This is a genomic window from Streptomyces sp. NPDC007189 (assembly GCF_040703635.1).
Lineage (GTDB): Bacteria > Actinomycetota > Actinomycetes > Streptomycetales > Streptomycetaceae > Streptomyces.
Map to the genome: position 1 here is coordinate 55,940 of NZ_JBEYEY010000013.1, position 56,929 is coordinate 112,868.

49 protein-coding genes (1 of these 49 only partly in view) are annotated in these 56,929 nt (G+C 72.0%); 16 read left to right on the top strand and 33 right to left on the bottom strand.

The annotated features are described in order from the left end of the window. Positions 1-681: 681 nt before the first annotated feature. On the bottom strand, positions 682-1,194 hold the full coding sequence (locus AB0950_RS25235; protein WP_360160156.1) for an EF-hand domain-containing protein: 513 nt from the start codon (positions 1,192-1,194) through the stop codon (positions 682-684). A gap of 241 nt (positions 1,195-1,435) precedes the next feature. Continuing rightward, positions 1,436-1,810, bottom strand: a complete 375-nt coding sequence (locus AB0950_RS25240; RefSeq protein ID WP_360160157.1) for an STAS domain-containing protein — start codon at positions 1,808-1,810, stop codon at positions 1,436-1,438. 342 nt (positions 1,811-2,152) lie between these two features. Between AB0950_RS25240 and AB0950_RS25245 the strand changes: the two genes are divergently transcribed. Further along, positions 2,153-2,722, top strand: coding sequence for a sigma-70 family RNA polymerase sigma factor (locus tag AB0950_RS25245; RefSeq protein ID WP_360575432.1), 570 nt, complete (start codon positions 2,153-2,155; stop codon positions 2,720-2,722). Then, a complete protein-coding gene (locus AB0950_RS25250) occupies positions 2,719-4,140 on the top strand; it encodes a zf-HC2 domain-containing protein (protein WP_360160159.1) in 1,422 nt (473 codons plus the stop codon). Before AB0950_RS25245 ends, AB0950_RS25250 begins: the two co-directional genes overlap by 4 nt. Positions 4,141-4,169: 29 nt before the next feature. Here the strand turns inward: AB0950_RS25250 and purU are convergent, their stop codons facing one another. Next, positions 4,170-5,051, bottom strand: coding sequence for a formyltetrahydrofolate deformylase (gene purU / locus AB0950_RS25255; protein WP_360160160.1), 882 nt, complete (start codon positions 5,049-5,051; stop codon positions 4,170-4,172). 85 nt (positions 5,052-5,136) lie between these two features. Then, complete coding sequence (locus AB0950_RS25260) at positions 5,137-5,637, bottom strand: hypothetical protein (RefSeq protein ID WP_366779464.1); 501 nt, start codon at positions 5,635-5,637, stop codon at positions 5,137-5,139. 117 nt (positions 5,638-5,754) lie between these two features. On the opposite strand from AB0950_RS25260, the gene AB0950_RS25265 reads away from it, so the two are divergent. Beyond that, positions 5,755-7,080, top strand: coding sequence for an ABC transporter substrate-binding protein (locus AB0950_RS25265; protein WP_366779465.1), 1,326 nt, complete (start codon positions 5,755-5,757; stop codon positions 7,078-7,080). Between the two features lie 27 nt (positions 7,081-7,107). Here AB0950_RS25265 and AB0950_RS25270 read toward each other — a convergent pair whose 3' ends face one another. Together AB0950_RS25270 and AB0950_RS25275 are read right to left on the bottom strand one after the other, a co-directional pair. Next, positions 7,108-8,664, bottom strand: coding sequence for a hypothetical protein (locus AB0950_RS25270; RefSeq protein ID WP_366779466.1), 1,557 nt, complete (start codon positions 8,662-8,664; stop codon positions 7,108-7,110). A gap of 184 nt (positions 8,665-8,848) precedes the next feature. Then, positions 8,849-10,234, bottom strand: coding sequence for a transcriptional regulator (locus AB0950_RS25275; protein ID WP_366779467.1), 1,386 nt, complete (start codon positions 10,232-10,234; stop codon positions 8,849-8,851). A gap of 265 nt (positions 10,235-10,499) precedes the next feature. On the opposite strand from AB0950_RS25275, the gene AB0950_RS25280 reads away from it, so the two are divergent. Genes AB0950_RS25280 through AB0950_RS25290 form a run of 3 tightly spaced genes read left to right on the top strand, consistent with a single transcriptional unit; the run spans position 10,500 to position 13,574 of the window. After that, positions 10,500-11,165 (top strand): bifunctional DNA primase/polymerase, encoded by a 666-nt coding sequence (locus tag AB0950_RS25280; RefSeq protein ID WP_360160165.1) that lies wholly within the window; start codon positions 10,500-10,502, stop codon positions 11,163-11,165. Positions 11,166-11,214: 49 nt separating this feature from the next. Beyond that, the gene (locus AB0950_RS25285; RefSeq protein WP_360160166.1) at positions 11,215-11,991 is read left to right on the top strand and encodes an ABC transporter ATP-binding protein; all 777 of its coding nucleotides are present in this window, start codon (positions 11,215-11,217) and stop codon (positions 11,989-11,991) included. Further along, positions 11,988-13,574, top strand: a complete 1,587-nt coding sequence (locus AB0950_RS25290; RefSeq protein WP_366779468.1) for a transporter — start codon at positions 11,988-11,990, stop codon at positions 13,572-13,574. The genes AB0950_RS25285 and AB0950_RS25290 overlap by 4 nt, the downstream gene beginning before the upstream one ends. Before the next feature lie 20 nt (positions 13,575-13,594). On the opposite strand, the gene AB0950_RS25295 is transcribed toward AB0950_RS25290, so the two are convergent. Next, positions 13,595-14,473 (bottom strand): alpha/beta hydrolase, encoded by an 879-nt coding sequence (locus AB0950_RS25295; protein ID WP_366779470.1) that lies wholly within the window; start codon positions 14,471-14,473, stop codon positions 13,595-13,597. A 284-nt stretch (positions 14,474-14,757) separates the two neighbouring features. Next, entirely contained in the window at positions 14,758-15,450 is a 693-nt protein-coding gene (locus tag AB0950_RS25300) for a metal-dependent transcriptional regulator (RefSeq protein ID WP_330339277.1), read from the bottom strand. A 336-nt stretch (positions 15,451-15,786) separates the two neighbouring features. Here AB0950_RS25300 and AB0950_RS25305 point away from each other — a divergent pair, with 336 nt between their 5' ends. Further along, a complete protein-coding gene (locus tag AB0950_RS25305) occupies positions 15,787-17,175 on the top strand; it encodes a PAS domain-containing protein (RefSeq protein ID WP_360160169.1) in 1,389 nt (462 codons plus the stop codon). A gap of 16 nt (positions 17,176-17,191) precedes the next feature. On the opposite strand, the gene AB0950_RS25310 is transcribed toward AB0950_RS25305, so the two are convergent. Together AB0950_RS25310 and pdxH are read right to left on the bottom strand one after the other, a co-directional pair. Continuing rightward, complete coding sequence (locus AB0950_RS25310) at positions 17,192-17,947, bottom strand: SIS domain-containing protein (protein ID WP_360160170.1); 756 nt, start codon at positions 17,945-17,947, stop codon at positions 17,192-17,194. A 762-nt stretch (positions 17,948-18,709) separates the two neighbouring features. After that, positions 18,710-19,396 (bottom strand): pyridoxamine 5'-phosphate oxidase, encoded by a 687-nt coding sequence (pdxH, locus tag AB0950_RS25315; RefSeq protein ID WP_366779471.1) that lies wholly within the window; start codon positions 19,394-19,396, stop codon positions 18,710-18,712. A 165-nt stretch (positions 19,397-19,561) separates the two neighbouring features. Here pdxH and AB0950_RS25320 point away from each other — a divergent pair, with 165 nt between their 5' ends. Further along, the gene (locus AB0950_RS25320) at positions 19,562-20,662 is read left to right on the top strand and encodes a citrate synthase 2 (protein ID WP_360160172.1); all 1,101 of its coding nucleotides are present in this window, start codon (positions 19,562-19,564) and stop codon (positions 20,660-20,662) included. 54 nt (positions 20,663-20,716) lie between these two features. Here AB0950_RS25320 and AB0950_RS25325 read toward each other — a convergent pair whose 3' ends face one another. The 15 genes from AB0950_RS25325 to AB0950_RS25395 all read right to left on the bottom strand — a co-directional run bounded on the left by AB0950_RS25325 (position 20,717) and on the right by AB0950_RS25395 (position 40,857). Further along, the gene (locus tag AB0950_RS25325) at positions 20,717-21,322 is read right to left on the bottom strand and encodes a TetR/AcrR family transcriptional regulator (RefSeq protein ID WP_360160173.1); all 606 of its coding nucleotides are present in this window, start codon (positions 21,320-21,322) and stop codon (positions 20,717-20,719) included. Further along, entirely contained in the window at positions 21,310-22,044 is a 735-nt protein-coding gene (locus AB0950_RS25330) for an enoyl-CoA hydratase family protein (protein WP_360575427.1), read from the bottom strand. The genes AB0950_RS25325 and AB0950_RS25330 overlap by 13 nt, the downstream gene beginning before the upstream one ends. Next, a complete protein-coding gene (locus AB0950_RS25335; RefSeq protein ID WP_360575426.1) occupies positions 22,041-23,612 on the bottom strand; it encodes a 4-coumarate--CoA ligase family protein in 1,572 nt (523 codons plus the stop codon). The genes AB0950_RS25330 and AB0950_RS25335 overlap by 4 nt, the downstream gene beginning before the upstream one ends. A gap of 21 nt (positions 23,613-23,633) precedes the next feature. After that, positions 23,634-24,794 carry an acyl-CoA dehydrogenase gene (locus tag AB0950_RS25340; protein WP_360160176.1) on the bottom strand — a complete coding sequence of 387 codons (1,161 nt, stop codon included), beginning with the start codon at positions 24,792-24,794 and terminating at the stop codon, positions 23,634-23,636. A gap of 7 nt (positions 24,795-24,801) precedes the next feature. Next, on the bottom strand, positions 24,802-26,649 hold the full coding sequence (locus tag AB0950_RS25345) for a biotin carboxylase N-terminal domain-containing protein (protein ID WP_360575425.1): 1,848 nt from the start codon (positions 26,647-26,649) through the stop codon (positions 24,802-24,804). Between the two features lie 5 nt (positions 26,650-26,654). Further along, complete coding sequence (locus tag AB0950_RS25350; protein WP_360160178.1) at positions 26,655-28,253, bottom strand: carboxyl transferase domain-containing protein; 1,599 nt, start codon at positions 28,251-28,253, stop codon at positions 26,655-26,657. After that, a complete protein-coding gene (locus tag AB0950_RS25355; RefSeq protein ID WP_360160179.1) occupies positions 28,250-29,926 on the bottom strand; it encodes an acyclic terpene utilization AtuA family protein in 1,677 nt (558 codons plus the stop codon). The genes AB0950_RS25350 and AB0950_RS25355 overlap by 4 nt, the downstream gene beginning before the upstream one ends. Next, positions 29,923-30,717 (bottom strand): TIGR03084 family metal-binding protein, encoded by a 795-nt coding sequence (locus tag AB0950_RS25360; RefSeq protein WP_366779472.1) that lies wholly within the window; start codon positions 30,715-30,717, stop codon positions 29,923-29,925. The genes AB0950_RS25355 and AB0950_RS25360 overlap by 4 nt, the downstream gene beginning before the upstream one ends. 402 nt (positions 30,718-31,119) lie before the next feature. Continuing rightward, the gene (locus AB0950_RS25365; protein WP_366779473.1) at positions 31,120-32,211 is read right to left on the bottom strand and encodes a hypothetical protein; all 1,092 of its coding nucleotides are present in this window, start codon (positions 32,209-32,211) and stop codon (positions 31,120-31,122) included. 119 nt (positions 32,212-32,330) lie between these two features. After that, on the bottom strand, positions 32,331-33,263 hold the full coding sequence (locus tag AB0950_RS25370; RefSeq protein ID WP_366779474.1) for an EamA family transporter: 933 nt from the start codon (positions 33,261-33,263) through the stop codon (positions 32,331-32,333). Positions 33,264-33,391: 128 nt separating this feature from the next. Then, positions 33,392-35,383, bottom strand: coding sequence for an ABC transporter ATP-binding protein (locus AB0950_RS25375; RefSeq protein ID WP_366779475.1), 1,992 nt, complete (start codon positions 35,381-35,383; stop codon positions 33,392-33,394). Between the two features lie 103 nt (positions 35,384-35,486). Beyond that, positions 35,487-35,618, bottom strand: a complete 132-nt coding sequence (locus tag AB0950_RS25380) for a hypothetical protein (RefSeq protein WP_360160184.1) — start codon at positions 35,616-35,618, stop codon at positions 35,487-35,489. A 170-nt stretch (positions 35,619-35,788) separates the two neighbouring features. Next, positions 35,789-36,910 carry a peptidoglycan bridge formation glycyltransferase FemA/FemB family protein gene (locus tag AB0950_RS25385; RefSeq protein WP_366779476.1) on the bottom strand — a complete coding sequence of 374 codons (1,122 nt, stop codon included), beginning with the start codon at positions 36,908-36,910 and terminating at the stop codon, positions 35,789-35,791. 264 nt (positions 36,911-37,174) lie between these two features. After that, positions 37,175-37,966 (bottom strand): metallophosphoesterase family protein, encoded by a 792-nt coding sequence (locus AB0950_RS25390; protein ID WP_360160186.1) that lies wholly within the window; start codon positions 37,964-37,966, stop codon positions 37,175-37,177. Continuing rightward, positions 37,963-40,857 (bottom strand): FAD-linked oxidase C-terminal domain-containing protein, encoded by a 2,895-nt coding sequence (locus AB0950_RS25395; RefSeq protein WP_366779477.1) that lies wholly within the window; start codon positions 40,855-40,857, stop codon positions 37,963-37,965. Before AB0950_RS25395 ends, AB0950_RS25390 begins: the two co-directional genes overlap by 4 nt. Before the next feature lie 157 nt (positions 40,858-41,014). Between AB0950_RS25395 and serC the strand changes: the two genes are divergently transcribed. Next, on the top strand, positions 41,015-42,133 hold the full coding sequence (gene serC, locus AB0950_RS25400) for a phosphoserine transaminase (RefSeq protein ID WP_360160188.1): 1,119 nt from the start codon (positions 41,015-41,017) through the stop codon (positions 42,131-42,133). A 159-nt stretch (positions 42,134-42,292) separates the two neighbouring features. Here serC and AB0950_RS25405 read toward each other — a convergent pair whose 3' ends face one another. Both AB0950_RS25405 and AB0950_RS25410 read right to left on the bottom strand, forming a co-directional pair. Next, positions 42,293-43,843 carry a cellulase family glycosylhydrolase gene (locus AB0950_RS25405; protein WP_360575416.1) on the bottom strand — a complete coding sequence of 517 codons (1,551 nt, stop codon included), beginning with the start codon at positions 43,841-43,843 and terminating at the stop codon, positions 42,293-42,295. A gap of 142 nt (positions 43,844-43,985) precedes the next feature. Next, a complete protein-coding gene (locus tag AB0950_RS25410; protein WP_366779478.1) occupies positions 43,986-44,963 on the bottom strand; it encodes a WD40 repeat domain-containing protein in 978 nt (325 codons plus the stop codon). Positions 44,964-45,075: 112 nt separating this feature from the next. On the opposite strand from AB0950_RS25410, the gene AB0950_RS25415 reads away from it, so the two are divergent. The 4 genes from AB0950_RS25415 (at position 45,076) to AB0950_RS25430 (ending at position 47,827) form a co-directional block, all read left to right on the top strand. Further along, entirely contained in the window at positions 45,076-45,759 is a 684-nt protein-coding gene (locus tag AB0950_RS25415; RefSeq protein ID WP_360160191.1) for a GDSL-type esterase/lipase family protein, read from the top strand. An 89-nt stretch (positions 45,760-45,848) separates the two neighbouring features. Beyond that, the gene (locus tag AB0950_RS25420) at positions 45,849-46,442 is read left to right on the top strand and encodes a Uma2 family endonuclease (RefSeq protein ID WP_360160192.1); all 594 of its coding nucleotides are present in this window, start codon (positions 45,849-45,851) and stop codon (positions 46,440-46,442) included. Between the two features lie 25 nt (positions 46,443-46,467). After that, the gene (locus AB0950_RS25425; RefSeq protein WP_360160193.1) at positions 46,468-46,767 is read left to right on the top strand and encodes an antibiotic biosynthesis monooxygenase; all 300 of its coding nucleotides are present in this window, start codon (positions 46,468-46,470) and stop codon (positions 46,765-46,767) included. 64 nt (positions 46,768-46,831) lie between these two features. Beyond that, positions 46,832-47,827 carry an aldo/keto reductase gene (locus AB0950_RS25430; protein ID WP_360160194.1) on the top strand — a complete coding sequence of 332 codons (996 nt, stop codon included), beginning with the start codon at positions 46,832-46,834 and terminating at the stop codon, positions 47,825-47,827. A gap of 163 nt (positions 47,828-47,990) precedes the next feature. Here the strand turns inward: AB0950_RS25430 and thpR are convergent, their stop codons facing one another. The 3 genes from thpR to AB0950_RS25445 all read right to left on the bottom strand — a co-directional run bounded on the left by thpR (position 47,991) and on the right by AB0950_RS25445 (position 50,441). Further along, positions 47,991-48,563 carry an RNA 2',3'-cyclic phosphodiesterase gene (gene thpR, locus AB0950_RS25435; protein WP_360160195.1) on the bottom strand — a complete coding sequence of 191 codons (573 nt, stop codon included), beginning with the start codon at positions 48,561-48,563 and terminating at the stop codon, positions 47,991-47,993. A gap of 67 nt (positions 48,564-48,630) precedes the next feature. Then, entirely contained in the window at positions 48,631-49,977 is a 1,347-nt protein-coding gene (locus AB0950_RS25440) for an MFS transporter (protein WP_360160196.1), read from the bottom strand. A 26-nt stretch (positions 49,978-50,003) separates the two neighbouring features. Beyond that, the gene (locus AB0950_RS25445; RefSeq protein WP_330339247.1) at positions 50,004-50,441 is read right to left on the bottom strand and encodes a MarR family transcriptional regulator; all 438 of its coding nucleotides are present in this window, start codon (positions 50,439-50,441) and stop codon (positions 50,004-50,006) included. Between the two features lie 155 nt (positions 50,442-50,596). Between AB0950_RS25445 and AB0950_RS25450 the strand changes: the two genes are divergently transcribed. Beyond that, positions 50,597-50,779 (top strand): ribbon-helix-helix protein, CopG family, encoded by a 183-nt coding sequence (locus AB0950_RS25450; RefSeq protein ID WP_360160197.1) that lies wholly within the window; start codon positions 50,597-50,599, stop codon positions 50,777-50,779. 10 nt (positions 50,780-50,789) lie between these two features. Here AB0950_RS25450 and AB0950_RS25455 read toward each other — a convergent pair whose 3' ends face one another. After that, positions 50,790-52,241 (bottom strand): NCS2 family permease, encoded by a 1,452-nt coding sequence (locus AB0950_RS25455; RefSeq protein ID WP_361993789.1) that lies wholly within the window; start codon positions 52,239-52,241, stop codon positions 50,790-50,792. Between the two features lie 151 nt (positions 52,242-52,392). Here AB0950_RS25455 and AB0950_RS25460 point away from each other — a divergent pair, with 151 nt between their 5' ends. Both AB0950_RS25460 and AB0950_RS25465 read left to right on the top strand, forming a co-directional pair. Next, positions 52,393-52,659 (top strand): DUF2530 domain-containing protein, encoded by a 267-nt coding sequence (locus tag AB0950_RS25460; protein WP_366779479.1) that lies wholly within the window; start codon positions 52,393-52,395, stop codon positions 52,657-52,659. A gap of 78 nt (positions 52,660-52,737) precedes the next feature. Further along, positions 52,738-55,134 (top strand): HAD-IC family P-type ATPase, encoded by a 2,397-nt coding sequence (locus AB0950_RS25465; RefSeq protein WP_366779480.1) that lies wholly within the window; start codon positions 52,738-52,740, stop codon positions 55,132-55,134. Positions 55,135-55,141: 7 nt separating this feature from the next. Here the strand turns inward: AB0950_RS25465 and AB0950_RS25470 are convergent, their stop codons facing one another. Both AB0950_RS25470 and AB0950_RS25475 read right to left on the bottom strand, forming a co-directional pair. After that, the gene (locus AB0950_RS25470; RefSeq protein WP_366779481.1) at positions 55,142-55,972 is read right to left on the bottom strand and encodes a hypothetical protein; all 831 of its coding nucleotides are present in this window, start codon (positions 55,970-55,972) and stop codon (positions 55,142-55,144) included. A gap of 129 nt (positions 55,973-56,101) precedes the next feature. Then, on the bottom strand, positions 56,102-56,929 hold the 3' portion of the coding sequence (locus AB0950_RS25475) for a hypothetical protein (RefSeq protein WP_360160202.1). 102 nt of this gene lie beyond the right edge of the window; only the last 828 of its 930 coding nucleotides appear in the window; its start codon lies off the right edge, out of view; it ends in the stop codon at positions 56,102-56,104.

Here is a 56,929-nt window from a genome sequence, read left to right on the forward strand (position 1 = left end):
AAGCACCTGCACCGCTCACACCATCCGAACCGGCGGACTCGTGACCCCACGCCACCGGGCCGCCGCGAAGCTCCGGGCCGCGGCGGCGATCACGAGGGCCACGATCGTAGCCATTTTCTGCATGGCCAGAACAACGGCCAGAGCAAGGGTCACGGAACGTGACTCCCTTGGAAGACAGCATGGTTGACGTACAGTCACCCCAACAAGCGCTTCGGGCATATTCCAGCGCGAAGGAGTACGCGTGCGGCATACTGTGCGACGCTCGTGCCGGGGAGTCGAACAGGCGTCGGCCGAAGCCGTCGCCGCCCCGCGAACAGCGCCGCGCACCGCGCGACCCGGCACCGCCCCAGGGGCACCGCCGGCCCGGCTCGCGCTCGCCGCCACTCGCATCCCACACAAGGTACCGGAGGGGACGGCCGACTCCGTGATGTGACGAGCCCCGCGAAGGACACAACCCGGTATCGACGCTCCGTGAAACCGGCGTGCCACAATCCGCGACATCTTGGGCCAACGCTTTTCGGGCTGCATGGTGCGGGCGGTGCCGACATCGGCTTCGCGCCGGTGACGGCGGCCGCCCGAACTGCTCGTCGGCACAGGTGTGTTGTACGGCCGGCTGCCCCGCACGCGCACGGCGGCGCCCAGGTGGCCGTCCGACGCCGGACGCGGGGAGCTGCGGGAACGCTATTCCGCGACCGTGAAGTAGCGGGAGAACGCCGGGATGATGTCCGGCTCGGTGATGGCGCCGTCGGCGTCGGCGTCGAGGGCCGCGGCGACGGTGCCGGCGAGGTCGGCGGGGACGTGCAGGCAGCGCAGGACGCGGGCGGTGTCGGCGACCGTGACGCGGCCGTCGGCGTCCGTGTCCGCCACGGCGAGGGCCGCGTGCAGGAACGGGCGGGCGATCTCGGCGAAGCGCTCGGGGTTGTCGCGCAGCCGCTTGACCGCGCCGGTGACGAACTCCTCCCGGGTGATGCGCTGGTCGCCGTCCCGGTCCGCGATCCCGGCCATGCCCTGCCAGAACGCCTCCGCGCCCGCGTACAGCGCCTGCCCCTTGTCGGAGCGCGCGGTCACGGAGAACTCGGCGAGGAGCGCCTTGGCCGCCGCGTTGAAGTCCCCGCGGTCGATCCAGCCGTTGCCGTCCTGGTCGAAGGTGGCGAACCGGGCGGCGATCCTGCGCTCGTACTCGGTGCTGACCATGTCTGTTCGGGCCGCCTTACGTGTGCGTCTCGGGCGTGGGGCGGGTGGACGGGCCACCTCGCAGGGAGCGTATGACGCGCATGGCCCCGGCATGGCCGTGACCCGGCGGTTGTGCCAGGACCGGAGGAATTCTGCGACAACAGTGTGGCCGTGTCGCGGGGCACGGGCGCCCTCGGTGACGTGGCGTGGCACAGCGGGCGGCGTGAACGGCGGTGCGAGGAGCGGTGGTGCGGGGCGCGTGTCAGGCCGACAGCGGGCCCGCCTCGTCGGTCGTCGCGGCCTCCAGGTCGGGGTGGACGTCGAAGAGGCGGCGGACGCCGAGCGCGCCGAGGACCCGGTTGACGTGCGAGCCGTCGACGGCGCCCCGGTCGGGCAGGATGAGCCGGAGCCGGCCCTGACAGGAGCGGATCAGCCGGCGGGCGGCGACGAGGACGCCGACCCCGCTGGAGTCGCAGAAGAACACGTCGGAGAGGTCCACGACGAGGCTGTGGTGGCCCTCGGCCACGACGTCGTGCACATGTTGCCGCAGTACCGGCGAGGTCATCAGGTCCAGTTCCCCGGTCACCTGGAGCACGGCCCACTCGCCGCGTTCGACGCCGGTCACCTTGAATGCCACGTCCCTGCCCCTCCGCTCGCCGGAACTTCCGGAACCGCCCGGAAACGGAAGCAGTTCCTACGCTTGCTTCCGCGCGGCTGCCCAGCGGCCGTTCCCTGAAACGTCCGGCGGCAAACTGGACGTGATCGACAAGGGGCTTGTTTCGGTCACTATCGATCCCGTTCGATCACAGATACACAGGGGCCGTGTGAAGCTTATGTGAAGAGGGCACTATCACCTGCAGCGCTCCGGGGGGCGCGCATTGACACAAAGGGGCGTGCGCTGTCAGGTGTGCCGACTACATTCGACAGGACAGCGCGGACAGGCTGGACGGGTCGGACACGGGTGAGGGGAGGGGACCGCATGGCCGAGAAGGACGTACCGCCCCGCTGGGACCGCAAGATGCAGCAGCGGCTGGCCCGCGGTGAGGCGGCCGCCCTGGGCGAGCTGTACGACCGCTTCGCCTCGCTGGTGCACGGCCTCGCCCACCGCGTCCTCGGCGACGACAAGGCCGCCGACACCCTGACCCGCGAGGTCTTCGCCCACCTGTGGGAGCACCCCGAGACCTACGACCCCAAGAAGGGCCCCCTGCGCACCTGGGTCGCGGGAGTCACCCGCCGGCTCGCCGTGGAGCGGCTGCGCGCCAGCGAGACCGCCGCGCTGCCGGAGGGCGGCGGCTCCCTGGCGGAACTGGAGCGCAAGGTGCGCCGCGCCTCGGTCGCCGCCCGCGCCGACTACATCGTCCACTCCATGCCCGCCCCGCTGCGCGCCGCCCTCGACATGGCCTACTTCCAGCGCCGCGACTACCGCCAGACCGCCACCGACCTCGGCGTCACCGAGGACGAGGCCCGCCGCCGGCTCCGCCTCGGCCTGCAGCTGCTCTCCACCGCCCACGACGCCGGCACCCCGCCGGAACACGGGGGCGCGCTGTGAGCGGAGCGGGACGGTTCGAGGCCCAGGACGAGCACGACGAGCACACCGGACACGGGCCGGGGCAGGAGCAGGGGGAGGACAAGCGGCGCCAGGGGTACGGCGGTGCCGGCGGGCGGAGTGACGAGGGGCCCCGCGACGCGGGCGGCGACGGCGGCTCGGGCCACGAGCCGCGCGGCGCCGGCGGCTCCGAGCCGGACCGGCCGGCGCGCATACCGACGCCCCGCGCCTCCGTCGAGGACGGCGGGCGTCCGCTGCCCGGCCTCGACGCCCTCGAACACCTCGCGCCCGCGCCGCTCGACCTGCCGCACGACGTCCTGAAATCGCTCCTCGGCGCCTGGGCGCTGGCCGCCTGCTCGGCGGCGGAGACGGCGGCCGTCGAGGACCATCTGGGCTCCTGCGGAAGCTGCGCCGACGAGGCCCGCCGGCTGCGCGAGGCGGTCGGCCTGCTCCACCAGCCGGAGAGCCTCGACCTGGACCCGGCGCTGCGCACCCGCGTCCTGGAGAGCTGCCTGGAGCGCCGTCCGCCGCGCATCCCGGTGCCCGGGTGGGCGGCGCCGTACGACGCCGAGACCGCGCGCCTGGACGCCCTGCTGCAGGACTTCGGGCGGGCCGAGTGGCACGCGCCGGTGCGGCTGCGGTGGTTCGAGTCCGACACCGCGCGCAGCCGTCGTACGACCGTGGCCGGGGTGATCGCGCACCTGCTGTCGGTGGACGGGCTGGTCGCGGTCGGGCTGGGCCTTCAGGACCCGCTGGCCGAGGTCGGCGAGGTGGCCGAGCGGCGCGCGGTGGGCCCGCGGGAGCGCACCGAGGCGTTCTGGCGGACCTCCCGCTTCCCGCCGACCCGCTCGGTGCGCGGGCCCTGGCGGGAGCAGAGCCACAGCCTGGTGCGGACGGTGTCGTTCACCGGCGGCCACGCGGGCGGGCTCGCGGTGTCGTACGGCGACATCGAACTGCCGCTGCACGACGCCATGCTGGACCGGGCCTTCGCGTGCTGGGTGCACGCCGAGGACATCGCGGAGGCGGTGGACTACCCCTACGGGCCGCCCGCGCCGCGCCACCTGCACAAGATGATCGACCTCGCGGCCCGGATGCTGCCCGCGGCGCTGGCGGAACGCCGGCAGGCGGGGCTGGCCTCGCCCGGCCGCGGCCGCCACCTCGGCGTCGCCGGCGAGCCCGGCCGCAGCCTCAGGCTGGAGATCGAGGGGCACGCCGGAGGCGAGTGGCTGATCCCGCTGGACTCACCGGCGGCGGTGGGCTCCGCGGAGCACGAGGTGGCCCATGTGGCGCTGGACGGCGTGGAGTTCTGCCGGCTGGCCGCCGGACGGGTCTCACCGGAGGACGCGGCGGCCGGGCAGCTGGGCGACCGGGAGGCGATCAGGGACGTGCTGTTCGCCACGGCCGGTCTGAGCCGGATGTAGGTCGTGGGTCGCGGAGGCGCCCCGGACTGCTAGGCGAACACCACGGTCCGGCGGCCGTTGAGCAGAATCCTGCGCTCCGCGTGCCACTTCACCGCCCGCGCCAGCGCCTGGCACTCCACGTCCCGGCCGATGGCGACCAGCTGGTCCGGCGTCACACCGTGGCCGACGCGCTCGACCTCCTGCTCGATGATCGGCCCCTCGTCCAGGTCGGCGGTCACATAGTGCGCCGTCGCCCCGATGAGCTTGACGCCCCTGGCGTGCGCCTGGTGGTACGGCTTCGCGCCCTTGAAGCTCGGCAGGAAGGAGTGGTGGATGTTGATGATCCGGCCGCTGAGCTGCTTGCACAGGTCGTCCGAGAGAACCTGCATGTAGCGGGCGAGGACGACCAGTTCGACGCCCTCCTCGCGGACGATCTCCAGCAGCCTCGCCTCGGCGTCCGCCTTCGTGTCCTTCGTCACCGGAAGGTGGTGGAAGGGAACGTTGTAGGAGCCCACCAGCTCCTCGAAGTCGGTGTGGTTCGAGACCACGCCCACGATCTCCACCGGCAGCGCCCCGATCCGCGCCCGGAACAGCAGGTCGTTCAGGCAGTGCCCGAACTTGCTGACCATCAGCAGGATCCGCATCCTCTCGTCGGCCCGGTTGATCTGCCAGTCCATGTGGAAGGAGTCGCCGACCGCCGCGAAGCTCGCGCGCAGTTTGTCCACCGTCACCGGCGCCTCGGCCGAGAAGTGGACGCGCATGAAGAACAGACCCGTGTCGTGGTCGCCGAACTGCTGGCTGTCCTCGATGTTGCAGCCGGTCATGAAGAGGTAGCTCGACACGGCGTGCACGATGCCCTTCTTGTCCGGGCAGGACAGGGTGAGGACGTACTGGTCGGCCGGGGCGGCGGCAGGCGCGGACTGCTCATTCATGCCCTACAGGTTCTCACGTCGAACGCCCGCCGGGGGTGATCGTCCCGCAGGGCGGGACAACGGGGCGGGACGGCGGCGGGAACGCCTACGCGGTCCGGGTCATGATCCTGAGGACTTCCAGGGTCTTCGGCGGCGCGTCCGGGTCCTCGCCGTCGCTCACGGTCATCCGGACGTGCGCGTCCCGCGCCGCCCGGACCGCATCGGGCCAGCCCGGGTGGTCGAGGTAGGCGGAGACCGGCGCGTCCGGGCCGACCTGGTGCATGATCCGCAGCACCCGCAGCACGGCGCTGTCCACGAGCGCCGCCTCCTGCGAGTCACGGAAGATCGTGCCGACGTACTTCTCGGCGGACCAGTTGTCCAGCCAGGTGTCCTCCACCAGCCGGTAGACGGCGTCGGTGACGTCGCCGTACCCGTCCACGCCGGCCAGCCAGGCGTCCCGCTGGAACACCGGGTCGGAGAGCATGTGCAGCGCCGAGCGCACATTGCTGCGCCAGCGCCACCACGGCATGTCGCTTAGGGGCATGCCGCCCATGGTGGAGGAGCGACGGCCACGACGGGAAGAGTTCTCCGAACCTTGCACGGTCATCGATCGTACGTTCCCCGTCACACCGGCCTCACGGGCCCCTGGAATTCACCCGTGCGTCACCTTTGGTTGACTCTGGGTCACTCGCCGGTTCGTCGTGTGAGGGAATCGTGCATGCACATGACCGGCAGGCGACGCGCGATCCGTACTTTCCTCCAGACCCCTCTCCGCCCCGGAAGAGCCACCGCCCTGACGGCGGGCGCGCTGGCCCTGTGTACGTCGCTCACCGCCGGATGCGGGGTCATCCCCGGTGCCACGGGGGGCTCCGGGGATGGCCCGATCAAGGTCATGACCTGGGCCCCGCAGGACACCGACGCCACCAACAAGCCCGGCATGCCCGCGATGGCCCTCGCCTACGCCAAGTGGATCAACGCGAACGGCGGCATCAACGGCCGCAAGCTGCAGGTCCTGACCTGCAACGACCACAACGACAGCGTGGGCGCCGCCAGGTGCGCCCGGTACGCGGCCGACGAGGACGTGGTCGCGGTCGTCGGCTCCTACAGCCAGTTCACCGACTCCTACTCCGCCCCGCTGGAAGGCGCCGGCATCCCCTACATAGGCGGCTACGGCGTCACCAACGACGAGTTCACCGGACAGATGTCGTACCCGGTCAACGGCGGCCAGCCCGCCCTGCTCGCCGGTCTCGGCAAGGCCCTCGCGGCCGACTGCGGCAACATCTCCCTGGTCCGGCCCGACAGCATCGCCGGCGACGAGCTGCCCGTGCTGCTCGACTCCGGGCTGCAGGCGGGCCGGCACGCCAAGGCCGGCGACCAGCTCGCCCAGGAGGACGCCACCGAGTACGGCGACAAGGCCGACCAGGCGCTGCGCTACGCCACCCGGGACCTGGCGAAGAAGGGCTGCGTGGTCCCCGCGCTCGGCGACCGCACCGACACCTTCATGGACTCCTTCCGCCGCGAGCGCGACGGCTTCCCCCCGGTACGGCTCGGGACCGTGCTCGGCAGCGTCGACCAGAGCGTGATCAACGCCACCGGCGGGGCGTCGGGGCCGTACGAGGGGGCGTACATCACCGGCTGGTACCCGCCGGCGTCGGACTCGCGCTGGGACCCGATGAAGAAGGTGATCGACGAGGAGGCCTTCGGCGACAACCGCATCGACCCCGCGGACGCCGGGGTGCAGACCACCTGGATCGCGTACACCGTGCTGAAGGCCGTCCTGGACGAGATCGGCGGCGGTGAGGTCACCGCCGACTCCGTGCGGCGCACCCTCGACAACGGTCTGCGGGTCTCCACCGGCGGTCTCACCCCGACCCTGCACTGGTCCTACTCCAGCAAGCTGGCCGCGGTCGGCTTCCCGCGCATGGTCAACGCCGACGTCACCCTGCAGGTGGTGCAGGACGGCAGGCTGGTCGCGGCCCGCAAGGGCGTCGGCGGGCTCGACGGCACCACCGACATGACCTCGATCCTGGAGAACGCCGACGTGCAGTGACGCCCGCCGGCGCGTCCCCTTAAGCCGTCACAGCTGGGTCGGCTGGCGCCGGGTCAGGCCGTACTTCCCCGCGATCGCGTTCCACAGCGCCGCCGCCTTCACCTTCTGCGCGCTGGCGGTGCCGCTCGCCCGGTTGCCGGCCTGGGTCTCGCCCGTGACGCGGGCGTGGCCCTTGTGGCAGACCCTGCGGTTCTTGGCCTGGTCGGCCCAGGCGGCGTAGTGGCTGTCGGCGGAGGCGGAGGCCTGCCAGGCCTTGGTCAACGCCGTGGTGAGTTCGGCGTGGTTCGGGAGCTTGTCCACGGACAGCCGGCCGAGCCGGGTCACCAGGTCGCCGCGCTGCTTGGCCGCGTCGCGCAGGCTGGAGCCCGCTGTGTCGAGGTCGGTGCAGTTCTTGACGTCGGCCACCGACTTGATCACCGTGGCGCGGCTGCTGCCGCTGTCGGCGAGCAGCTTGTCCAGTTCGACCGCCTGCTGCCGGGCCGGGTCGGCGGCGGGCGCGGAGCTCTGCCCGGGCGCCGCCGAGGTGGCCGCGACCGTCTTGCCGTCGGTGCCCTGGTCCGTGCCGCCGCCGCTGAGCAGCGCGCCGGCGCCCACCCCGATGACGACGATGCCGACGCCGATCGCGGCGATCAGCGGCACCCGCGAGCGGGTCCGGGGCGGGTCGTCGTCGTGCGCGGGGGCGTACGACGGCTGCTGGGCGCCGTAGGAGGGCTGCTGCGCGCCGTAGGGCGGGCGGGCCGGGCCGCCGGGATAGGCGTCCTGCTGCTGGACGCGCGGCATCTGCTGGGTGGCCCCGGGCGGGCCGTCACCGTCCGCGGGGCCGCCGCGGAAGAGGTGGTCGAACCCGTCCGGCGACGGCCCCGCGCCCTGCGCCTGGTGCTGCGCCTGCGCGGCGTACGGCGGAATGTACTGGGTGGCCTCGGCGTCGGACGGCGCGGGCGGCTGCTGGGGGGCGCGGCCGAGGTAGCGGGTCTCCTCGCCGTGCGACTCGGGCGGCAGCGCGCCGGGCGCCACCGGCGGGAGGTACTGGGTCGCGCCCTCGTCGGCGGGGGCGGCCGGGACCGGCGGCAGGTACTGCGTGGCGCCCTCGTCGCCGGCCGCCTGCACCGGCGGTATGTACTGCGTCGCGCCCTCGTCCGCCGGGGGCAGCGGGGCGGCCGGCTGCGCGTACGACGGCTGCGGCTGGTGCTGCTGCTGGTACGGCTCGGGTGCCGTGCCGTACCCGGGCTGCTGCCCGGCGCCGTAGCCGCCGCCCTGGCCGTAGGGCTGCTGCCCGTACGACAGGGCCGGGGCGCCCTCGGGCGGCAGCGGGCCGGGGTTCGCGGCCGGCGGCTGCTGGTGCGGGGTGTCCGGGGTGTGCCACTGCTGGGCCGCCGCCGGGGGCCAGCCCTGGTCCTGCCGGGGCGGCTGCTGCTCGGGCCCCCAGGAGCCGCCCCAGGCCTGCCCGCCTGCCGGGGCGGCCGTGGCGGGGGCGGGCACGCCGGTCATGCCCGGCAACAGGGGCTCGCCTCCGTCGGAGGGCAGCACGATGCCTTCGCGCGCGGGCCGCGCCGAGGGCTCCTCGCCCTGTCCACTCTGCGTCACCGGGACTCCTACTAATGGGGGACCTTGTGAATCGGGCTCACGCTACCGGGTCCCCCGAGCCGGGTGCCATGCAGCTCAGGGCGCGATCTTCTTCCCTGTGACAGCGATTACAGAACCGCCCCCGCGGTGTGCCGGTATAGGCTGCTTTGCGCGCCGTGCACGCACACCGCGGGGCCGGTGACGTTCACGCGGCCTGCTGGAGGTCGAGGCGCGCCCCGAACTCCCGTACCACCGCCTCCTCCCGGAACGGCTCCAGGCGCAGCTGGAGGTCCTCCAGATACTCGGCACCCCGGTTGGAGCGCAGCGTCTGAAGCAGCTCCACCGCCTTCAGGCCGGTGCCGCAGGCCTGTTCGATCTCCCGCTGCTGCACCTGGGCCGTGGCGAGCAGACACAGGCCGATGGCGCGCCGGCGGGCCCGGGACTCCGGATGCCCGGCCAGCGACTGCTCGGCGTACCGGGCCGCCTGCTCGGGCTCGCCGAGGTCGCGGTGGCAGTGCGCCAACTCGTCGGCGAGATACGCCTCGTCGAAGTGCCGGATCCACACCGGGTCGTCGCCCGAGGAGCCGTCCGCCCGCTCCATCGCCGTCACCGCGCGCCCGATGGAGGCATGCGCCGCGCGCATGTCACCGAGCAGGGCGTGCCCGCGCGCCTCGGCCGCGTGGAACATCGCCTCCGCGCGCGGGGTCACATGCCCGCGCGCCCCTTCCTGCGCCGCCCGCGCCAACTGGGCGATCTCGCGCGGGTTTCCGAGCTGCGCGGCGAGGTGGCTCATGGACGCGGCGAGCACGTAACCGCCGTATCCGCGGTCCCCGGCGGCCTGCGCCAGCCGCAGCGACTGGATGTAGTACCGCTGGGCCAGGCCCGGCTGGCCGGTGTCGACGGCCATGTAGCCCGCCAGCTCGGTCAACCGGGCGACGGAGGCGAAGAGTTCGCGTCCGACCGTCTCCCGGTAGGAGCCGGCGAGCAGCCCGGAGACCACGCTGTTCAGGTAGTGCACGACCACCGGGCGCACATGCCCGCTGCCGAACTGGTGGTCCAGGTCGGTCAGCGCCTGCGTCATGGACCGTACGGCCGCCACGTCGGCCTGGCCCACGCGCGGGCCCGCCTGCCGGGCCACCTGGGCGTCCGGCGCCGAGATCAGCCAGTCGCGGCTGGGCTCGACCAGCGCGGAGGCGGCGACGGAGGAACCGGACAGGAAGTCCCGGCGCCCCACGTCGCTGCGCCACAGCTCGCAGACCTGCTCGATGGCCCCCAGTACCGTCGGCGAGAACTGGAGACCCACACCCGAGGCGAGGTTCTTGCCGTTGGCCATGCCGATCTCGTCGATCGTGACCGTACGGCCGAGCTTGCGCCCGAGCGCCTCCGCGATGATCGCCGGCGCCCGGCCCCGCGGCTGCTGCCCGCGCAGCCAGCGGGCCACGGACGTCTTGTCGTAGCGCAGGTCGAGACCGTGCTCGGCGCCGCACATGTTGACCCGCCGGGCCAGCCCGGCGTTCGAGCACCCCGCTTCCTGGATGAGAGCCTGCAGCCGTTCGTTCGGCTGCCTCGCCACGAGAGGCCTTGCGGCCATGTGCTACCCCCTGCGTTGCGATCCCCTGGGCCGTGACCGTTTTCGGGAAGATCACTGCCCAGTTGACATACCGTCAATGCGTGACATGTGCGGTTTGCCGGGGTAACTACGGTTGCCAACCCCACCCCTGGCTACCCCGTCCACGCCCCGGTTCCTCCCGCGCGCCCCCACCCGTGCACCCATGCGCCCCGACTGCCGAATCGATGCTCCACCCCCGCGCGCGTTACGGCCGTAACTCCAGGTGGGCGCGGGAGTTGAGAGGGGCGTGGAAGAGACGATCGCGGGCGCCCCGAACACTCAGATGGCCGGTCAGATTCCGCAGCAGCGCGGGGAATCACTGCTGGAGACCGCCGTACGCTACGCCGAGGAGCGGCACTGGGACGTGGTCCCGGGCACCTGGCTGGAAGCGGTCGCGGGCATCCAGCGCTGCTCGTGCGGCGACGCCTCCTGCCCTGCGCCGGGTGCGCACCCCGCGCGCCCCGACTGGCCGACCCAGGCGACCGGCAGCGCGACCGTGGCGCGCCGGATGTGGCAGAAGCAGCCGACGGCCTCGATCCTGCTGCCGACGGGGCGGACCTTCGACGCGCTGTCCGTCCCGGAGAGCGCGGGGTTCCTCGCGCTGGCCCGCATGGAGCGGATGGAGCTGACGCTGGGCCCGGTGACGCTCGCTCCGGACCGGCGGATGCACTTCTTCGTGCTGCCGGGAGGCGCCGCGAAGGCACCGGAGCTGGTCCGCAAGCTCGGCTGGTCGCCCGCGTCGCTGGACCTGGTCGCGCTGGGCGAGGGGGCGTACGTGGCCGCTCCCCCGACCCGGTTCGGGTCCCGGGGAGCCGTGCAGTGGGCCCGCCGGCCCACCCCCGCGAACCGCTGGCTGCCGGACGCCGAGGAGCTGATCTCGCCGCTCGCCTACGCCTGCGGGCGGGACCGGTGAGCACACTCCCGCGCCCCTGAGGTCGGCATCGCCGCCGTAACCTTCATCCATGACCGAAGTTGCGGTGCGCGTACGGGGGCTCTGGAAGCGGTTCGGGCAGCAGGTCGCCGTCGGGGGGATCGATCTGGAGCTGCCCGCCGGGAAGTTCATCGGGCTGGTCGGGCCGAACGGGGCCGGGAAGACCACCACGCTGTCCATGGTGACCGGGCTGCTGCGGCCCGACGACGGCACGGTGGAGGTCGTCGGGCACGACGTGTGGCGCGACCCCGTCGCCGTCAAGGCGCGCATCGGCGTCCTCCCCGAAGGGCTGCGGCTGTTCGAGCGGCTGTCGGGGCGCGAGCTGCTCGGCTACTCCGGACGGCTGCGCGGGCTGCCGGGGCCCGAGGTCGACAAGCGGGCCACGCAACTGCTGGACGTCCTCGACCTGGCCGGCGCCCAGCACAAACTCGTCGTCGACTACTCGACCGGCATGCGCAAGAAGATCGGACTCGCCGCCGCGCTCCTGCACAACCCCGAGGTGCTCTTCCTGGACGAGCCGTTCGAGGGCGTCGACCCGGTGTCCGCGCAGACCATCCGTGGCGTCCTGGAGCGGTACACCGCCTCCGGCGCCACCGTCGTCTTCTCCTCCCACGTGATGGAGCTGGTCGAGTCGCTGTGCGACTGGGTCGCCGTCATGGCGGCGGGCCGCATCCGGGCCACGGGACCGCTGGACGAGGTGCGCGGGGAGCACCCGACGCTGCAGACGGCCTTCCTGGAACTGGTCGGGGCGAGCGGCCGGGACACCGGATCCGATCTGGACTGGCTGGGCGGCGGGGCCGCCCGATGACGAACCTCACCTCCACCCTCGTACGGCTGAAACTGTCGCTGCTTCGCAACGGGCTGCGGCAGTCCGGCGGCCGGCGGGCCGCGTTCGTCGCCTCGGCGGTCGTCGCCGTCCTGTTCGCGCTGTCCCAGCTGCTCGGGCTGCTTCTGCTGCGCGGGCACGCGCACGCCGACGTGATCGCCGTCCCCGGCACGGCCGTGCTGGCGCTGGGCTGGGCGGTGCTGCCGCTGTTCTTCCCGTCCGGCGACGAGACCCTGGACCCCACCCGGCTGGTGATGCTGCCGCTGCGGCCCCGCCCGCTGGTCCGGGCGCTGCTCGTGGCCTCCCTGGTGGGCACCGGCCCGCTGTTCACGCTGCTGGTGCTGGCCGGCTGCGCGCTGTCCGTCGCGCACGGCGGCGCCGCCTACGCCGTCGCGGTGGTCGCCGTCGTCCTCGCCCTGCTGGGCTGCGTGGCGCTGGCGCGGGCCGTCGCCACGGCCAACGTACGGCTGCTGACCAGCCGGAAGGGCCGCGATCTCGCGGTGCTGAGCGGACTGGTGATCGCGATCGGCGCGCAGCTGGTCAACTTCGGGGCGCGCCAGCTCGGTTCGGCCGGGCTCGGGCGGCTGCAGCCGGTCGCGGACGTGCTGTCCTGGGTGCCGCCCGCGTCGGCGGTCGCGGCGGTCCGCTCGGCCAGCGACGGCTCGTACGGCATCGCGGTCGCCCAACTCGCCGTCGCCGCCGCCGGGTTGGCGGCGCTGATCGCGGTGTGGGCGCGGAGCCTGACCCGGCTGATGACCGCGCCCGACGCCTCCACGCTGCAGCCCGTCGACACCGGCGACCGCGGCCGCTCCGCCGCCGGACTCGGCCGGCTGCTGCCGCGGGGCCGCACGGGCCCGGTCATGGAGCGCAGCCTGCGCTACATCTGGCGGGACCCGAAGACCAAGGCCGCCTGGGTGACCTCGCTGGCGATCGGACTGATCGTGCCCGTGTTCAACGCGATCCAGGGCACCGGGTCCGTCTACTTCGCGTGCTTCGCCGCCGGGATGCTCGGCATCCAGATGTACAACCAGTTCGGGCAGGACACCTCCGCCTTCTGGATGGTGGCCACGACCATCTCCTCACCCCGGGACGCCTACGCCGAACTGCGCGGCCGCGCGCTGGCCCTGCTGCTGATCACCCTGCCGTACGCGGCCCTCGTCGCCACGGTGACCACCGCCCTGCTCGGCGCCTGGTCCCGGCTGCCCGAGGTGCTCGGCCTGTCCTTCGCCCTGCTCGGCGCGATGCTGGCCACCGGCGCCTGGACCTCGGCCCGCTTCCCCTACTCCATCCCCCAGGAGGGCCACAAGAACGTCGCCCCCGGCCAGGCCGGCCTCGCCTGGATCGCCATCTTCGGCGGCATGGTCTCGGCGGCCCTGCTGTGCTCCCCGGTCATCGCCGTGACGATCTGGCTCCACGTGAGCGCGGACGGAGCGGACTTCGGGTGGCTGCTGCTGCCGGTGGGGGCGGCGTACGGCGCCGGGCTGACCCTGCTGGGCCTGCGCCTGGCGGCACCGAGGACGGCGGCACGGCTGCCGGAGATCCTGACGGCTGTCAGCAAGGGGTAGGGCGGCTCAGGACGGCTCCCTCAATCCCCGAGCACCCGGTCGATGAACGGCGCCACGGCGGCCCGCCAGGCCAACGGCATGTCGTAGTGCGCGAGATGACCGGCGTCGGCGACCTCGGCGTACTCCCCCGCCGGCAGCACCCGCACCATCTCCTGCGCCTCCGCCCGCCCCAGCTCGCCGTCCACCCCGCGCACCACCAGCGCCGGGCAGCGCACCTGGGCCAGCTCCTCCCAGTGCGCGTCGTACACCCACGTCTCCCGGGACCTGAGCATCTGCTCCGGCTCGAAGACCGGCCGCCAGCCGTCGGCGCCCTCGTGCATCACCTCGGCGTAGAACTCTCCGCGCGCCGGATTCGGGCGCTCCACCCAGGGATCGTCCTCGCCGAACCACTTGCGTACGTCGGCCAGCGTGGCGAAGGGGGCGGGCCAGGCCCGGAACCAGTCGGCCCACTCCCGCTGCGAGGCGGCCCCCAGCGCGGAGGCCCGCATGTCGCAGATGATCAGGCCCCGGACCAGGTCGGGGCGTTTCGCGGCGAGCTGCCAGGCGGTCAGCGCGCCCATGGCGTGGCCGATGAGGAGCGCGGGGGCGAGACCGAGCTGTTCGAGGGCGGCCTCGGCGTCCTCGACGTAGGCCTCGCGGGTGTAGACGGCCTGTGGGGGCTTCTCGCTCTGACCGTGCCCGCGCTGGTCGAGGGCGACGGCGCGGTGGCGCGCGGCGAGCCAGCGGGCGGTGGAGGCCCAGTGGGAGGCGCGGCCCATCAGGCCGTGCAGTAACAGCACGCCCGGCGCCGCACGCGTCCCGCCGTCCCCCGCCTCCGGTCCCGTCTTCGGAGGGTCCGCGAACTCCCAGGCGGCCAGGCGCACGCCACCCGCTCCCGTCACGTCGATACGCCGTGCCATGGGCCCTGGTACCCCCCAGCTCCGCCTGCCTCGTACCGGTGTACTGCCGTACTCACGAATCTATCGAATACGTATTCGAAAAATCCGTCTCCGCGGACAACACCCCTCATTCGAGTGACACCCCTCAAGGAATGATCGCCGCCACCGAGGGGATCTCTTCTGGCGGGAGGGCGGACCGCTCGGGGAAAACGGTCCGAGGGGAATGACCCTGAGAGCTCGGGGCTCCGGGTCAGCACAGGGGAGGACAGGCCCCGGCGCCGCAAGGCGCCGGGGCTCACCTCCGCTCAGCGCTTGGCGACGAACACATGCGAGGCGACGTCCGCCTCCAGCTCGGCCGCCTCACCGCCGCTGCCCACCAGCACACCGCCGGCCGACGCCGTCACGCTCACCACGGAACCGGGCTGCACACCCGCGCGCCGCAGCGTGTACATCAGCTGCGCGTCCGTCTGGATCGGCTCACCGATCCGCCGGACCACGACCGTCTTGCCGTCCGCACCCGGATCCAGATCCGCCAGCGAGACCATGCCCTCGTCCAGGAACGGGTCGGCGCCGTCCTTCTCGCCCAGCTCCTCCAGACCCGGAATGGGATTGCCGTACGGCGACTCGGTCGGGTGCCGCAGCAGCTCCAGCACCCGCCGCTCGACGGCCTCGCTCATCACGTGCTCCCAGCGGCACGCCTCCGCGTGCACCTGCTCCCACTCCAGGCCGATCACGTCGACGAGCAGACACTCGGCCAGCCGGTGCTTGCGCATCACGCGCGTGGCGAGCCTGCGGCCCTCGTCGGTCAGCTCCAGATGACGGTCGCTGGCCACGGACACCAGTCCGTCGCGCTCCATGCGCGCCACCGTCTGGCTCACCGTCGGCCCACTTTGGTCCAGCCGCTCCGCGATGCGGGCGCGCATGGGGACGACGCCTTCCTCTTCGAGCTCGAGGATGGTGCGGAGATACATCTCCGTGGTGTCGATCAGTCCGGACATACGTGCCCCTCGATTACCTCTGCCGGCAGCCCGGCGCGTGCGCTGGCCCTGACACCAATTCTGCCGGATCCCACTGACAAGCGGGGGCCACCGGGAAAACGGGGGCCCGCGTGCGCAGCCGCACCCCCGGCCCGGCACGGGCCGCGGGTTTTGCGCGGATCGGGCCGTATGTGCGCGACGGAGCCCGCGGCGAACGGGTCGACCTGCCGTCGAGCGGGAAAGATTCCCGGGAAGTTGCGGGAACAGCGTGTGGGCTGTGTCACGTTCCAGTTGAATGAAGGCAAGTGAGCGAACCGCGCGCCGTACCGGCGCCGACGCAGCCTCCAGGGGGTCCAGGTGAGTGCTTCCCGGCGGAGTGGGACCACCGACGAGCTGGGGCCGGACGACCCCGGCGAGTCCGGGGGATCCGATCTGCTCGCCGCACTGCTCGACGGCATGGACGCGGCCCTGTGCGCCTTCGACGCCGACGGGGTCGTCACCCACTGGAACAGGGAGGCCGAGCGGATCCTCGGCTGGACGGCCGCCGAAGCGGTCGGACGGCACGGGTTCGCCGGCTGGGCGGTGCGCAGCGCCGACGCCGAAGAGGTGCAGGCCCGGCTGATGTCGGCGATGCACGCACCCGGACGGCAGGTGCACGAGTTCGCCCTGGTCACCAAGGACGGCGGCCGCGTACTGGTGCGCACCCAGTCCGCCGCCGTACGCGGACCCGACGGCAAGCCCGCCGGCGTCTACTGCGCCTTCAGCGAGGTGCACGCCCAGATCGACCTGGAACGCTCCATCGCGCTGAGCGAGGCGCTGTTCGAGGACGCGGCCTGGGGCGTCGTCCTCATCGACGCCGACCTGCGGCCCGCCGTCGTCAACGCGCACGCGGCCCGCGCCCTCGGCATCGGACGCACCTCCGCGCTGGGCCGGCCGCTCGGCGAACTCCTCGCCCAAGGAGTCGAGGAGCTGGAGGCCGCGCTCACCCACGTGCTGAGCGAGGGCGCGCCACCGGCGCCGGCCGAGATGTGGGTGAGCGTACGCACCCGGGAGGGGCAGAAGCGGCGCTGCTGGCGCAACGGATTCGTCCGGCTCTCCTCGCCGCTCGCGGAGGAACCGGTGCCGCTCGGCGTCGGCTGGCTGTTCCAGGACGTCACCGAGTCCAAGCAGAGCGAACAGGAAGCGTCCCTGCTGCGGTTCCGCACCAACCAGCTGCACCGGGCCGCGCGCGCCGCCGCCGAGTGCGAGGACCCCGCCGAGGCGGCCGTCGTCCACCTCGACTTCGCCCTCGCCGGCTTCGCCGACCACGCGCTGATCGACCGCGTGGCCCGGCCCGCGCGCAAGGACGGCGAGGAGGGCGCCGTACGGCTGGTACGGCTGGCTGCGACACCCGCCGGAGCGCCGGGGCCGAGCCTCCTCACCGGCGCGGCCGGACTGCCCGTGCGCTACGAGCCGGGGCACCCGGCGCTGCAGTGCGTCGAGCGGGCCGGGACCGTGCGCGCGGACGCCGGGCCGGTCTCCGCGGAAGCGGCCCGCGACTGGGCGCTGGCCCGGCAGTGGCCCGACGACGCGGCGCACGCCCTGTGCGCGGCGCTGCGCAGCCGCGGGCGGACGCTCGGCGTGGTGACCTTCCTGCGCGGAGCCGGCCGCACCCGCTTCGAGCGGACCGACACCGGCTACGCGGAGGACGTGGCGGCCCGCATCGCCGCGGAACTGGACCTGGCGGACGCGCTGCGGGACGCCTGACGGGGGCTGCGGCCGCTCAGCGCCGGTAGAAGATCCGGTCGCCGTACTCCCGCATCACACGGCCGTTCCACTCGTGCCCGCCGTCCACGTTGCCGGAGCGCAGCAGCGGCGGCTCGATCCCGCGGTCGGCGAGGGCGGCGGCGGCCGTCGCCATCACCGCCTGCATCAGGGCGGTGGTGACGACCGTGGACGCCGGGGCGAAGGGCGCCGGGATGGTGTCGAGCGTCAACTCCGCGTCCCCGACGGCGATCTTCGAGTCCAGGACGATGTCGCAGTGGTCCTTCAGGAAGGTGCCGGAGGAGTGCCGGGAGGTGGTCTGCGCGGCGTACGCCACCGACGTGACGCCGATGACCTTCACACCGAGGGCGCGGGCGTTCAGCGCCATCTCCACGGGCAGCGCGTTGCGGCCGGACAGCGAGATGATCACCAAGGCGTCTCCGGCCCGCACCGGCGAGGTGTCCAGGACGGCACTCGCCAGCCCGTCGACACGCTCGAGCGCGGAACCGAGGGTGGCCGGGATGACGTCGACCCCGACGACGCCGGGAACGGCGAGCAGGTTCATCAGCGCCAGCCCGCCGGCCCGGTAGACGACGTCCTGCGCGGCCAGCGAGGAGTGCCCCGCCCCGAACGCGAACAGCCGCCCACCCGCAGCGACGGTGTCGGCGAGCAGGTTCCCCGCCGCGCCGATCGCCTCGCTCTCCTCCTCCCGCACCCGTTGCAGCAGACCGATCGCGGCGTCGAAGAACAGGTCGGCAGGCGTGCCGTCGCTCATGCGGTGCCCCTTCGCAACGTCTGTGTCGCGGATCACGGTGCGGTCTGGACCAGTGCGGTGTCAATACGGGGGCCGGCACCAGCACCGGTCGCACGTTCGGGCAATCCGAGAGATGCGCTGTGCGTCGGTCATCTTGGTCGCGACGGCGGCGAAGAGATCGTCCGCGCTCCAGACCGGGTCCTGGTCGTCAAGGCCACCGGCCGAGGCTCATACGCCCGCACCACGCCGGATCGCTTCGGCTTCCCACGGCTGCAGCGGGCTCGCAAGAAGCAGCACTTCGGGTACGTCACCGGAGACCTCGTGCGTGCAGTCGTCCCTCCGGGAAGTGGAAAGGCACGTGGGTCGGACGCATCTGCGTCCGGGCAAGGGGCCAGCACAGCCTCAGCACGCCGCTCGGCCGGTTCAACGTCTGTTACTGGAGTCTGCGGCTGATCCAGCGGGGCGACGGGTACGGCTACGACGTCCGGCCGGAAGGCCTTCGCCGGCATCTCCGAAAAACAGTTGAGTCCTCCCCGACCGCTTCTTAGGCTGTGCCCTACGTACGAAAGGAGGTGATCCGGTACATGAGTGAAACCCGGACGCGCGAGGTGGCTGCGGGCTAGCGGCTCGCCACCACACCCAGTGCGGTGCCGGACCAGCACGCGAAAGAGGCGTGCAGCCGGCCCAATCCCAAGCAGTCACCCGACCCGCGGGCTGCCGGTACGTCCGGCCGGCTCCTCCTCGAGGAACCCAGCCCGCGGGTCGTCTGCGTTTTCGGGGCTGTCAGGGGGCTAGGCGTTCGACCTGCCAGGTGCCGTCGGGCCGGGCGGTGTAGCGCAGGCGGTCGTGGAGGCGGTTCACTCGGCCCTGCCAGAACTCGATCGTCTCCGGGGTGACGCGGAAGCCGCCCCAGTGCGGGGGGACCGGGACCTGTTCGTCCTCGGGGTAGCGGGCCTGAAGCTCGGCGTAGGCGGTGTCCAGTTCGGTGCGGGAGGCGATCACGGAGGACTGGGCGCTGGCCCAGGCGCCCAGTTGGGAGCCGTGCGGGCGGGTGCGGAAGTAGGCGGCGGTCTCGTCGCGGCCGGTGCGGTGGGCGGTGCCGGTGACGATGACCTGGCGGGCGAGCGGGTGCCAGGGGAAGAGCAGGGCGACGTGCGGGTTCTCGGCGATGTCGCGGGCCTTGCGGGAGCCGTAGTTGGTGTAGAAGACGAAGCCCTCGGTGTCGAAGTGCTTCATCAGGACCGTGCGCGAGCTGGGGCGGCCGGCCGCGTCCGCGGTGGAGACGATCATCGCGTTGGGCTCGTAGATCGTGGCGTGCAGCACGGCCCGTGCCGCGTCCTCGAACCAGCGGGCGAACTGGTCCATGGGGTGGGTGGCGAGGTCCTGTTCGGCGAGGCCCTCCGCGCGGTACTGCTTGCGCATGGCGGCGGGGTCGAGGGCGGGGTCCAGGAGGGGTTCGCGGTCGGTCACGCGGTCATCTTGCCGTATCGAACGCCACTGGCACTCAGTGTCGTACGGGCTCCCCAAGTCTGGCACGGGGGGTTATCGTGCTGGTCCCTTGCGGTTTGGGTGACCACCGGTCGAACGGGGCATCACCGGGGTGACCGCCGCCGAACCATCTCAAGGAGCCGCCTGATGTCCGATTTCGTACCCGGACTCGAGGGAGTCGTCGCGTTCGAGACGGAGATCGCCGAGCCGGACAAGGAGGGCGGCGCCCTGCGCTACCGGGGCGTCGACATCGAGGACCTGGTCGGTCACGTCTCGTTCGGGAACGTGTGGGGGCTGCTGGTCGACGGTGCCTTCAATCCGGGCCTGCCGCCCGCCGAGCCGTTCCCGATCCCGGTCCACTCCGGTGACATCCGGGTGGACGTGCAGTCGGCGCTGGCCATGCTGGCCCCGGTGTGGGGTCTGAAGCCGCTGCTCGACATCGACGAGCAGCAGGCGCGGGAGGATCTGGCGCGGGCTGCCGTCATGGCGCTGTCGTACGTCGCCCAGTCCGCGCGCGGGCAGGGTCTGCCGATGGTGCCGCAGCGGGAGATCGACAAGGCGAAGTCGGTGGTGGAGCGGTTCATGATCCGGTGGCGGGGTGAGCCGGATCCGAAGCATGTCGCCGCCGTGGACGCGTACTGGACGTCCGCCGCGGAGCACGGGATGAACGCCTCGACGTTCACCGCGCGGGTCATCGCCTCCACCGGCGCGGATGTCGCGGCCGCGCTGTCGGGGGCCGTGGGCGCGATGTCCGGGCCGCTGCACGGGGGTGCGCCGTCGCGGGTGCTGGGGATGATCGAGGAGATCGAGCGGACCGGGGACGCGGAGGCGTACGTCAAGGGCGCCCTGGACCGGGGTGAGCGGCTGATGGGGTTCGGGCACCGGGTGTACCGGGCGGAGGATCCGCGGGCGCGGGTGCTGCGGCGTACGGCGCGGGAGCTGGGGGCGCCGCGGTTCGAGGTCGCCGAGGCGCTGGAGAAGGCCGCGCTGGAGGAGCTGCACAACCGGCGGCCGGATCGGGTGCTGGCGACGAACGTGGAGTTCTGGGCGGCGATCGTGCTGGACTTCGCCGAGGTGCCGGCGCACATGTTCACGTCGATGTTCACGTGTGCGCGTACGGCGGGGTGGTCGGCGCACGTTCTGGAGCAGAAGCGGACGGGGCGGCTGGTGCGGCCTTCGGCTCGGTATGTGGGGCCGGGGCCGCGCAGTCCGCGGGACATCGAGGGTTATGCGGATATCGCCCACTGAGCGGGGCGCTGTGGAGTGCGGGCCCTGAAAGGCGGGCCCTGCCTTCCATGGGGCTCAGCGCAGGGCGTCTTCGATGAGGGCGGCCCACTGGGTCACGACGCGTGCGCGGCGGGCGGTGTCGTCGGTGAGGAGGTTGGCGAGGCCGAGGCCGCGGGCCATGTCGAGGAGGCCCTGGACGGTTTCGCGGACGCCGGGGCGGGTCTCGTCGGCGCCGAGGAGTTCGACGGCGATGCGGTGGGTCTCGCGGCCGACGCGGGCTTCGAGTTCGGTGACGCGGGTGCGCAGCTGGTCCTCGTTGGAGGCGGCGACCCACAGGTGCAGGGCGGCGCGGAAGAGGGGGCCGGTGAAGAGGTCGACCAGGGCGCTGACGACGGCGTGGCGGTCGGCGGGGCCCTGCGGGAACAGTTCCCTGAGCGCGGTGGAGCGCTGTTCGGCGACGTACTCGACGGCGGCGGTGAACAGGTCCTCGCGGGTGGGGAAGTGGTGCTGGGCGGCGCCGCGGGAGACGCCGGCGCGTTCGGCGACGACGGCGACGGTGGAGCCCGCCCAGCCGTGTTCGGCCAGGCAGGCCACGGCGGCCTCCAGGAGCCGCTGCCGGGTGGCCCGGCTGCGGTCCTGCTTGGGCACGCGATCGCGTTCCGCCGTACTCACACCACCCATGCCGCGTCCCGTCTTTCCAGGAAGGCCGTCATCCCCTCCCTGGCCTGGTCGGAGGAGAACAGCCGGGCCGTCAGGGCGGTGAGGTCCGCCGCGTCCCGGTCGAATGTCTCCAGCACCCTAGCCGTGAGCAGCCGTTTCGTCTCGGCCAGGGCCTGTGGGGAGGAGCGGCGCAGTCCGTCGAGGATGGGGGCGAGGGCGTCGTCCACGTCGTCGGCGGTGGTGGTGAGCAGGCCGAGGCGTACGGCTTCGGCGGGGTCGAAGCGTTCGCCGGTGAGGTAGTAGCGGGCGAGGGCGCGGGGGTCGGTGCGGGGGATGACGGGCAGGGAGATCACGGCGGGGGCGACGCCGATGCGGACCTCGGTGAAGGCGAAGGTGGCGGTGGTGGAGGCGGCGGCGATGTCGCAGGCGGCCAGCAGGCCGAGGCCGCCGGCGCGGACGTGTCCGGTGATCCGGGCGACGACGGGTTTGGGCAGTTCGGTGATCTGCCGGAGCAGGGCGACCAGGGCGTCGGGGTCGGGTGGGTCGCGCAGGTCGGCGCCGGCGCAGAAGGTGGTGCCGGTGTGGGTGAGGACGACGGCGCGTACGTCGGGGTCCTTGCCGCAGTCGGTGAGGGCGGCGGCGAGGCCGGTGACGAGGGCGGCGGAGAGGGCGTTGCGGGTGTCCACGGCGTCGAGGCTGAGGGTTTCGACGGCACGCGCGCGTGTGCGGCTGATCGGGGTCACGGGTGCTCCCTCAGTTCCCGGCGGAGGATCTTGCCGGAGGCGGCGCGGGGGACGGTGTCGATGAAGGTGACCTGGCGGATCCGTTTGTAGGGTGCGACGCGTTCGGCGACGTGGAGCATGATCTCGTTCTCCGTCAGTGTGTCGGCGGTGCCGGCGCGGCGGACGACGAAGGCGTGCGGGATCTCGTTGCCGTCGTCGTTGCGGGAGCCGATGACGGCGGCGTCGGCGATGCCGGGGTGGGTGAGCAGCAGGGCCTCGAGTTCGGCGGGGGCCACCTGGAAGCCCTTGTACTTGATGAGTTCCTTGACCCGGTCGACGACGTAGAGCCAGCCGTCGGCGTCGACGTGTCCGACGTCGCCGGTGTGCAGCCAGCCGTCGGCGTCGATCAGGGCGGCGGTGGCGTCGGGGCGGCCGAGGTAGCCCTTCATGACCTGGGGGCCGCGGATGAGGATCTCGCCGGACTCGCCGGTGCCGAGGTCCTTGCCGGGGTCGTCGAGGGAGACGATGCGCATCTCGGTGCCGGCGATGAGTCTGCCGACGGTGCCGGCGGGGGCGTCGTGGAGGCGGTCGAGGGGGACGACGTGGGTGCCCGGGGAGAGTTCCGTCATGCCGTAGGCCTGGCCGATCGGGGGCAGGCCGAGCCGTTGGGAGCAGGCGCGGGCGAGGGCGGCGTCGAGGGGGGCGGCGGCGCTGATGACGTACTTCAGGGAGGACAGGTCGTAGCGGGCGACCGCCGGGTGCTTGGCGAGGGCGAGGACGATCGGCGGGGCGACGTACAGGCCGGTGATGCGGTGGTTGTCGATGGCGGCGAGGAAGGTCTCCAGGTCGAAGCGGGGCAGGACGACGACGGTGGCGCCCTTGCGCAGGGGGGCGTTCATGAGGGCGGTGAGGCCGTAGATGTGGAAGAACGGCAGGACGGCGAGGATGCGGTCGCCGGGTCCGGCGGGGACGGCGGGTTCGAGCTGGGCGAGGTTGGTGGCGATCTGCCGGTGGGTGAGCATCACGCCCTTGGGGATTCCGGTGGTGCCGGAGGAGTACGGCAGTGCGGCGACGTCCTCGGCGGGGTCGATGCCGGGCTGCGGTTCGGGGGCGGTGGTGGCGAGCATGTCGATGAGGGAGCGGTGTCCGGGTGCGCTGTCGCACACGAAGATCTCTTTTATGCAGCCGGCGAGTTCGGCGGCGCGGCGGGCCGTTTCCAGCAGGGGTGAGACGGTGACGATCCAGCGGGCGCCGCTGTCGCCGAGTTGTGTGGCGAACTCTTCGGGGGTGGCGAGCGGGTGGGCCGTGGTGACGGAGGCGCCCGCGCGGGTGGCGGCGTAGAAGGCGGCCGGGAAGGCGACGGTGTTGGGGCTGTGCAGGGCGAGGACGTCGCCCTTGCGGACGCCCGCGTCGGCGAGTCCGGCGGCGATGCGCCGGTGGAACCGGTCCATCTGCTCGTACGTGAGCGTGGTGCCGTCCGTGCCGTCGATCAGGGCGGGGCGGTCGCCGAACGCGGCGGCGTGGCCCAGGACGGCTTCGTGGATGGGGAGTTCTACGGGCGGGACGTCTGCGTACTCGCTGCGGAACACGGTTCCTCCAGGCGGCTGGGCTCAGTACGACTTGGGCAGACCGAGGGTCTGGTGGGAGACGTAGTTGAGAATCATCTCCCGGCTCACCGGTGCGATACGAGCCACGCGCGCGGCCGTTATCAGCGAGGCGAGCCCGAACTCGCGCGTGAGCCCGTTGCCGCCGAGGGTGTGCACGGCCTGGTCGACGGCTTTCACGCAGGCTTCCCCGGCCGCGTACTTGGCCATGTTGGCGGCCTCGCCCGCGCCGATGTCGTCGCCGGTGTCGTAGAGGTGGGCCGCCTTCTGCATCATCAGCCGGGCCAGTTCGAGGTCGATGTGGGCCTGCGCGAGCGGGTGGGCGATGGCCTGGTGGGCGCCGATGGGGGTCTTCCAGACGGTGCGGTCGCGGGCGTACTCGATGGCCTTGGAGAGCGCGTAGCGGCCCATGCCGATGGCGAAGGCGGCGGTCATGATCCGCTCGGGGTTCAGTCCGGCGAACAGCTGCAGCAGACCGGCGTCCTCGTCGCCGACGAGTGCTTCGGCGGGGAGCCGTACGTCGTCCAGGACCAGCTCGAACTGCTTCTCCGCGGCGCGGAGTTCCATGTCGATGGGCCGTTTCTGGAAGCCCTCGGCGTCGGTGGGGACGATGAACAGGCAGGGCTTGAGGCGTCCGGTGCGGGCGTCCTCGGTACGGCCGACGATCAGGACGGCGTCGGCGATGTCGACGCCGGAGATGAAGACCTTGCGGCCGGTGAGGAGCCAGTCGGCGCCGTCGCGGCGGGCGGTGGTGGTGATGCGGTGGCTGTTGGAGCCGGCGTCGGGTTCGGTGATGCCGAAGGCCATGAGGCGGGTGCCGTCGGCTATTCCGGGGAGCCAGGCGCGTTTCTGTTCCTCCGTGCCGAAGCGGGAGATCACGGTGCCGCAGATGGCCGGGGAGACGATCAGCATGAGGAGGGGGGAGCCGGTGGCGCCCAACTCTTCCAGGACGATGGAGAGTTCGGTGATGCCGCCGCCCCCGCCGCCGTACTCCTCGGGGAGGTTGACGCCGAGGTAGCCGAGTTTGCCCGCCTCGGACCAGAGTTCGGCGGGCGGCTTTCCTTCGGCGACGGCCTGGACCAGGTAGTCGCGGCCGTAGCGTTTGCCGAGGGCCGCCACGGCGGAGCGGAGGGCTGTGTGCTCTTCGGTTTCGATGACGGGAGACATGGGGCTCCTAGGAAGAGGGTTCCTGCACGACGGCGAGCAGCGTTCCCGGCTCCACCTGCTGACCGGTCTTCGCCCGCAGACTGCTGAGCACGCCGGTGACCGGCGCCGAGATCTGGTGCTGCATCTTCATCGCCTCCAGCCAGATCAGGGGCTGGCCCGCCTGGACGGCCGCCCCTTCCTCCAGGCCCTCGGCGACGCGGACGACCGTGCCGGGCATCGGGGCCACCAGGGACCCGGGTGCGAGCTGGGCGGTGGGGTCGGGGAAGCGGGGCAGGGCGGTGAGGCGGGTGGCGCCCACGTGGACCTCGTCGCCGTACGCCGTCACCGTGTACCGGCGCTCGACGCCGTCCACGTCGAGGACGACGAGGCGTGCGTCGGCGTGCAGGACCCGCACCCCGTCGGCCGCGAGGCCCTCGCGGGTGTGCCGGTAGCGGACCTGGTGCTCCTGTCCCGCCATCGCGTACCGCTTGACCTGCGGCTGTGCGGGCAGGTTGCGCCAGCCGCCGAAGCGGGAGCGGCCGTGGGCGTCGGCGAGGGCGGCGGCGAGCGGCGCGTAGGGGTCGGGGGCGGGCTCGGTCAGTGCGGTGAGGTGGCGGTCGTAGAAGCCGGTGTCCATGCGGGCCGCGGTGAACTCCTCGTGGCGCAGGGAGCGGACGAGCAGGTCGCGGTTGGTGGCCGGGCCGTGGATCTCCGCGCTCTCCAGTGCTCCGGCGAGCCGGCGGACGGCCTCCGCGCGCGTGGGCGCGTGGGCGATCACCTTGGCGAGCATGGGGTCGTAGTGGACACCGATGGTGTCGCCGTCGGTGTAGCCGGTGTCCAGGCGGACGCCGGCCGGTACGGCGAGGCGGTGCAGGGTGCCGGTCTGCGGGGCCCAGTCGTGGGCGGGGTCCTCGGCGTACAGGCGGGCCTCGATGGCGTGGCCGCGCGCGCGTGGCGGTTGTTCGTCGAGGGCGTGGCCTTCCGCGATGCGGATCTGCTCGGCGACCAGGTCGAGACCGAACACCTCTTCCGTGACAGGGTGTTCGACCTGGAGGCGGGTGTTCATCTCCAGGAAGTGGGCGCGGCCGTCGGCGACGAGGAACTCGACGGTGCCGGCGCCGACGTAGTCGACGGCGCGCGCGGCGCGTACGGCCAGCGTGTGCAGCTCCTCGGTGAGCGCGTCGGTCAGGCCGGGCGCCGGGGCCTCCTCGATCACCTTCTGGTGGCGGCGCTGGAGGGAGCAGTCGCGGGTGCCGAGGGCCCAGACGGTGCCGTGGGTGTCGGCGAGGATCTGCACCTCGACGTGGCGGCCGTGCTCCAGGTAGGGCTCGGCGAAGACCTCGCCGTCGCCGAAGGCGCTTGTGGCCTCGGCGCGCGCGCCCTCCAGTGCGGCGCTCAGCTCGTCCAGGCGGCGCACGATCCGCATGCCGCGCCCTCCGCCGCCGGCTGCCGCCTTCACCAGCACCGGCAGGTCGGCCTCGGTGACGTCGGTCAGGGGTTCGAGCCCCATCAGGCGCTTGGCCCGGGTCTTGGACGCCATCGCCTCGATGGCCTCGGGGGGCGGGCCGATCCAGGTCAGCCCGGCGCCGAGGACGGCGCGGGCGAAGTCGGCGTTCTCCGACAGGAAGCCGTAGCCGGGGTGCACGGCGTCCGCGCCGGCGGCGAGGGCGGCCTTCACGATCAGGTCGCCGCGCAGGTACGTCTCCGCGGGGGCCGCGCCCGGCAGCCGTACCGCCGTGTCGGCCACGCGCGTGTGGAGCGCGTTGTCGTCCGCGTCCGAGTGCACGGCGACCGTCCGGATCCCCGCCGCGCGGCAGGTGCGGACGATCCGGCAGGCGATCTCGCCCCGGTTGGCGACCAGCAGTGTCTGGATCATGTTCCTCACATCCGGAAGACGCCGAAGCCGCCGCGCGCGCCCTCGAAGGGGGCGGTGTGGAGGGCGGACAGGCACAGGCCGAGGACGGTGCGGGTGTCGCGGGGGTCGATGACGCCGTCGTCGTACAGCCGCCCGGACAGGAACATCGGCAGCGACTCGGACTCGATCTGCTGCTCCACCATGGCGCGCAGGGCGGCGTCCGCGTCCTCGTCGTACGGCTGTCCCTTGGCCGCCGCCGACTGCCGGGCGACGATGGAGAGCACGCCGGCCAGCTGCTGCGGGCCCATCACGGCGGACTTGGCGCTGGGCCAGGCGAACAGGAAGCGGGGGTCGTAGGCGCGCCCGCACATGCCGTAGTGCCCGGCGCCGTAGGAGGCGCCCATGAGCACGGACAGGTGCGGGACCCTGCTGTTGCCGACCGCGTTGATCATCATGGCGCCGTGCTTGATGATCCCGCCCTGCTCGTACTCCTTGCCGACCATGTAGCCGGTGGTGTTGTGCAGGAACAGCAGCGGGATGTCGCGCTGGTTGGCGAGCTGGATGAACTGGGCGGCCTTCTGCGACTCCGCGCTGAACAGCACGCCCTGGGCGTTGGCGAGGATGCCGACGGGGTAGCCGTGCAGGGCGGCCCAGCCGGTGACCAGGCTGGTCCCGTACAGCGGCTTGAACTCGTCGAAGTCGGAGCCGTCCACGATCCGCGCGATGACCTCACGCGGGTCGAAGGGGGTCTTCAGGTCGCCGGGGACGATGCCCAGCAGCTCCTCCGGGTCGTGCTTGGGCGGCTCGGCGGGGCCCGGATCCGGGTACGCCTTGCGGTGGTTCAGGCGGGCCACCACCCGCCGCGCCTGCCGCAGCGCGTCCGGCTCGTCGACGGCGAAGTAGTCGGCGAGACCCGACACGCGCGCGTGCATCTCGGCGCCGCCCAGGGACTCGTCGTCGCTCTCCTCGCCGGTGGCCATCTTCACCAGCGGCGGCCCGCCGAGGAAGACCTTCGCCCGCTCCTTGACCATGATCACGTGGTCGGACATGCCGGGGATGTAGGCGCCGCCGGCGGTGGAGTTGCCGAAGACGACCGCGATCGTCGGGATCCCGGCGGCGGAGAGCCGGGTCAGGTCGCGGAAGATGGCGCCGCCCGGGATGAAGATCTCCTTCTGGGACGGCAGGTCGGCGCCGCCGGACTCCACCAGGCTGATGCAGGGCAGCCGGTTGGCGAGGGCGATGTCGTTCGCCCGCAGGGCCTTCTTCAGGCTCCACGGGTTGCTGGCGCCGCCGCGCACGGTCGGGTCGTTGGCGGTGATCAGGCACTCCACGCCCTCGACCACGCCGATGCCGGTGACGAGGGAGGCGCCGACCGTGTAGTCACTCCCCCAGGCCGCCAGCGGGGACAGCTCCAGGAAGGGTGTGTCCGGGTCGAGCAGCAGCTCGATCCGCTCCCGTGCGAGCAGCTTGCCGCGCTTCCGGTGCCGCTCGACGTACTTCTCTCCGCCGCCCGCGAGGGCCTTGGCGTGCTCGGCGTCGAGCGCGGCGAGCTTGCCGAGCATGGCCTCGCGGTTGGCCCGGTAGTCGGGGCTCGCGGGGTCCAGGGAGGTGTGCAGGACCGTCACAGCAGAACCTCCGGGATGTCCAGGTGGCGGGAGCGCAGCCATTCGCCGAGGGCCTTGGCCTGCGGGTCGAAACGGGCCTGCGCGGCGACCCCCGCGCCGAGGATGCCCTCGACGACGAAGTTGACCGCGCGCAGGTTCGGCAGCAGATGCCGGGTGACGGGCAGGTCCCGGCTCTCGGGGATCAGCTGCCGGAACCGCTCGGCGGTCAGCTCGTGCGCGAGCCACCGCCACGCCTCGTCGGTGCGGGCCCACACACCGACGTTCGCGTTCCCGCCCTTGTCCCCGCTGCGGGCCCCGGCGACCAGGCCGAGGGGGGCCCGGCGGGCCGGCCCCGGCGGAAGGGGATCCGGGAGGGCGGGTTCCGGTACGGCGTCCAGGGGCCGGGTCTCCTGGGGCGCCGCCACCGGGATACGCCGTCCGTCATGGAGGACCGCCACATGGTCCACGGCGCCATGGGGGACGTACACATCCTCGAAGACCCCATAAGGGGAGCCCTTCCCCGGTGGGGACAGCACATGGAAACCGGGATAACTGGCCAGCGCGAGTTCCACGGCGGCCCCGCTCAGCGCCCGCCCGACGACCCGCTCATCCGGATCCCGTACGACGAGCCGCAGCAGGGCGCTCGCGGTCTCCTCGGTGTCGGCGTCGGCCCGGTCGGTGCGGACGAGTTCCCACCGCACCTCGGCGGGCGGCGACTTGGCGAGCGCGTCGGAGAGTTGCTCGCGCACCAGGCCGGCCTTGGCCTCGACGTCGAGGCCGGTGAGGACGAAGACGACGTCGTTGCGGAATCCGCCGAGCCGGTTGAGCCCGACCTTCAGCGTCGGCGGCGGCGCCTCCCCCCGCACGCCCTCGATCCGCACCCGGTCCGGCCCGTCCTGGCTCAGCCGTACGGTGTCCAGCCGGGCGGTGACATCGGGTCCGGCATACCGGCCGCCCCCGGTCTCGTACAGCAGCTGCGCGGTGACCGTGCCGACGTCGACGAACCCGCCGCTGCCGGGGTGCTTGGTGATGACGCTGCTGCCGTCGGCATGGATCTCGGCGAGCGGGAACCCGGGCCGGCGTACGTCGCCCTCCCGGAAGAACGCGTAGTTGCCACCGGTGGCCTGGGTCCCGCACTCCAGCACGTGCCCGGCGACGACGGCCCCCGCGAGCCGGTCGTACTCCCCCGGCCCCCAGCCGAAGTGGGCGGCGGCGGGCCCGGTGACCAGGGCCGCGTCGGTCACGCGCCCGGTGACGACGATGTCCGCGCCGGCCCGCAGGCACTCCGCGATGCCGAACCCGCCGAGGTAGGCGTGGGCAGCGAGGGCACCGGGGTGACGGGTGGTGAGGTCGTCACCCTCGACGTGCGCGACCCTGACCGGAATCCCGAGCCGGTCCGCCGACTTGCGCACTGACGCTGCCAGTCCGGCGGGATTGAGCCCACCCGCATTGGTGACGATCTTCACCCCGCGTTCGTGGGCGAGGCCGAGGCAGTCCTCCAGCCGGCGCGGGAAGGTGCGGGCGTACCCGGCGCCGGGGTCCTTCAGCCGGTCGCGGGCGAGGATCAGCATGGTGAGTTCGGCGAGGTAGTCGCCGGTGAGGACGTCGACCTCGCCGCCGGTGAGCATCTCGCGCAGGGCGTCCGCGCGGTCGCCGTAGAAGCCGGAGAAGTTGCCTATGCGCAGGGCCTTCACCGCTCCGCCCCCTTCGGCGGACGGCCGCCGCCGGGCGGGCCCGCGAAGGCCTGCGCGATGTCCAGCCAGCGGTCGGCGTCCGGGCCGACGGCGGTCAGGGCGAGGTCGGCGCGGTGGGCGCGCTGGGTGACCAGGAGGCAGAAGTCGAGGGCGGGACCGGTGACGCACTGGTCCGCGCCCTCGGGGCCGTAGGCCCACAACGCGCCGGTCGGTGCCGTCAGTTCCACCCGGAACTCCTCGGCCGGCGGGGTGAGGCCGTGCACGGTGTAGGCGAAGTCGCGTGTCCGCACTCCGAGTCGGGCCACATGCCTGAGCCGGTCGGTGGGTGGGCGGACCACACCCAGGGCCTCGGCGACGTCCAGACCGTGGGCCCAGGTCTCCATCAGGCGGGCGGTGGCCATGGAGGCGGCCGACATGGGCGGGCCGTACCAGGGGAAACGGGCGTCGGGCGGGGCGTCGCGCAGGGCCCGGTCCAGGGCGGCGCGCCCCTCGCGCCAGGCGCGCAGCAGCTCGGCGGGCGCGAGCCGGGCGCCCTCCTCGGCGCCCTCGTCCACAAAGGAGTCGGGGGCGGCGAGAGCCTTCTCGACCAGCGCATGGAAGGCGTCCGGATCGGTGACGGCGACCAGGGCCGAGCGGTCGGTCCAGTGCAGATGGGCGATCTGGTGGGCGACGCTCCAGCCGGGGGCGGGGGTGGGCAGTGCCCACCGCTCGGGCGCCAACTCGGCCACCAGCCGGTCGAGTTCGTCGCTTTCGGCACGCAGGTCGTCGATGACGGGCGTCGGGTCGGCCATGGGGGGAGCATGACAGGGGGCCGAGAAACAATCAAGCGTGCTTGCATGATTCGTGGGACGGTTTTCCGGAGCCCCTCGTACCGCTCCCCGGCGGACACACGGGCGACCGGCTCCGAGGTGCCGCGCAGGGCGCGGACCGGCGGGAGGACCGGCGCGGTCAGCCGGGCCACGTCCGCGTCACCGGCCCGACAGGCCACCGCTTCCACCACCACACGGGGCCGGCCGAACCGCCACTCACCACGGAAGCGCCGCCCAACGCGCCGACCGGTGGGGTGTCGTGGGCACGGGGCGGCTGATACGCGGCACCGTGGCGGCTCTCGTCAGTGCGGCGGGCCGGAGTTCACCCGCCCCCGGTCGCTGCGCTCCCGCCGCCCGGCTCGGCGAGGCGGGCCGTCGGCGGGTTCACTCCGCGCCGGTCACCCGCCACCGGCGTACCACGTCCTCCTCCGTCGTCAGCCATGTCCCGTCGCCGAGGGCCAGTGGGTCGTAACACGTCGTGCCGGGGTAGTCGACCTCGGCGACCGGCTGGAGGGTGTGGCCGTCGAGGATCAGGTGACGGTTGGCGTCCGAACCCTGCTCCGCGGCGGCTGCTGCCAGGACGCGGCCCTCGTCGAGGAGACCAGGCCGGTGCCCCACGAAGCGCAGCCCCTGCGGAAGTACGTCCTCGGCTTCGACGAAGGTGTCCTCCTGGCCGGTCACGCAGCGCGTCAGCCACTGCCCCCCGACGTCCAGTTTGAGGACCGCGCCACGGAGACTCACCCCGGCGAACGGTTCGTCGTCGTCACCGACGGGCCGCACATGTACCGCGTCGTCTTCCAAGGACAGTTCCAGGGAGAAGCAGGTGTCGCCCATCAGCGCGTCCAGGAAGATCTGCGCCGGATCGGTGAGCGACTGCTGGAACACGTAACCCGCCGTCGCCGAGGGCAGCTCGGCCTCTGCGACAGGTCGGCCGTCGGCCAGATCGAGACAGACGCACACATCTGCTCCAAGCAGCCCGTCGTCACCGATGGAACCAGTCGTCGTGACGAGCAGACGACCGGCCGTGCCTACGGGAACGCAGGCGCCGCCGGCCGTGTCCTCATCCGGCCACGGCTGGAACTCGTACGTCCATCGCGGGCTGCCGTCCTGGCCGTAGACCGTGACGAGGCCGCGGTCGACGGTCGCCAAGCCTGCGTCGGGCAAGGGTGACACGAAGCCCTGGTTCTGCCCCGGCCGCGGCACGGGCCAGGAGCGACGCTCGGCCAGCACCCGGTCCGGGTCCGAGGCCACGCGACCGACGACGACACTGCCTTCGCGCTCGGAGACCAGCCAGCAGGCGCGATCACGGACGAGGAAGGTGTCGAGATGATTGCGTGAACGGCTCTCAAGGCCCGGCAGTTCCTCCTGGGCGAGGAGCTCCGCAGTGATGCGTGGATAGGTCATGGTGGCATTCGGGACCTTGATGCCCATGTAATCCAGGATCTCGTCGAGCCATCCAGGCAGGACGTAGCCCATCCCCCGTCAACCGCCTTCTCCGTACCAGCCAGGCACGCATCACACGTGCGAATGAATGGTAACGAGATTGCTTGACGCGGCATCAAGTTCGCGCCATGGCCTGTAACAAGGCTGCGACGTCAGGCCTCCGGGACCGGTTCCACCCTGGGCTTGCCACGGCCCACCTGGGTGCGGACCGCGCCGATGCTTGCCGCGATGACCAGGGTGATGGCGGCGGCCTCGGTCAGGGAGAGGGACTGGCCGAGGATCAGGAAGCCGGCCGTGGCCGCTACCGCCGGCTCCAGGCTCATCAGGATCGCGAACGTGGAGGCGGGCAGGCGGCGCAGGGCGAGGAGTTCGAGGGTGTAGGGCAGGACCGAGGAGAGCAGGGCCACCGCCGAGCCGAGGGCGATGGTCGTGGGGTTGAGGAGGCGGGATCCGGCGGAGGCGATGCCGAGGGGGAGGAAGAGGAGGGCGGCCACCGCCATCGCCAGGGCCAGGCCGTCCGCCTGGGGGAAGCGCCGGCCCGTACGGGCGCTGAAGAGTATGTAGAGCGCCCACATGGCGCCGGCGCCCAGGGCGAATGCGACACCTGTGGGGTCGAGGTCGCTGAAGCCTCCACCGCTCAGCAGGAAGACGCCGAACAGGGCCAGGGCCGCCCACAGCGCGTTGATCGCGCGGCGGGAGGTGAGGACCGACAGAGTCAGCGGGCCCAGGACCTCCAGGGTGACCGCCGGACCCAGCGGGATGCGGGCGACCGCCTCGTAGAAGAGGCCGTTCATCGCGCCCATGGCCATGCCGAAGGCGATCACCGTGCCCCAGTCGGCGCGGGAGTGGCCGCGCAGCCGGGGGCGGCACACCACCAGGAGGACCGCCGCCGCCGCGAGCAGGCGCAGGGTGACGACACCCAGGGCACCGGCCCTCGGCATCAGGGTCACCGCCAGGGCGCCGCCGAACTGGACCGAGATGCCGCCGGCCAGCACGAGACCGACGGGACCGAACGAGCCGAAGCGGCGCGGCCCTTCGACGGGGGTGACCGGAGTCGGCGTGGCGGTGCTGGAGGTGGCGGTCACGGGCGGTCCTGTACTTGATCGGGTTCGTTCATCTCGATGTACTACCGAGTCCAGGGTAATGGACTTCGACAGGTGCGTGAACCCTTTAAGGAGCTGTCCCGGATGGTGGGATCCGGTGCCGGGCCCGGTCAGGTGCCCGGCCAGACCTCCTCGTCCCGGAAGAGGGGGCGGCCGTCGGGGAGCGTGGTGGGGACTGGGGTGTAGGAGGAGTAGGAGGGGTAGGCCGTGTAGTCGTACTGCTGGTGGTACGCCGGTGCTTGCTCGTACACCGGCGCCGGGCTCTGCGCCTCCCACAGCGGCATGCGTAGTTCACCCGTGTCCGTCACCGCGTTGTTCTGTGAACGGTGCAGTCGGGCGTAGGCCCCGCCTCGGGCGAGGAGTTCGTCGTGGCGGCCGGTCTCCACGATGCGGCCCCGGTCGACGACGAGGATGCGGTCGGCGTCGGGGGCGAGGTTGAGGTCGTGGGTGATCATGATCGTCGTACGGCCGGTCATCAGGCGGCGCAGGGGTTTCACGACGCGGCGGGCGGCCATCGCGTCCAGGCCCGTCGTCGGCTCGTCCAGGACCAGGACGGGCGCGTCGCGCAGGATGGCGCGGGCGATGGCCAGGCGCTGGAGCTGGCCGCCGGACAGGCGGGCCGAGTGGGGGTCGACCCGGGTGTCGTAGCCGTCGGGGAGCCGGACGATGAAGTCGTGCGCGTCGGCCGCCCGCGCCGCCTCCTCGATGGCCTGGTCGCTGGCGCCGGGCCGGCCGCAGGCGATGTTGGCGCGGACCGTGTCGTGCAGGACGAGGGTCTCCTGCGGCAGCAGGGTGACGTACTCGCGCAGGCGGGCCAGGGGGAAGTCCCGCAGGGGCACGCCGTCCAGGAGGATCTCGCCGGCGTCCGGGTCGTAGAAGCGGAGCAGGAGCTTGGAGACCGTGGACTTGCCGGCGCCGCTCGGGCCGGTGACGATCACCAGCTCGCCGGGGCTGACGGTGAAGGAGAGGTCGTCGAGGGCGGTGCTGTCGGCGCCGGGGTAGCGGAAGGTGACGTCCCTGACCTCGATCGTGCCGTCGGGGCGGCCGGTGTCCGCGGGCCGGCGCGGGTCGGCGACCGAGGGGCGGACGTCCAGGATCTCGATGAGCCGCTCGGCGCCGGCCGTGGCGGCGGTGACGGTGAGGCCGAGCTGGGCCAGGCCGCGCACCGGCGGATAGAGGTAGCCGAGGAAGGCGGCGAAGGCGAGGAGCTGGCCGAGGGTCATGCGGCCGGTGGAGATCTCCCAGGCCCCGATGCCGATCACGGCGAGCACGCACACCGTCTCGATGACCTGTACGAGCTGCTCGTACGCCTCGTTCAGGCGGGTGGAGCGGACCGAGGCGCGGAACCAGGCGCCCGCCTCCTCGCGCAGCCGGCGGCGTTCGGCGTCCCGGCGGCCGTAGGCCTGGGTGAGCACGATGTTGCCGAGGGACTCCTCCACCACCGAGGTGATCGCGCCGTCGGCGACCCGGCCCGCGCGGGAGACGTCCTTGATGGAACCGGAGAAGCGGCGGGCGGCCAGCCAGAACAGGGGCGCGAGGACGAAGGTGGCCGCGGCCAGGTCCCAGCGCAGCCAGAACGCGGCGGCCGCGTAGAAGAGGGCGGAGAAGGCGGCCGAGGCGGCGCCGACCAGGCCGGACACCACCATCGTCTCGATCGCCTCGACGTCGCTGGTCAGCCGGGAGAGCAGGTCGCCCTGGCGGTGGCGCTGGAAGAAGTGCGGCGGCAGCTGCTGGACGTGGTCGAAGACGTGCTCGCGCAACCGCATCACGAAGCGTTCGGTCACCCAGGCGGCGAGGGAGTTGCCGGCGTAGGCGACAACGGCGCCGGCCACGGCGATCCCGAGCCACTTGCCCGCCGGGCTCCAGAACGCGGCCGGTGAGCCCCGCTGCAGGGCGTGGTCGGTGAGGTCGCTGAACAGCAGGATGGCCTCGGTCTCGGCGAGCGCGGCGAGGACCGTGCACAGCCACACGGCCAGCAGCCATTTTCTGAGCCCCTTGGTCAGCGGCCAGAAACGGCGGAATGCCGTCCGGGCGGGAATGGTCGGGGTCTCGGTGGTCTCGTATTCGTCCGCGTCCGCGTACTCGTCGTGCTCTTCGCCCATTGAATTTCCGTTCTTCTTTCGGATCACCATCCTGCGGGAAAAACAAAAGGGGGCCGACGGTGCACCATCGGCCCCCTTTCACTTCACCGCCCGCTCAGCCGGTTCAGTGGTCCTGGCCGGGCAGCGGCTTGGGCAGCGGCTTCCGCTCGTGCTTCTTCTTGTGCTTCGGCGGGGGCGGGGCCGGGAGGTGCTTCTTCGGCTTCGGGGGCAGCGGGGCGAGCTTCTTGAGGCTCATTTTCGACTCCTTGTGTCGCGCTGTACTTGTGTGCTGCAGAATTCCGCGTCCGGAACCCCACACCGAAGAACGTACACGCCGCCCATCCGCCTCAACGGCAAAAATGGCAAAGGGGCGCTGTGAATCCCCTGGGAAATGCTGGGAGTTGCTTTGAGAAGCTGAGAGCTTCCTCAGCGGCGGGCCATGTAGAGGTCAAGCGCCTTGTGCAGCATGCGGTTCAGCGGGAAGTCCCACTCCCCCACGTACTCCACGGCCTCGCCGCCCGCGCCCACCTTGAAGCGGAGCAGGCCGAGGAGGTGGTCGGACTCCTCCAGGGTGTCGGTGATGCCGCGGAAGTCGTAGACGTGCGCGCCGAGTTCGTGGGCGTCGCACATCATCCGCCACTGCATCGCGTTGTTGGGCTGCACCTCGCGCTTGCGTGCGGTGGAGGCGCCGTAGGAGTACCAGACGTGCCCGCCGACGACCAGCATCGTGGCCGCGGCGAGGAGGTCGCCGTCGTGGTGGGCGAGGTACAGCCGCATCCGGTCGGGGTCCTCGGCGGTGAGCGCGGTACACATGCGCTGGAAGTACGGCAGCGGGCGCGCGATGAACCGGTCCCGGCGGGCGGTCTCGGTGTACAGCTCGTAGAAGGCCGGCAGGTCCTCGTAACCGCCCCGGACGACCTTCACGCCCGCCTTCTCGGCCTTCTTGATGTTACGCCGCCACTGCTGGTTGAGCCCGCGATGGATGTCGTCCAACGACCGTCCGGCGAAGGGCACTTGGCACACGTACCGGGGCTGGCCTACGGCGAAGCCGTCCTCGCCGCCCGGCTCGGACTGCCGCCAGCCCATCCGGCGCAGCCGGCCGGCCAGGTCCGCGGCGCGCTGCTCGGAGGAGGTCGGCGGCACGTCCCGCAGCCGGTGCGCGTCCGGGTCGGCGATCGCGGCCTTGACCGCCTCGGGACTCCAGCGCCGGGCCACCACGGGCGGGCCCATCTTCACCGAGAACGCGCCCAGCCCCTTGAGGTGCGCGAGCATCGGCTCCAGCCAGCGCTCCAGATCGGGCGCGTCCCAGTCGATGACCGGCCCCTCCGGGAGATAGGCCAGGTAGCGCCTGAGCTTCGGCAGCGGCCGCAGCAGCACCAGCCCGGCCCCGACGAGCCGTCCGTCGCCCTCGAACCAGCCGAGGCTCTCCGCCCGCCAGTCCTGCTTCACCTCCCCCCACGACGGCACCTGCATATGGCTGACGGAGGGACGGCCCGCCACGAAGGCGAGGTGCTCGGCGCGGGTGAGGGTCCGCAGGGTGAGGGTCATGCGCGCTCCTTGGAGATCGTCGCCGGTCCCCTCACCCTAGGGAGGCCCGCACGGGCGCACCCCTCCAAGCGAGCACCCCCTCACCTGCCGCGGGCCTCTCCCAGCACCGTCCGGCCGAATCCGGGCGGGCAATCGGACGAGGCGGAGCCAGTGCCCAGCGGGCCGAACCGATACCGAGCAGGCCCAGCCGACGCCGAGCCGCGTGCCGTGTACGCCTGTGCCGTGTACCGGACAAGCCCCTGCGCTTCGCTCACCCCGCACGGCTCACCCCGATGCACCCGCCTGCCGTCCGTCCTTCGGCCCCCATGCGGCCAGCACCTCCGTGTCCGTCGCCCGGCCGTACAGGAAGTAGTCGGCCCACTCGGCGATCCCCTCGTACGCGCACTCCTGGACCAGCCGGGCGACGGCCGCCGGTATGTCGTACGGCGTCACCCGCAGGTCGGTGCCGGGGCCGAGGAGGCACCAGTGGGCGCCGGGGCGGCCGTAGGGCATGCCGACGCTGCCCGGGTTGACCACCATACGGCCGTGCGCCAGGCGGACGTACGGCATATGGGTGTGGCCGCAGACGACCGTGCCGATGCCGGGGTCGAGTCCGGTGAAGACCTCCGCCCAGCGGGCCGGGCGGGAGTCCACCAGGACCAGTTCCTCGTCGTCGCGCGGCGTGGCGTGGCAGAACAGGACTGTGCCGAGGCCGCGGACGCGCAGGGTGAGGGTGCGGGGCAGGCCGGCGAGGAAGTCGACCTGGTCCTCGCGCAGGGCGCCGGCCGCGTACGGGCCGATGGGGTCCGGGATCCGTGTGCGTTCGCCGCGCCGGTACTCCACGAGTTCCCGGTCGGCGTTCCCGCCGAGCCACAGCACCCGCTCGCCCTGGCCGCGCAGCAGGTCCAGCACCTCGGCCGGCTGGGGGCCGGCCGTGATGTCGCCGGTGAGGACGATCCGGTCGGCGGCGGCCAGCTCCGGTTCCGCAAGGACCGCTTCCAGGGCGGGCAGCACGCCGTGGATGTCGGACAGCACGGCCACCCTGCCGTATTCCTCGGCGTTCGCCGCCCCGGTCACTGCGGCTCTCCTGCCGAACGGCCGGAATGGTCCAGCGCCTCCGCCAGCACCTCCGCCAGGTGCCGGCCCCGCACCCCGGCCAGTTGCTCCAGCTGGGTGCGGCAGGAGTAGCCGTCGGTGAGGATCACCGTCTGGGCAGGCGCCTCGCGGACCGACGGCAGGAGCTGTTCCTCCGCGCAGGCCTTCGACACCTCGAAGTGGCCTTTCTCGAAGCCGAAGTTGCCCGCCAGGCCGCAGCAGCCCCCGCTCAGCTCGCCGGTGAGGCCCGCCGCCTCGCGCAGCCGGCGGTCGGGGGTGTCGCCGAGCACCGCGTGCTGGTGGCAGTGGGTCTGGCCGGCGACCGGGCGGTCCACGGCGGGCGGGGTCCAGTGCGGGGCGTAGCGCTGGAGGGCCTCGGCGAAGGTGACGACGGCCGCGGAGAGGCGGGCGGCGCGCGGGTCGTCGTGCAGCAGCTCCGGCAGGTCGGTGCGGAGGGCCGCCGCGCAGCTCGGTTCCAGGACGACGACCGGGGCCCCGGCGCGCAGCACCGGTTCCATCAGGTCCAGGGTGCGTCGCAGGACCCTGCGGGCGTGGTCGAGCTGGCCGGTGGAGACATAGGTGAGGCCGCAGCAGACCCGGGCCCGGCGGGCGGTGAGCAGGGCGAGGGCCGGCCTTCTCCGGCCGGCGCCGATCCCGCCCCCGCGCACCAGCAGCGTCGGCGGCAGGGCCACGCGCAGCCCGGCGTCCTCCAGCACCCGCACGGCGGCCCGGCCGACGGACGGCGACAGATGCTCGGTGAAGGTGTCCGGCCACAGCACCACCAGCGTGCCGCTGCCGCCCCCGGCGGGCTTGCGGCGGCGCCACCACCCGGTGAACGTCCGCGTCGCCAGCCGGGGAATCTCCCGTTCGGACGCGATGCCGCCCAGGCGTTTGCCGACGGCGGCCAACGGGGCGACCGAGGCGAGGGCGTTGAGCAGGGGGGCCGTGCGGGTGGCGGCGGCCCAGCGCAGCCACTGCGGCAGGCGGCCCATGCTGAGGTGGGCGGCGGGGCGGCGGCGGCCGGCGTAGTGGTGGTGCAGGAACTCCGCCTTGTAGGTGGCCATGTCGACGCCGACCGGGCAGTCGGAGCGGCAGCCCTTGCAGGACAGGCACAGGTCGAGGGCGTCGCGCACCTCGGTCGAGCGCCAGCCGCCGGTGACCGGGTCGCCGGCCAGCATCTCGTGCAGCAGCCGGGCCCGGCCGCGCGTGGAGTGCTCCTCCTCGCCGGTGGCCCGGAAGGAGGGGCACATCACGGCCGGGCCGGACACGGTCGTCGTACGGCACTTGGCGACGCCGACGCAGCGGCGGACGGCGGCGCGGAAGTCACCGCCGTCGGCCGGGTAGCCGAAGGCCACGTCCACCGGCTCGCGGGGCAGCACCGAGAAGCGGAGGTTCTCGTCCAGCCGGGCCGGGCGGACCAGCATTCCGGGGTTCAGGAGGTCGTCCGGGTCCCAGAGCGCCTTGGCCCGCTCGAAGAGGGACACCAGCTCCGCGCCGTACATCCGCGGCAGCAGCTCCGCGCGGGCCTGTCCGTCGCCGTGCTCCCCGGACAGTGAGCCGCCGTGCGCCACCACCAGGTCGGCCAGTTCCTCGGAGAAGCGGCGGAAGCGGCCGATGCCCGCCTCGGTGAGCAGGTCGAAGTCGATCCGGACGTGGATGCAGCCGTCGCCGAAGTGGCCGTAGGGCGTGCCGCGCAGGCCGTGCGCCGACAGCAGGGCGCGGAAGTCCCGCAGATAGGCGCCGAGCCGGGCGGGCGGCACCGCGCAGTCCTCCCAGCCGGGCCACGCCTCGCTGCCGTCCGGCATCCGGGTGGCCGTGCCGCTCGCGTCCTCGCGGATGCGCCACAGGGTGCGCTGGGCGGCCGGGTCCGTCACCACCAGGGAGTCGACCACGTCGGCGGCGCGGACGATCGCCTCCGCACGCGCGCGTGCCTCGGCCGCCGACTCCCCGCCGGTCTCCACGAACAGCCAGGCGCCGCCCTTGGGCAGCCCGGCCGGCGAGCGCACCAGGTCGGCGGCCATGCCCTCGACGGTCAGCGGCCCGTGGGCGAGCAGGCCCGCCGCGGCCTCGGCGGCGGCGCTCTCCTCGCCGTACCCCAGCACGGCCAGGGCACGCGCGCGGGGGGCCGGCACCAGCCGTACGACCGCCTCGGTGAGGATGGCGAGGGTGCCCTCGGAGCCGCAGAAGGAGCGGGCGACATCGGCGCCCTTCTCGGGCAGCAGCGCGTCCAGTGCGTACCCGGAGATGCGGCGGGGCAGGTCCGGGAAGCCGGTGCGCAGCCGGGCCGGCTCCCCCTCGACCAGGTCGCGCAGCCCGTCCGGCGCCCCGGCCCAGTCCCGCCCGAGCCGCAGCCGGGCGCCCCGCGCGGTCACCACCGACAGCTCGCGCACGCTGTCGGCCGTGGTGCCCCAGGCCACCGAGTGCGCGCCGCAGGAGTTGTTGCCGATCATCCCGCCGAGCGTGCACCGGCTGTGCGTGGACGGGTCGGGGCCGAAGCGCAGGCCGTGCGGGGCGGCGGCCTCCTGGAGGCGGTCGAGGACCAGACCCGGCTGGACGACGGCCGAACGGGTGGCGGGATCCAGCTCCAGCAGGCCGCTCATGTGCCGGGTGAAGTCGAGCACCACGCCCGTGCCGGTGGCCTGTCCGGCGATCGACGTGCCCCCGCCGCGCGCCACCACCGGCACCCCGCGCGCCCGGCAGACCTCCAGCACCGCGGCCACGTCGTCGGCGTCTCTCGGGGCGACCACGCCCAGCGGGACGCGCCGGTAGTTGGACGCGTCCATGGTGACCAGCGCCCGGGAGGCGGTGTCGAAACCGACCTCGCCCCGGACGGCGCCGCGCAGCTCCGCTTCGAGACCCGAGTCATCCGTCATGCGTCCCAGGATGCATCCGCTCACGGACAGTCACCGAGAGTTTTCCACAGCCTCGCACATATCGTCGTACGAATTCACGAGTCCGGTGCCCGGTGATCTCGTCTCATCGGACGGACACGGTTCCGCCCGGTTTCGCCCACCGGATACCCTCCGAGTCGTGGCCGACATCCAGATTCCCGCTGACATCAAGCCCGCCGACGGACGTTTCGGCGCGGGCCCCTCCAAGGTGCGCACCGAGGCGCTCGACGCCCTCGCCGCGACCGGAAGCTCCCTGCTCGGCACCTCCCACCGCCAGGCGCCCGTCAAGAACCTGGTCGGCAAGGTCCGCGAGGGGATCTCCGAACTGTTCTCCCTGCCCGAGGGCTACGAGGTGATCCTCGGCAACGGCGGCTCGACCGCCTTCTGGGACATCGCCACCCACGGCCTGATCGAGAGCAAGTCCCAGCACCTGAGCTTCGGCGAGTTCTCCTCCAAGTTCGCCAAGGCCGCCAAGCTCGCCCCGTGGCTGGCCGAGCCGACCGTGATCTCCGCCGACCCCGGCAGCCACCCCGAGGCGCGGGCCGAGGCGGGCGTCGACGTCTACGCCTTCACCCACAACGAGACCTCCACCGGTGTCGCCATGCCGATCAAGCGCGTGGCCGGCGCCGACGAGGGCGCGCTCGTCCTCGTGGACGCCACCTCCGGCGCGGGCGGCCTCCCGGTCGACGTCGCCGAGACCGACGTCTACTACTTCGCGCCCCAGAAGTCGTTCGCCTCCGACGGCGGCCTGTGGATCGGCATCTTCTCCCCGGCCGCGATCGAGCGCGCCGAGCGGATCCACGCCTCCGGCCGGCACGTCCCGGAGTTCTTCAGCCTGCCCACGGCGATCGACAACTCCCGCAAGAACCAGACGTACAACACCCCGGCCCTCGCCACCCTCTTCCTGCTGAACCAGCAGTTGGAGTGGCTGGGCGGCCAGGGCGGTCTCGCCTGGTCCACCGCCCGCACCAAGGACTCCTCGACCCGCCTGTACTCCTGGGCGGAGGAGTCCAAGTACGCCACCCCGTTCGTCGCGGACCCGGCCAAGCGCTCGCAGGTCATCGGCACGATCGACTTCTCCGACGAGATCGACGCGGCCGCCGTCGCCAAGGTGCTGCGCGCCAACGGCATCGTGGACACCGAGCCGTACCGCAAGCTCGGCCGCAACCAGCTGCGCATCGCGATGTTCCCGGCGATCGACCCGGCGGACGTCGAGGCGCTGACGAAGTGCGTCGACTACGTGATCGAGAGGCTCTGACCTCGCGGCGCGTACGACGCTGAAGGGCGCCCGGTGATCGCCACCGGGCGCCCTTCTTGGTGCGCAGTCCCCTGTACGGGGTCCGTGCGCGGTCCTCTGCCCAGTCCCCTGCGAGGGACACGGGCCCGCGCCCTGGTCAGGGCCGGCGGGCGGCGGTCCTCACGCGGGCGTGCACGTGAGTGTCGGCGTCGCCGCGCCGCCCGGGGCCGCTCCGAAGCCGAAGCTCGTCGAAGCGCCCGCGGCCAGGCTGCCGTTGTACGCGGTGTTCGTCGCGGTCACGCTCGAACCGCTCTGCGTGTACGAGGCGTTCCACAGGGAGGTGACCTTCTGCCCGCCGCTCCACGTCCAGGTGACCTTCCAGGACGACAGCGGAGCGGTCCCGGTGTTCTTCACGGTCACGTCCGCGTTGAACCCGCTGCCCCAGTCACTGCTGACGGAGTAGGCCGCGGTGCAGGCCGCCGAGCTGCCCCCGCCGCCTCCACCGCCACCGGTGCCGCCGCCGGACCCGCCGCTGCTCGCGAAGAGCGGCGCCTTGATACCGGTCAGATAGCCGTCCTTCACGGTGTCCACGGTCTGCCAGTCGTCCTTCAGGATCCCGCCCGTGTCACCGGAGTCGGGGTTCCACGACCAGAACGTCCACTGGAAGGAGTCGGCGCCGTACGTCGACGTGGGCCGCAGGTAACTCACCAGCGCCGCCAGCCACTTCTGGTCCACCGTCGACTGCAGGGTCGTACCGAACTCGCCGACCCACACCGGGGCGATGTTCTGCTTGAAGAGGTAGCCCCAGTACTTGTCCCAGATGCCGGGCATGTTGTCCGGGAAGGACGGGTCGCTGAACCAGCTCTGCTGGGCCACGCTGGTGGCGTAGTCGTGGGCGGAGTAGACGACCCGGTTCGCCACGTCGAGCCGCACCGGGTACTGCCCGGCCCCCATCAGGTTGCCGCCCCACCAGCCCGACACGCCGTTGTACGTCTGCACGCCCTCCACGAAGACGAGCAGGTTCGGGTTGACGGACAGGACCGCGTTGCCGGCCCGTTCGGCGGCCAGGCGCCAGTCGGTGGACTGGTCGCCGCAGCCCCAGCAGGCCGGGTCGTGCGGCTCGTTGTGCAGGTCGATGCCGATGACCGTGTCCTGGCCCTTGTAGCGGGACGCGAGCGCCTTCAGGTCGGCGATCCAGGTCGATTCGGGGACCGAGGAGGTGTACCAGAGCGCGGACTGGCCGCTGGAGTCGGGGCGGTGCCGGTCCAGGATCACCTTCAGCCCGTCCTGTCCGGCGTACGTCACGATCTTGTCCATGACCTGCAGCGAGGTCAGGCCCTGGAGGTCGGCGTTCTTGCCGCTGGAGAAGTCGATGCTGGTCGGCATGGCGCCGGACTTGAGGATGTCGTCGCTGTACGGCAGCCGGATGGTGTTGTAACCCAGCGACCTCATCTGGTCGATCATGCTCTTGTAGTCGCGCGACCAGAGGCCGTGGACGACCTGGTTGCTGGTCTCGAAGCCGAACCAGTTGACCCCGGCGATGCGCACCGGCTGCCCGGCCGCGTCCAGGATCTGCCGGCCGCTGGTGTGCCAGTAACCGGCGCCGGGCGCCTCGGCCGTGGCCTTGGCGTGCGCTCCGGCGGTGGCCGCGTGGACGGTCTGTGCCCCGGCCAGGGGCAGGAGGAGCGCGGCGGCGGCTGCACACAGCGCTCTTCGCAGGCTGCGGAACATGTGCCTTGTCCTCTCGGGAGGCGCGGCTCGGAGTGAGGGTATGGGAGCGCTCCCATGCGCCGCGCATCCCCTAGGAAACGCGAGCGCCATGCTCACGTCAAGACACTCGGCGCGCATCCGTGACGAGCGCACGGATTGCCCTTCAGCCTCGCCGTCGCCGCCGGCTCAGCGCGAGGACGGCGGCGATCCCGACCACGACCACGACGGCCCCGACCTTCAGGCTCCCGGCACCGACACCGCCGCCACCGCCCTTGTGGGCCGGACTCCCGGCGGTGGACGGCGACTTGGCCGAACCTCCGCCCGGCGCGTCCTTCGCCACGACCTCGCTGCCCGCACCCTCGCTGCTGTACAGCAGCTTGGTGCCGTCGGCGGAGTAGGTGACGCCCTCGCCCTGCCCCTGCAGGGGCACGTCCAGCCGTCCCTCGCGCTTGATACGGCCGCCGTTCCAGTCGTAGCGGATCCCGCCGAAGTAACCGCGCACCACCAACTGCCGTCCGTCCGGGGAGAACGCCGCGTCCGTGGCCCACAGGTCGACGGGCGCGACCGGCCGGAAGACGTTCGTGCCGGACGGGGAGAGGGTGGCCGGGCCCTCGTACAGGTGCCCGCCGTTCTCCTTCTTGTCGATGATGTAGACCCGGCCGGTCTTCGGATGGACCATCAGCGACTCGGCGTCGCGCGGGCCGTTGGCGTACTTCACGACGTACTGCGTGGCGGTGACCGTCTGGTCGCGCAGTTGCTTCGGCTCCGGGAGCCGGTAGATCCACACGTACGGCCAGGTGCCGCCGAGGTTGTCGCCGATGTCGCCCAGGTAGATCTCGTTGTGCGGTCCGATGGAGATGGCCTCGACGTCACGCGGGGCGCCGATGCCGCGCAGGGTGATGCGGGCGACGGTCTTCCCGGTCCTGCTGTCCACGGCGTAGATGTACGGCCCGTGGCCGCTGTCGTTGTGCGTCCAGTAGACGCCGCGGTGGAGGCGGGAGGCGGCGAGCCCGCTGGACTCGCTGATGCGCTGGTCCTTGAAGGCGAACCCCTGGTCGCCGTCCCCGTCGGCGGCGGAGGCGGGCAGCGCGCAGGCGCCGGCGAGCAGCAACCCGGCGAGGACGGCGGACGATCGGCGCATGCCCCAAGCCTGCCATCACCTGCGGTGGTTCACCGGGCGGGCCGGTGCCGGGGCCGCCGGACGTGGTGGGCCTCACACCCCAGCGGCGCGCGAGATCGTCCATCATGAGCGGATGCTCAGGTTCATGCCCGTAGGTGACTCCATGACGATCGGGAGCGCGGGCGAACACACGTGGCGTTACCGGCTGTGGCGGCATCTGTGCGAGACGTACGGCGGCCCGTTCACCTTCGTCGGCCCGCGCGAGGAGCTGTACGACAAGGCCGCCGAGGCGCCGACGTCGTACGACTACGCCGAACCGGACTTCCCCCGCCGTCACCTGGCCGGCTGGGGCGAGGGCTGGCTGCACATGGCCCCGCTGATCGGCGAGGCGGTACGGAGGCACCGCGCGGACGTCCTGCTGGTCTCCCTCGGCCTGATCGACCTCGGCTTCTACACCAACGCAGAGCAGACGGCTGAGAACGTACACGCCTTCGTCGCGAGCGCGCGCGAGGCCGACCCGCGCGTCCGCATGGTGCTGCTGCCGGTGATCCCGAACATCCGGGCCCAGGTGGACGAGCCGTTCGCCGCGCAGGTGGACCACTTCAACGACCTGCTGGCGAAATGCGCGGCCGACCTGGACGAATCCCGTTCCCCGATCGTGTTCGCCTCGCGCCCCGAGGGCTACGACATCCACACCGACACCTACGACGGCACACATCCCAACGCAAGCGGGGAGCACCGGATCGCGGGGGCGTTCGCGGGGGCGATGTGGGAGGCGTGGGGGATCGGACAGGCGTACGCGGCTGGAACGGACTGACCGAATTCCGCCGTTTCCCCGTCACCGTGCGTATCGTTGAACCGCGCGGCTGCACTCGTCCGTTGGGGCAGCCGGGGAGGAGCGCCGCGATGACCGTCCTTGGAGACAGGATCGAGATGGCCGACGCCGACACCAACACCCAGAGTCTGGACGAGTGGTTCGAGCGGCTTGAGCGCATGCCCGTCCCCGAGGGATACAGGGTCGAGATCGTCGGGGGCAACGTCCATATGACGCCACAGCGGGACACCCACTGGGTCATCATCCGCCGCATCGTGCGGGCGCTGGAGGACAGGTTCGGGATGGACGTCAAAGTGTTCTCGGACGTCCGCATCGACTTCCCGGGCCACGAGAACGGCTTCTGCCCGGACATCGCCCTGCTCAAGGACTCGGCGGAGAAGGACGACACGGGCCACTGGCGTTACCAGGACGTCGAGTTCGTCGCCGAGGTCATCTCCGAGGGCACGGCCCAGAACGACTACGGCCCCAAGAAGACCGCCTACGCGATCGCCGAGGTCCCCCTCTACGTCATCGCCGACCCCTACCAGGGCCGCTGCTACGTCTTCACCGATCCGAAGGACGGCGACTACGCGACGCGGACCCGGGTCGACTTCGGCACCGACATCGACCTCACCGGCACCGTGATCGACCTCGTCCTCAAGACCGACGAGTTTCCCCGCGACTGACACGCCGGATGTAAGGATGCGGCCCATGACCTACGGCTGCATCGCCTCCATGAAGACCACCCCCGGCTCCCGTGACGAGGTCGTGGCCATCCTCCTCGGCGCCGCCGGCGGCCTCCGCGCGGCCGGCTGCGACGCGTACATCGTGGGCGTCGCCGACGATGACGACGTGACGATCTGGGTGACCGAGGTCTGGGGGAGCAAGGAGCAGCACGACGCCTCCCTGGAACTGCCGCAGGCGCGGGCGGCGATCGGGAAGGCCATGCCCCTGCTCACGGGCGAGTTCACCAAGCGGGAACTGGCGATCGCGGGCGGGCTCGGCCTCTGAGCCGCGACACCTCCGGCCGAAAGCCCTTGCTTAGAGCGCACTTCAAGCCGTTGGCTAGAGGACCATGAAGTACACGCAGCTTGGACGCACGGGACTCAAGGTCGGTCGGCTCGTCCTCGGGACGATGAACTTCGGGCCGCAGACGGACGAGGCCGACAGTCACGCGATCATGGACGCCGCCCTCGACGCGGGCATCAACTTCTTCGACACCGCCAACGTGTATGGGTGGGGGGAGAACAAGGGGCGGACCGAGAGCATCATCGGCAACTGGTTCGCCAAGGGCGGCGAGCGCCGCGACAAGGTCGTCCTCGCCACCAAGGTCTACGGCAACATGGGCGCCGACGGGCAGCCGGCCTGGCCCAACCACGACAAGCTCTCCGCGCTGAACATCCGGCGCGCGGTGGACGCCAGCCTGAAGCGGCTGCAGACGGACTACATCGACCTCTACCAGTTCCACCACATCGACCGGGACACCCCGTTCGAGGAGATCTGGCAGGCCATCGACACCCTGGTCCAGCAGGGCAAGATCCTCTACGTCGGCTCCTCCAACTTCCCCGGCTACAAGATCGCCCAGGCCAACGAGGTCGCCGCCCGCCGCGGCGGCACCATCGGACTGGTCAGCGAGCAGTGCCTGTACAACCTCGCCGAGCGGCGCGCCGAGATGGAGGTCATCCCGGCCGCGCAGGACTACGGCCTCGGGGTCATCCCGTGGTCGCCGCTGCACGGCGGTCTGCTCGGCGGCGTGATCAAGAAGGAGGTGCAGGGCGGCCGCCGCGCCTCCGGCCGGGCCGCGGACACCCTCAAGGACCCGGCCGCCCGCGCCCAGATCCAGGCGTACGAGGACCTGGTCGACAAGCACGGTCTGGAGCCCGGCGAGGTGGCCCTGGCCTGGCTCCTGACCCGGCCGGGTGTGACCGGTCCCATCGTCGGCCCGCGTACGGCCGAGCAGCTGGAGTCGGCGATCAGGGCGACGGAGCTGGAGCTGAGCGAGGAGCTGCTGGCGGGGCTGGACGAGATCTTCCCGGGCCCGGGCCCGTCCCCGGAGGCCTTCGCCTGGTAGGGCGGATCACCGGTCGGCACCATGAGGGCGGCGGGGCTGCATGCGGCTCCGCCGCTCCGCACGACGTCTACTTGACGGCTGCCGCCAAGGCCACGACGACGAACATCAGCACAAGCACACCGGCCATGATCCGGTTCCGGGTTTTCGGGTCCACGCCTCGAGCCTAACCAACGGCGCCGAGCTCCCAGCGGGCGACCGTCTCGTACCGGGGCTGCTCGCCCTCCACGCCCGAGCGCGGCAGATTGCTCCGCACCAGCACCAGCTCGTTCACCGTCCAGCTCCGGCTGGTGAACGCGCGGAGCAGCTCGACATACGGCCGTACGTCCATCCCGGCGCGGCTGCGCGCCACCGTCAGGTGGGCCGTGTACCGCCGGTGCTCCCCCATCGGCACGCCCGCCTTCCGGGCCGCCGACTCCGCCCGGTCGGCCAGCAGCCGCATCGTCTCCACCTCGCCGAGGGCGCCGGTCCACAGGGCCTTGCCGTGGCCGAACTGGCCGCCGCCGGCGAGGGCCAGGGTGAAGGGCGCCGTGCGGTGGGCCGCGCGGGCCAGGCGGTCGGTCAGGTCCGGTACGAGACCGTCGTCGACCTCGCCGTAGAAGGCGAGGGTGAAGTGCCAGCCGGGCCGGTGGGTCCAGCGCAGCCGCTCCGCGCCGGGCAGCCGCTTGAGCCGGGCGACCTCGGCGGCGAGCTCATGGACGACGTTCTCCGGGGGGAGCACCGCGGCGAAGAGTCTCATGTCCTCACCTTCGCAGACGCCGGCACGCGGGGTGAGCGCGTACCGGTCGCCTGGAGCGCGGCGCTTGCTATGCCGCCGTGGTCAGCCGCTCCCGGTCCCTCGGGACGAACCGGACCCGGGGGTGGCCGTGGTGCCAGCCCACCGTCAGGCGCAGGCCGCCGACGCGGGCCAGGACCAGGCCGACGACCGCGGCGGCCGCGGCCGAGACGACGCCGCCGAGGGCGAAGCCGGTCCGGGCGCCGTAGGTGTCGGTGATCCAGCCGACGACGGGCGCGCCCAGCGGCGTACCGCCCATGAACACCATCATGAACAGGGACATCACCCGGCCCCGCATGGCCGGGTCGGTGGCCATCTGCACGGCGGTGTTCGCGGTGACGTTGACCGTCAGGCCGCAGACCCCTATCGGCACCATGAGCAGCGCGAACAGCCAGTACGACGGGGCCAGCGCGGCCACCACCTCCAGCGTGCCGAAGGCCAGCGCGGCGGCGGTCAGGACACGCAGCCGTGCCGTGCCGCGCCGGGCGGCGAGCAGGGCGCCGCACAGGGAGCCGACGGCCATCAGGGTGTTGAAGAGGCTGTAGGAACCGGCGCCGGAGTGGAAGACGTCGTCCGCGTAGGCCGACAGCCACACCGGGAAGTTGAAGCCGAAGGTGCCGATGAAACCGACGAGGACGATCGGCCAGATCAGCTCGGGCCGGCCGGCCACGTACTGCAGGCCCTCGCGCAGCTGTCCCTTGCCCCGCGGGGCGCGGTCGACGACGTGCAGCTCGCGGGCGCGCATCAGCAGCAGGCCGGCGATGGGCGCGACGAAGGACAGGCCGTTGGCGAGGAACGCCCAGCCGGTGCCCACGCCGGTGATCATCACACCGGCGACGGCCGGGCCGACCAGGCGGGCGGACTGGAAGTTCGCGGAGTTCAGACTGACCGCGTTCTGCAGCTGCTCGGGGCCGACCATCTCGGAGACGAAGGACTGCCGGGCCGGGTTGTCGACCACCGTGGCGAGGCCCACGGCGAAGGCGGCGACGTAGACGTGCCAGACCTGGACATGGCCGGAGAGCGTGAGGAAGGCGAGCGCCAGGCCCGTCACGGCCATGGCGGACTGGGTGACCAGCAGCGCGGGGCGCTTGGGGAGCCGGTCGACCAGGACACCGCCGTACAGGCCGAAGAGCAGCATCGGCAGGAACTGCAGGGCCGTCGTGATGCCCACCGCGGCGGAGGAGCCGGTGAGGCTGAGGACGAGCCAGTCCTGGGCGATGCGCTGCATCCAGGTGCCGGTGTTGGAGACGACCTGGCCGAGGAAGAAGAGGCGGTAGTTCCGGATCTTCAGCGAGCTGAACATCGAGGACGTGCGGGCGGTGCGGGTAGTGGGGGTGGTCGGTGCGGGGGCGGAAGGTGTTCCGGATCCCGTACTCAAAAGCGTTCGCCTCCTCCATCGTGGGCTTACAGGTGTGCGAGCTTCTCCAGCACAGGGGCGGCGGCGCGCAGGGTGGCCCACTCGTCCTCGTCGAGGCCCTCGACCAGGCCGGCCAGGAACGCGTTGCGCTTGCGGCGGCTCTCCTCGAGCATCGCCTCGGCCTGCTCGGTCTGGGTGACGACCTTCTGGCGCCGGTCCTCGGGGTGCGGCTCCAGCCGGACCAGCCCCTTGGCCTCGAGCAGCGCCACGATGCGGGTCATCGACGGCGGCTGGACGTGCTCCTTGCGGGCGAGCTCGCCCGGGGTGGCCGAGCCGCAGCGGGCGAGGGTGCCGAGCACCGACATCTCCGTCGGGCTCAGCGACTCGTCGACCCGCTGGTGCTTGAGTCGACGGGACAGCCGCATCACGGCGGAGCGGAGTGAGTTCACGGCGGCAGCGTCGTCGCCATGGGTGAGGTCCGGCATGTTCTTTAGGGTATCTCATTACCCTGCCTAAGGACTACCGTGACACGCCCGGATGCCCGTGATACCCGCCACTGAACCCCTTCGATCACCCGTATGAGTGAGTCGGTTCCGGAAAGTGACGCATCGGGGCCCCGGATGTGGCGACCCTCGTACGCATGGGGACCAGTGTGCTCAGCCTGCGGATAGACGGGGAGCTGCTCGAAAGGCTCCGGGACCACGCGGCGAAAAGAGGAATGAGCGTGCAGGACTATGTGGTCCGCACGCTCATCCGGGACGACTTCGACGAGCGGTTCCAGGCCGCCGTCGAGGAGACGGAGAAGTTCTACGGCGTCAGGTGACGCCCGCCGGTCAGGTGAGCCCCAGGGCCGGCATCAGGTAGTAGAAGGCGAACACCGCCGAGACCACGTACATGGGCACCGGGATCTCGCGGGCCCGGCCGGCCGCCAGCCGCAGCACGGTGAAGGTGATGAAGCCCATGCCGATGCCGTTCGTGATCGAGTAGGTGAACGGCATCATCAGCATTGTCACGAACGCCGGGATCGCGATCGTGTAGTCGGCCCAGTCGATCTCCTTGATCGAGTTCGACAGGATCAGGAAGCCGACCGCGATCAGCGCCGGCGTCGCCGCCTGGGAGGGCACCATCGTGGCGACCGGGGTGAGGAAGAGCGCGACGGCGAAGAGGCCGCCCGTGACCACGTTCGCGAGGCCCGTGCGGGCGCCCTCGCCGACACCGGCCGTGGACTCCACGAACGCGGTGGTGGCCGAGGAGGAGCCGGCGCCGCCCGCCGCGACCGCCAGGCCGTCGATGAACAGGACCTTGTTGATGCCCGGCATGTAGCCCTCGGCGTCGGTCAGCTTCGCCTCGTCGCTGACGCCCATGATCGTGCCCATCGCGTCGAAGAAGCACGACAGCAGGACCGTGAAGACGAACAGGACGCCGGTCAGCACGCCGACCTTGGAGAAGCCGCCGAACAGGCTGACCTGGCCGACCAGGCCGAAGTCGGGGGTGGCGACCGGGTTGCCGGGCCACTTCGGGACGGTCAGGCCCCAGGACGGGATCGTGGTGACCGCGTTGAGGATCATCGCGAGGACGGTCATGCCGACGATCGAGATCAGGATCGCGCCCGGCGTCTTGCGGACGATCAGCGCGAAGGTGAGCAGCACGCCGAGGATGAAGACCAGCACCGGCCAGCCGTGCAGATGGCCGCCCACACCGAGCTGGACCGGGACGGTGGTCTGCGCGGCGTCCGGCATGCGCGTGATGAAGCCGGAGTCGACCAGGCCGATCAGCATGATGAACAGGCCGATACCGATCGAGATCGCCTTGCGCAGCCCGAACGGCACGGCGTTCATCACGCGCTCGCGCAGGCCCGTGGCGACCAGCAGCATGACCACGAAGCCCGCGAGGACGACCATGCCCATGGCGTCCGGCCAGGACATCCGGGGCGCCAGCTGCAGCGCGACGACCGAGTTCACGCCGAGGCCGGCGGCGAGCGCGATCGGCACGTTGCCGATGACGCCCATGAGGAGCGTGGTGAACGCGGCCGTCAGCGCGGTCGCCGTCACCAGCTGGCCGTTGTCCAGGTGGTGCCCGTACATGTCCTTCGCGCTGCTGAGGATGATCGGGTTCAGCACGATGATGTACGCCATCGCGAAGAAGGTGGCGAGACCGCCGCGGACCTCGCGGGCGACGGAGCTGCCGCGCTCGGAGATCCGGAAGTAGCGGTCGAGCGCGCCCTGAGCGGGCGCACCGCCCGGGATTTCGGGGGTCGGGACCTTGGCGGGTGCCGAGGTGGACATGCGTTACCTCATCACCGACGGGGTTCCCCCGAGCCCCGTTGGAGTTTCGTACGAACAGAAGTGGACACAGACAAACGGTTTCAGTATGAAGGTATGAGTCATAGATCGCTATCTCCGCGCGTAGACCTGATCGCCTCGTAAGCTGTGCCGTATGGCCAAGTGGACCCCCAAGCACGAGGCGCCGGAGCCCCTGGAGGGCCCCGTGGCCGCCACCATCACCGGCGGGACGATCGTCTGGTTCGCCCTCTTCCTCGTGCAGCTCCCGTTCTACGGCTGGTTCGAGGACCACGGGCACCTGTGGTGGCTGTGGACCTGCCTGGCCGGGGGCGGGCTGGGGCTGATCGGCATCTGGTACGTCAGGAGGCGGGACGCCGCGATCAAGAAGGCGGCGGACCTGCGGTCGACGTCGGCTCATTAGCTCGGTCGGCCGGAAGGCCATCAGCTCGGTCGACCGGAAGGCGGGCAAGGGGACAAATCGGCACGTACCGTCGATGGCATGAGCCATATCGACGCGGGCGCCGAACTCGACCCCGTGCACCCCATGGCCCTGCCCGTGAGCCGGCCGACCGGGCTGACCGACGCCGAAGTGGCCGAGCGGCGTGCGCGCGGGCAGATCAACGACGTACCGGTGCGCAGCAGCAGGTCGCTGGGCGAGATCGTCCGGGCCAACGTCGTCACCCGGTTCAACGCGATCATCGGCGTGCTCTGGCTGATCATGCTCTTCGTCGCGCCGATCCAGGACAGCCTCTTCGGCTTCGTGATCCTGGCCAACACCGGCATCGGCATCGTCCAGGAGTGGCGGGCCAAGCAGACCCTCGACGCGCTCGCGGTGATCGGCGAGGCCCGGCCGACGGTGCGCCGCGACGGCACCGCCCTCCCGGTGGCCGTCCACGAGATCGTGCTCGGCGACCTGATAGAGGTCGGGCCGGGCGACAAGGTCGTGGTCGACGGGGTCTGCGCGGAGGCCGACGGGCTGGAGATCGACGAGTCGCTGCTCACCGGTGAGGCGGACCCGGTGGTCAAACGGGCCGGCGACCCGGTGCTGTCCGGCAGCTTCGTCGTCGCGGGCGGCGGCGCCTTCCAGGCCACCAGGGTCGGCCGCGAGGCCTACGCGGCCCGGCTCGCCGAGGAGGCCTCCCGCTTCACCCTGGTCCACTCCGAACTGCGCACCGGCATCTCCGCGATCCTCAAGTACGTCACCTGGATGATGGTCCCGGCCGCGACCGGGCTCGTCGTCACCCAGCTCGTCGTCAAGAACCACGGACTCAAGGACGCGGTGGCCCGCACGGTCGGCGGCATCGTCCCGATGGTCCCCGAGGGGCTGGTGCTGCTCACCTCCGTGGCCTTCGCGATCGGCGTCATCCGGCTCGGCCGGAAACAGTGCCTGGTGCAGGAGCTGCCGGCGATCGAGGGGCTGGCCCGCGTCGACACCGTCTGCCTGGACAAGACCGGCACCCTCACCGAGGGCGGCATGGACGTCACCGAGCTGCGGCCGCTGGGCGGCGCCGACGAGGCGTACATACGCAAGGTGCTCGGCGCGCTCGGCGAGTCCGACCCGCGCCCCAACGCCTCCCTCCAGGCGATCATCGACGCCTGTCCGGACAGCGACGACTGGCGCTGCGTGGAGTCGCTGCCGTTCTCCTCGGCCCGCAAGTACAGCGGGGCCGCGTTCAGCGAGGCCGACGGCGATTCCAGCACCTGGCTGCTGGGCGCCCCCGACGTCCTCCTCGCGCCCGGCGACCCGGCCCTGGCGGAGACCGAGCGCCTCAACGAACAGGGGCAGCGGGTGCTGCTGCTGACCCGCACGAACCGCGACCTGGACGACCCCGACCCGGCCCGCGGCGGCCGCCCCACCGCCCTCGTCGTCCTGGAGCAGCGGCTGCGGCCCGACGCCGCCGACACCCTGCGCTACTTCGCGGAGCAGAACGTCCGCGCCAAGGTCGTCTCCGGCGACAACGCGGTGTCGGTCGGCGCGGTCGCCGGCAAGCTCGGCCTCGCGGGGACGGCCGTGGACGCGCGGCGCCTGCCCGCCGACCGGACCGGGATGGCCGAGGCGCTGGACCGGGGGACGGTCTTCGGGCGGGTCACCCCGCGGCAGAAGCGGGACATGGTCGGGGCGCTGCGGTCGCGCGGGCACACGGTCGCGATGACCGGCGACGGCGTGAACGACGTACTCGCGCTGAAGGACGCCGACATCGGGGTCGCCATGGGCTCCGGCTCGGAGGCGACCCGGGCGGTGGCGCAGATCGTGCTGCTGGACAACAGCTTCGCGAGCCTGCCGTCGGTGGTCGCGGAGGGCCGCCGGGTGATCGGCAACATCACCCGGGTGGCGACGCTGTTCCTGGTGAAGACCGTCTACTCGGTGCTGCTGGCGGTCCTGGTGGTCTGTGCCCAGGTCGAGTACCCGTTCCTGCCCCGGCACCTGACCCTGCTGTCCACGCTCACCATCGGCGTCCCGGCGTTCTTCCTGGCCCTGGCGCCCAACAAGGAGCGGGCGAGACCGCACTTCGTGCGCCGTGTGATGCGGTACGCGGTGCCGGGCGGGGCGGTGGCGGGGGCGGCGACCTTCGTGACGTATCTGATCGCCCGCGGCGTCTACACCGGAGGCGGCCGGCTGGGCGCGCAGACCAGCGCGGCGACGCTGACCCTCTTCCTGGTCTCCCTGTGGATCCTGGCGATCATCGCCCGGCCCTACACCTGGTGGCGGCTGGCCCTGGTGGCCGCGATGGGAGCGGCGTTCCTGCTGGTGCTGGCCGTGCCCGCGCTGCAGGACTTCTTCGCGCTGAGGCTGGTGGGGCTCACGATGCCGTGGACCGCCGTCGGCATCGCGGTGGTGGCGGCGGCCGCCCTGGAATGGCTCTGGAAGTGGGGCGGCCGCCGTTTTCCCGACTAGGCCGGGGCTACTTCACACCGACGTACACACCCGTGGCGCTGACCGCCGGGGTGGTCGTGGTGCCGGCGAAGGAGTAGCGCCAGTAGCCGCTGTAGTTCGCGGTGGCGCTGGTCTTCAGGTTGCCGTAGGAGTCGGTGTACACCGTCTTGACCGTGGTGTATGTGGTGGTGCCGGCCTTGCGGAACTGGAGCTTGACCGGCTGGTTGGCGTAGCCGTGGTACAGGTTGTCGTCCCAGTTCGCGCGGGAGAGCTTGCCCGACACCGTGAAGGTCTTGCCCTTGTAGACGGACGTCGAGCTCACGGTCGTCGTCAGCTTGGAGTAGCGCTGCACCAGGGTGGTGCCCAGGCCGCTCTGGTCCTTGTAGCCGACCTTGCTCATGTCGGGGTTCTGCTGGTCCTGGCCGTTGAAGGCGACGGCCTCGACGGCCACGTTCCAGGTACCCGCGTCCGCGCTCTTCGGGTCGGCGTCGGCCGGGTAGATGTTGATGTAGCCCGTGCAGGTGGCGGTGGTCGACGTGACGTCCGTGCAGCCGGCCGGGTTGTCGCCGTACAGCTCGGGGGCCGTGTCGCTGTAGGAGCCGTGGTAGAGGAAGGCGTCGGTGTAGAAGTCGCTCGCGTGGATGTCCACGTCCGAGCCGTGCGTCAGGGTGTACGTGTACTTGGCGCTGACCTCGTTGGTGGTGCCCACCTTGATCGCCTTGGCGATGGACACGCTCGAGAAGCTCACGTTCAGCGTGTAGGGGGTGCCCGAGTCGGTGACGGCCTGGGCGGCCGGGACTGCGAGGGCGGTGAGGGCCAGGGCGCCGGAAGCGGCGGCCACGACGGCACGTATGCGCATGTGCGTTCCCTTGGAGGGAGAAGTGATCGTGGAGTCGGTCGACTCACGCGATCAGATCCACGGGGGCTGCCGTCGGTTGTACGGCTGGAGCCCCCGCGGACCGGATTTTGTGCCGCGCTTACCGATCCATTACTGCACGTCGACGTAGTCGCCCGTGGCGTTGACCGCCGGGGTGGTCGAGGTGCCCGCGAAGGAGAAGCGCCAGTAGCCGTCGACCGAGGCGGTGGTCGTCGTCTTCAGGTTGCCGTACGAGTCCGACTTGATGGTCTTCAGCGTGGTGTAGGTGCTGGAGGTCTTCTTGCGGAACTGCAGCTTCACGGACTGGTTGGTGTAGCCGTGGTAGGCGTTGTCCTCCCAGTTGGCCCGGGACAGCTTGCCGGTGACCGTGATGGTCTTGCCCTTCTTCACCGGCTCGGGGGAGGCGTTGACCGTCAGCTTGGAGTAGCGCTGGACCAGCGTGGTGCCGAGGTCGCCCTGGTCGGCGTAACCGACCTTGGTGATGTCGAAGTCGGAGCTGCTCGGGTCCTGGCCGTTGTACGCGATGGCGAGGGCGCCGCCGTGCCACGTGCCGGCGTCGGAGTTCATCAGCTCGCCCTCGGCCGGGTAGACGTCGATGTTGCCCTTGCAGCTGGCGGTGGTCGACGAGGTGGGCGTGCAGGTGGCCGGGGCGTCGCCGAAGAGCATGTTGTCCGGCGTGTCGTACGAGCCCTTGTAGATGTAGGGGCCGGTGACGAAGTCGTCGGCGCTGATGTCGACGTCCGTGCCGTGGGTCATCGTGTAGGTGACCGTGGTGGCGACGTGGTTGGTCGTGCCGACCTTGACCGCGCCGGCGATCTTGAAGTCGGAGAAGGTGACGTCCATCGCGTACGGCTCGTCGGTGTCGCTCGAGGCGGCGAACGCGGTCTTGCCGGAGGAGGCGCCCTGGGCGGCCTCGCGGATCTTGAGGATGTCGGCCTT

Bases quoted from the DNA above. Each gene is read 5' to 3' on its own strand.
- AB0950_RS25395 (WP_366779477.1), bottom strand. From the start codon at position 40,857: ATGACGGATGACTCGGGTCTCGAAGCGGAGCTGCGCGGCGCCGTCCGG.
- AB0950_RS25470 (WP_366779481.1), bottom strand. From the start codon at position 55,972: ATGCGCATACGTGCCGTCGTGGCCGCCGCTTCCGGCGCCCTGGCCCTC.
- AB0950_RS25290 (WP_366779468.1), top strand. From the start codon at position 11,988: ATGACGAACCTCACCTCCACCCTCGTACGGCTGAAACTGTCGCTGCTT.
- AB0950_RS25410 (WP_366779478.1), bottom strand. From the start codon at position 44,963: ATGCGCCGATCGTCCGCCGTCCTCGCCGGGTTGCTGCTCGCCGGCGCC.
- AB0950_RS25245 (WP_360575432.1), top strand. From the start codon at position 2,153: ATGGCCGAGAAGGACGTACCGCCCCGCTGGGACCGCAAGATGCAGCAG.
- AB0950_RS25375 (WP_366779475.1), bottom strand. From the start codon at position 35,383: ATGGGCGAAGAGCACGACGAGTACGCGGACGCGGACGAATACGAGACC.
- AB0950_RS25430 (WP_360160194.1), top strand. From the start codon at position 46,832: ATGAAGTACACGCAGCTTGGACGCACGGGACTCAAGGTCGGTCGGCTC.
- AB0950_RS25380 (WP_360160184.1), bottom strand. From the start codon at position 35,618: ATGAGCCTCAAGAAGCTCGCCCCGCTGCCCCCGAAGCCGAAGAAGCAC.
- AB0950_RS25460 (WP_366779479.1), top strand. From the start codon at position 52,393: ATGGCCAAGTGGACCCCCAAGCACGAGGCGCCGGAGCCCCTGGAGGGC.
- AB0950_RS25455 (WP_361993789.1), bottom strand. From the start codon at position 52,241: ATGTCCACCTCGGCACCCGCCAAGGTCCCGACCCCCGAAATCCCGGGC.
- AB0950_RS25260 (WP_366779464.1), bottom strand. From the start codon at position 5,637: ATGACCGTGCAAGGTTCGGAGAACTCTTCCCGTCGTGGCCGTCGCTCC.
- AB0950_RS25340 (WP_360160176.1), bottom strand. From the start codon at position 24,794: ATGTCTCCCGTCATCGAAACCGAAGAGCACACAGCCCTCCGCTCCGCC.
- AB0950_RS25325 (WP_360160173.1), bottom strand. From the start codon at position 21,322: ATGGGTGGTGTGAGTACGGCGGAACGCGATCGCGTGCCCAAGCAGGAC.
- AB0950_RS25310 (WP_360160170.1), bottom strand. From the start codon at position 17,947: ATGAGCGACGGCACGCCTGCCGACCTGTTCTTCGACGCCGCGATCGGT.
- AB0950_RS25365 (WP_366779473.1), bottom strand. From the start codon at position 32,211: ATGGGCTACGTCCTGCCTGGATGGCTCGACGAGATCCTGGATTACATG.
- AB0950_RS25360 (WP_366779472.1), bottom strand. From the start codon at position 30,717: ATGGCCGACCCGACGCCCGTCATCGACGACCTGCGTGCCGAAAGCGAC.
- AB0950_RS25295 (WP_366779470.1), bottom strand. From the start codon at position 14,473: ATGGCACGGCGTATCGACGTGACGGGAGCGGGTGGCGTGCGCCTGGCC.
- AB0950_RS25235 (WP_360160156.1), bottom strand. From the start codon at position 1,194: ATGGTCAGCACCGAGTACGAGCGCAGGATCGCCGCCCGGTTCGCCACC.
- AB0950_RS25385 (WP_366779476.1), bottom strand. From the start codon at position 36,910: ATGACCCTCACCCTGCGGACCCTCACCCGCGCCGAGCACCTCGCCTTC.
- AB0950_RS25285 (WP_360160166.1), top strand. From the start codon at position 11,215: ATGACCGAAGTTGCGGTGCGCGTACGGGGGCTCTGGAAGCGGTTCGGG.
- purU (WP_360160160.1), bottom strand. From the start codon at position 5,051: ATGAATGAGCAGTCCGCGCCTGCCGCCGCCCCGGCCGACCAGTACGTC.
- AB0950_RS25300 (WP_330339277.1), bottom strand. From the start codon at position 15,450: ATGTCCGGACTGATCGACACCACGGAGATGTATCTCCGCACCATCCTC.
- AB0950_RS25465 (WP_366779480.1), top strand. From the start codon at position 52,738: ATGAGCCATATCGACGCGGGCGCCGAACTCGACCCCGTGCACCCCATG.
- AB0950_RS25275 (WP_366779467.1), bottom strand. From the start codon at position 10,234: ATGGCCGCAAGGCCTCTCGTGGCGAGGCAGCCGAACGAACGGCTGCAG.
- AB0950_RS25450 (WP_360160197.1), top strand. From the start codon at position 50,597: ATGGGGACCAGTGTGCTCAGCCTGCGGATAGACGGGGAGCTGCTCGAA.
- AB0950_RS25420 (WP_360160192.1), top strand. From the start codon at position 45,849: ATGACCGTCCTTGGAGACAGGATCGAGATGGCCGACGCCGACACCAAC.
- AB0950_RS25320 (WP_360160172.1), top strand. From the start codon at position 19,562: ATGTCCGATTTCGTACCCGGACTCGAGGGAGTCGTCGCGTTCGAGACG.
- thpR (WP_360160195.1), bottom strand. From the start codon at position 48,563: ATGAGACTCTTCGCCGCGGTGCTCCCCCCGGAGAACGTCGTCCATGAG.
- AB0950_RS25345 (WP_360575425.1), bottom strand. From the start codon at position 26,649: ATGATCCAGACACTGCTGGTCGCCAACCGGGGCGAGATCGCCTGCCGG.
- AB0950_RS25405 (WP_360575416.1), bottom strand. From the start codon at position 43,843: ATGTTCCGCAGCCTGCGAAGAGCGCTGTGTGCAGCCGCCGCCGCGCTC.
- AB0950_RS25265 (WP_366779465.1), top strand. From the start codon at position 5,755: ATGACCGGCAGGCGACGCGCGATCCGTACTTTCCTCCAGACCCCTCTC.
- AB0950_RS25425 (WP_360160193.1), top strand. From the start codon at position 46,468: ATGACCTACGGCTGCATCGCCTCCATGAAGACCACCCCCGGCTCCCGT.
- AB0950_RS25445 (WP_330339247.1), bottom strand. From the start codon at position 50,441: ATGCCGGACCTCACCCATGGCGACGACGCTGCCGCCGTGAACTCACTC.
- AB0950_RS25415 (WP_360160191.1), top strand. From the start codon at position 45,076: ATGCTCAGGTTCATGCCCGTAGGTGACTCCATGACGATCGGGAGCGCG.